General features: G+C 63.0%; 37 protein-coding genes. 15 read left to right on the top strand and 22 right to left on the bottom strand.

All coding sequences use genetic code 11. The annotated features are described in order from the left end of the window. Window positions 1-1,827: amino acid permease (locus HP499_RS00185; protein ID WP_172321963.1), on the bottom strand; the 1,827-nt coding region annotated here is incomplete at its 3' end. A 116-nt stretch (window positions 1,828-1,943) separates the two neighbouring features. Between HP499_RS00185 and HP499_RS00180 the strand changes: the two genes are divergently transcribed. Together HP499_RS00180 and HP499_RS00175 are read left to right on the top strand one after the other, a co-directional pair. Then, entirely contained in the window at window positions 1,944-2,615 is a 672-nt protein-coding gene (locus HP499_RS00180; protein ID WP_172321966.1) for an NAD-binding protein, read from the top strand. After that, entirely contained in the window at window positions 2,615-3,352 is a 738-nt protein-coding gene (locus HP499_RS00175; RefSeq protein WP_172321962.1) for an NAD-binding protein, read from the top strand. Before HP499_RS00180 ends, HP499_RS00175 begins: the two co-directional genes overlap by 1 nt. Here the strand turns inward: HP499_RS00175 and HP499_RS00170 are convergent. From HP499_RS00170 to dut, 4 genes are all read right to left on the bottom strand, one after another. Next, window positions 3,319-4,101, bottom strand: coding sequence for a DUF3159 domain-containing protein (locus HP499_RS00170; protein ID WP_172321961.1), 783 nt, complete (start codon window positions 4,099-4,101; stop codon window positions 3,319-3,321). The genes HP499_RS00175 and HP499_RS00170 overlap by 34 nt on opposite strands. After that, complete coding sequence (locus tag HP499_RS00165; protein WP_172321960.1) at window positions 4,098-4,475, bottom strand: hypothetical protein; 378 nt, start codon at window positions 4,473-4,475, stop codon at window positions 4,098-4,100. Before HP499_RS00165 ends, HP499_RS00170 begins: the two co-directional genes overlap by 4 nt. Then, window positions 4,468-5,202, bottom strand: coding sequence for a DUF3710 domain-containing protein (locus HP499_RS00160; protein ID WP_172321959.1), 735 nt, complete (start codon window positions 5,200-5,202; stop codon window positions 4,468-4,470). Before HP499_RS00160 ends, HP499_RS00165 begins: the two co-directional genes overlap by 8 nt. A gap of 110 nt (window positions 5,203-5,312) precedes the next feature. Next, window positions 5,313-5,852 (bottom strand): dUTP diphosphatase, encoded by a 540-nt coding sequence (dut, locus tag HP499_RS00155; protein ID WP_172321958.1) that lies wholly within the window; start codon window positions 5,850-5,852, stop codon window positions 5,313-5,315. Window positions 5,853-5,955: 103 nt separating this feature from the next. Between dut and HP499_RS00150 the strand changes: the two genes are divergently transcribed. After that, window positions 5,956-6,453, top strand: a complete 498-nt coding sequence (locus HP499_RS00150; protein WP_172321957.1) for a DUF3093 domain-containing protein — start codon at window positions 5,956-5,958, stop codon at window positions 6,451-6,453. Window positions 6,454-6,492: 39 nt separating this feature from the next. On the opposite strand, the gene HP499_RS00145 is transcribed toward HP499_RS00150, so the two are convergent. Next, a complete protein-coding gene (locus HP499_RS00145) occupies window positions 6,493-6,792 on the bottom strand; it encodes a DUF4193 domain-containing protein (protein ID WP_172321956.1) in 300 nt (99 codons plus the stop codon). A gap of 286 nt (window positions 6,793-7,078) precedes the next feature. On the opposite strand from HP499_RS00145, the gene sepH reads away from it, so the two are divergent. Further along, on the top strand, window positions 7,079-8,407 hold the full coding sequence (sepH, locus tag HP499_RS00140; protein WP_172321955.1) for a septation protein SepH: 1,329 nt from the start codon (window positions 7,079-7,081) through the stop codon (window positions 8,405-8,407). Window positions 8,408-8,439: 32 nt separating this feature from the next. On the opposite strand, the gene HP499_RS00135 is transcribed toward sepH, so the two are convergent. Genes HP499_RS00135 through HP499_RS00120 form a run of 4 tightly spaced genes read right to left on the bottom strand, consistent with a single transcriptional unit; the run spans window position 8,440 to window position 13,892 of the window. Next, a complete protein-coding gene (locus HP499_RS00135) occupies window positions 8,440-9,213 on the bottom strand; it encodes a thymidine kinase (RefSeq protein WP_172321954.1) in 774 nt (257 codons plus the stop codon). Continuing rightward, window positions 9,206-10,426, bottom strand: a complete 1,221-nt coding sequence (locus HP499_RS00130; RefSeq protein WP_216659575.1) for an alkaline phosphatase family protein — start codon at window positions 10,424-10,426, stop codon at window positions 9,206-9,208. The genes HP499_RS00135 and HP499_RS00130 overlap by 8 nt, the downstream gene beginning before the upstream one ends. Continuing rightward, window positions 10,423-11,148 carry a DUF5998 family protein gene (locus HP499_RS00125; protein WP_172321953.1) on the bottom strand — a complete coding sequence of 242 codons (726 nt, stop codon included), beginning with the start codon at window positions 11,146-11,148 and terminating at the stop codon, window positions 10,423-10,425. The genes HP499_RS00130 and HP499_RS00125 overlap by 4 nt, the downstream gene beginning before the upstream one ends. 56 nt (window positions 11,149-11,204) lie before the next feature. Further along, the gene (locus HP499_RS00120) at window positions 11,205-13,892 is read right to left on the bottom strand and encodes a bifunctional GNAT family N-acetyltransferase/acetate--CoA ligase family protein (protein WP_172321952.1); all 2,688 of its coding nucleotides are present in this window, start codon (window positions 13,890-13,892) and stop codon (window positions 11,205-11,207) included. Window positions 13,893-13,947: 55 nt separating this feature from the next. Here HP499_RS00120 and HP499_RS00115 point away from each other — a divergent pair, with 55 nt between their 5' ends. Next, window positions 13,948-16,464 carry a DNA topoisomerase (ATP-hydrolyzing) subunit A gene (locus HP499_RS00115; protein WP_172321951.1) on the top strand — a complete coding sequence of 839 codons (2,517 nt, stop codon included), beginning with the start codon at window positions 13,948-13,950 and terminating at the stop codon, window positions 16,462-16,464. A gap of 88 nt (window positions 16,465-16,552) precedes the next feature. Here HP499_RS00115 and HP499_RS00110 read toward each other — a convergent pair whose 3' ends face one another. Beyond that, entirely contained in the window at window positions 16,553-16,936 is a 384-nt protein-coding gene (locus HP499_RS00110; RefSeq protein WP_172321950.1) for a VOC family protein, read from the bottom strand. A 129-nt stretch (window positions 16,937-17,065) separates the two neighbouring features. On the opposite strand from HP499_RS00110, the gene HP499_RS00105 reads away from it, so the two are divergent. Beyond that, entirely contained in the window at window positions 17,066-17,584 is a 519-nt protein-coding gene (locus HP499_RS00105) for a DinB family protein (protein ID WP_172321949.1), read from the top strand. 3 nt (window positions 17,585-17,587) lie between these two features. Here the strand turns inward: HP499_RS00105 and HP499_RS00100 are convergent, their stop codons facing one another. From HP499_RS00100 to HP499_RS00085, 4 genes are read right to left on the bottom strand one after another with little or no spacing between them, the layout of a single operon-like run. Then, window positions 17,588-18,598, bottom strand: a complete 1,011-nt coding sequence (locus HP499_RS00100; protein WP_172321948.1) for a GNAT family N-acetyltransferase — start codon at window positions 18,596-18,598, stop codon at window positions 17,588-17,590. 9 nt (window positions 18,599-18,607) lie between these two features. After that, complete coding sequence (cydD, locus tag HP499_RS00095; RefSeq protein WP_172321947.1) at window positions 18,608-22,009, bottom strand: thiol reductant ABC exporter subunit CydD; 3,402 nt, start codon at window positions 22,007-22,009, stop codon at window positions 18,608-18,610. 7 nt (window positions 22,010-22,016) lie between these two features. Next, on the bottom strand, window positions 22,017-23,096 hold the full coding sequence (gene cydB / locus HP499_RS00090) for a cytochrome d ubiquinol oxidase subunit II (RefSeq protein WP_172321946.1): 1,080 nt from the start codon (window positions 23,094-23,096) through the stop codon (window positions 22,017-22,019). A gap of 19 nt (window positions 23,097-23,115) precedes the next feature. Next, window positions 23,116-24,708: a cytochrome ubiquinol oxidase subunit I gene (locus HP499_RS00085; RefSeq protein ID WP_172321945.1), complete on the bottom strand. Its 1,593-nt coding sequence runs from the start codon at window positions 24,706-24,708 to the stop codon at window positions 23,116-23,118. A 280-nt stretch (window positions 24,709-24,988) separates the two neighbouring features. On the opposite strand from HP499_RS00085, the gene HP499_RS00080 reads away from it, so the two are divergent. Together HP499_RS00080 and HP499_RS00075 are read left to right on the top strand one after the other, a co-directional pair. Then, window positions 24,989-25,375 (top strand): BlaI/MecI/CopY family transcriptional regulator, encoded by a 387-nt coding sequence (locus HP499_RS00080; RefSeq protein ID WP_011774471.1) that lies wholly within the window; start codon window positions 24,989-24,991, stop codon window positions 25,373-25,375. 5 nt (window positions 25,376-25,380) lie between these two features. After that, window positions 25,381-26,367, top strand: a complete 987-nt coding sequence (locus tag HP499_RS00075) for a M56 family metallopeptidase (protein WP_172321944.1) — start codon at window positions 25,381-25,383, stop codon at window positions 26,365-26,367. Here HP499_RS00075 and HP499_RS00070 read toward each other — a convergent pair. Next, entirely contained in the window at window positions 26,364-26,900 is a 537-nt protein-coding gene (locus HP499_RS00070; protein WP_172321943.1) for a Chromate resistance protein ChrB, read from the bottom strand. The genes HP499_RS00075 and HP499_RS00070 overlap by 4 nt on opposite strands. A 34-nt stretch (window positions 26,901-26,934) precedes the next feature. Between HP499_RS00070 and HP499_RS00065 the strand changes: the two genes are divergently transcribed. Then, complete coding sequence (locus tag HP499_RS00065; RefSeq protein WP_309138317.1) at window positions 26,935-28,128, top strand: MFS transporter; 1,194 nt, start codon at window positions 26,935-26,937, stop codon at window positions 28,126-28,128. On the opposite strand, the gene HP499_RS00060 is transcribed toward HP499_RS00065, so the two are convergent. Then, on the bottom strand, window positions 28,125-30,233 hold the full coding sequence (locus HP499_RS00060; protein ID WP_172321942.1) for a type IIA DNA topoisomerase subunit B: 2,109 nt from the start codon (window positions 30,231-30,233) through the stop codon (window positions 28,125-28,127). The genes HP499_RS00065 and HP499_RS00060 overlap by 4 nt on opposite strands. Window positions 30,234-30,499: 266 nt before the next feature. On the opposite strand from HP499_RS00060, the gene HP499_RS00055 reads away from it, so the two are divergent. Beyond that, complete coding sequence (locus tag HP499_RS00055) at window positions 30,500-30,721, top strand: hypothetical protein (protein ID WP_018778705.1); 222 nt, start codon at window positions 30,500-30,502, stop codon at window positions 30,719-30,721. 326 nt (window positions 30,722-31,047) lie between these two features. Here HP499_RS00055 and HP499_RS00050 read toward each other — a convergent pair whose 3' ends face one another. The 4 genes from HP499_RS00050 to HP499_RS00035 all read right to left on the bottom strand — a co-directional run bounded on the left by HP499_RS00050 (window position 31,048) and on the right by HP499_RS00035 (window position 36,305). Beyond that, window positions 31,048-32,358: an RNA polymerase sigma factor gene (locus HP499_RS00050; RefSeq protein WP_172321941.1), complete on the bottom strand. Its 1,311-nt coding sequence runs from the start codon at window positions 32,356-32,358 to the stop codon at window positions 31,048-31,050. A gap of 258 nt (window positions 32,359-32,616) precedes the next feature. Beyond that, window positions 32,617-33,876, bottom strand: a complete 1,260-nt coding sequence (locus HP499_RS00045) for a DUF4192 domain-containing protein (protein ID WP_172321940.1) — start codon at window positions 33,874-33,876, stop codon at window positions 32,617-32,619. A 99-nt stretch (window positions 33,877-33,975) separates the two neighbouring features. Then, the gene (locus HP499_RS00040; protein ID WP_172321939.1) at window positions 33,976-35,331 is read right to left on the bottom strand and encodes a nitrate/nitrite transporter; all 1,356 of its coding nucleotides are present in this window, start codon (window positions 35,329-35,331) and stop codon (window positions 33,976-33,978) included. Between the two features lie 35 nt (window positions 35,332-35,366). Further along, window positions 35,367-36,305: a PAC2 family protein gene (locus tag HP499_RS00035; RefSeq protein WP_172321938.1), complete on the bottom strand. Its 939-nt coding sequence runs from the start codon at window positions 36,303-36,305 to the stop codon at window positions 35,367-35,369. Between the two features lie 337 nt (window positions 36,306-36,642). Here HP499_RS00035 and HP499_RS00030 point away from each other — a divergent pair, with 337 nt between their 5' ends. The 5 genes from HP499_RS00030 (at window position 36,643) to HP499_RS00010 (ending at window position 42,757) form a co-directional block, all read left to right on the top strand. After that, window positions 36,643-38,166 carry a leucyl aminopeptidase gene (locus HP499_RS00030; protein WP_172321937.1) on the top strand — a complete coding sequence of 508 codons (1,524 nt, stop codon included), beginning with the start codon at window positions 36,643-36,645 and terminating at the stop codon, window positions 38,164-38,166. 295 nt (window positions 38,167-38,461) lie between these two features. Continuing rightward, the gene (lpdA, locus tag HP499_RS00025) at window positions 38,462-39,844 is read left to right on the top strand and encodes a dihydrolipoyl dehydrogenase (RefSeq protein ID WP_026540286.1); all 1,383 of its coding nucleotides are present in this window, start codon (window positions 38,462-38,464) and stop codon (window positions 39,842-39,844) included. Between the two features lie 113 nt (window positions 39,845-39,957). Continuing rightward, window positions 39,958-41,712 (top strand): 2-oxoglutarate dehydrogenase, E2 component, dihydrolipoamide succinyltransferase, encoded by a 1,755-nt coding sequence (sucB, locus tag HP499_RS00020; protein ID WP_172321936.1) that lies wholly within the window; start codon window positions 39,958-39,960, stop codon window positions 41,710-41,712. A gap of 128 nt (window positions 41,713-41,840) precedes the next feature. Next, entirely contained in the window at window positions 41,841-42,194 is a 354-nt protein-coding gene (locus HP499_RS00015) for a hypothetical protein (RefSeq protein ID WP_172321935.1), read from the top strand. 134 nt (window positions 42,195-42,328) lie between these two features. Next, complete coding sequence (locus HP499_RS00010; RefSeq protein WP_062067972.1) at window positions 42,329-42,757, top strand: OsmC family protein; 429 nt, start codon at window positions 42,329-42,331, stop codon at window positions 42,755-42,757. A 97-nt stretch (window positions 42,758-42,854) separates the two neighbouring features. On the opposite strand, the gene HP499_RS00005 is transcribed toward HP499_RS00010, so the two are convergent. After that, a partial coding sequence (locus tag HP499_RS00005) for a S41 family peptidase (RefSeq protein WP_172321934.1) occupies window positions 42,855-43,816 on the bottom strand: 962 nt, incomplete at its 5' end.

Here is a 43,816-nt window from a genome sequence, read left to right as displayed (position 1 = left end):
GACGTACTCGGGAATGTAGACGACGATCAGGTCCCGCGGCGAGTCGCGGCGCATGTTCTTGATGTAGTCCATGATGGGTGTCACGGTCTCGCGGTAAGGGCTGGCCAGGACGGTCAGCGGTACTGGAATTTCAAGCTTTTCCCAGTCCCTGACGGTGTGCTCGGTCTCCTCGGTGTTGATGTCCACGGTAATTGCATCAAGGCGTGAGGGCCTCGACGCCCTGGCATAGGCCAAAGCCCTCAGGACAGGTTTGCGGACATGCGAAACAAGGATCACCGCATGGACACGGGTGGGCAATGCGCGGGGGGACGAGTCCTCGTCCACGGCCAGTTCCCTGGCCACGTTGTCATAGTGGGCCCGGATGCTCCACATGATGAGGAAGAGGACAAACATGGCCAGCAGGGCAATCCAAGCGCCTTGCTCAAACTTGGTAATCAGGACGATCACCAGGACCAGGGCGGTCATGCCGAAGCCCAGCATGTTGATGGTGCGCGACTTGAAGATGCGGCGGCGGACAGCCTTGTCCCTGGCAAGTTTGAGCTCACGTCCCCAGTGGCGGATCATCCCCAACTGGCTGGCCGTGAAGGAAATGAAGACACCCACAATGTAGAGCTGGATCAGCTTGGTGACATCGGCGTTGAAGGCAAGGATCAGGACCAGGGCTCCGGCGGCCAGCGCCAGGACGCCGTTGCTGAAGGCAAGGCGGTCACCGCGGGTACGGAGCTGGCGTGGCAGGTATCCGTCCTGCGCGAGGATGGAGCCGAGCACGGGGAAGCCGTTGAAGGCGGTGTTGGAGGCAAAGACGAGGATGACGCCCGTAGCTGCAACCACGACGTAAAAAAGGATGGAACCCGAGCCAAAAATGGTGTCTGCGATCTGGCTGATGGCAGGCGTTTGGATGTAGTCCTCGGGCAGGGGTTTGCCGTCCACCAGGAACTCCCGGGCAGGGTCCAGGACAATGTGTACTTTGGTGGCGTTGGCAAGGTACAGAATCCCGGCCAGCATGGAGGCTGCTATGCCGCCGAGCAAGAGCAGCGTGCTGGCTGCATTCTTGCTTTTGGGCTTGCGGAAATTCGGCACGCCGTTGCTGATGGCCTCAACACCGGTGAGCGCCGCAGCCCCTGAGGAAAAGGCCCGCAGCAGCAGGAAGGCCCCGGCGAGGCCCACAAGGCCCTCGTCGAAGCCGGGCTCGGGAACGATGGTGAAGTTGGCGGAGGGCGCTTCGCCCAGTGTCCCGGTTGCAGCTTGGAAGATCCCTACCGCGGTCATGCCGAGGATGGAGGCCATGAAAATGTAGGTGGGGACGGCGAATAGCGTGCCGGCCTCCTTGACCCCGCGGAGGTTGACCAAGGCGAGGATGACGACGCCGATGGTGGCGATCAGTGCCTGCTGGCCGTGCAGCGAGGGGATGGCTGTTGTCAGGTAGGTTGCGGCTGAGGACATGGATACCGCAACTGTCAGCACGTAGTCCACCAACAGGGCCGATGCGACAGTCAGCCCTGCATACTTGCCCAGGTTCACGCTGGCGATCTCATAGTCGCCGCCGCCCGACGGATAGGCGTGGACGTTTTGGCGGTAGGACGCCACCACTGTGAGCAAAACCACCATGACCGCGAGGCCGACAAGTGGCGAAAAGGCCACAGCGCTAACCCCCGCCAAGGCGAGGGTCAGCAGGATTTCGTCGGGAGCATAGGCAACCGAAGACAACGCATCCGAGGCGAAGATCGGCAAAGCGATGCGTTTGGGCAACAAGGTGTGGGACAGCCGGTCATTCCTGACAGGCCGGCCCACCAACACCCGCTTCGCGGCATTCAAAATTGTCAGCACTCCGCAAAGCTACTCTGAATCCCCATCGATGTCATGACGGTTGTTCGCAAGCGCAGCCACCCCGCACCGGTAAAGTCATACCGAGCGGAACGCACAGCACAGATAAAGGAGACATGGTGGCTCACTTCGTGATCATGGGTTGCGGCCGTGTCGGCGCAACGCTGGCACACACTTTGGAAGATGCCGGCCACTCGGTCGCCATCATCGACCAGGACGAGCGGGCCTTCCGCCGGCTGCGCAATACCTTTACCGGACGCAAGGTCACCGGCGTCGGCTTTGACAGGGACACCCTCAAGCAGGCCGGCGTGGAAGAGGCCTATGCCTTCGCTGCCGTTTCCAGTGGCGACAACTCGAACATCCTCGCAACCCGCGTGGCCCGTGAGACTTTCCACGTCGCCCATGTGGTTGCGCGCATCTACGATCCCGGCCGGGCCGAAATCTACCAGCGGCTCGGCATCCCCACGGTGGCAGCTGTCCGCTGGAGCGCGGACCAGGTCCTGCGCCGCATACTTCCGGAGCAGCATCTGGCCGGCGATTACCGCGAGCCCTCGGGCCGCCTCGTGCTCGCCGAAGTGGACCTGCACGAGGACTGGATCGGGCACAGCCTCGCTTCGATCGAGGCCGCCTCGGGAATCCGCATCGCTTTCCTCACACGGTTTGGTGAAGGCGTGCTTCCCCAGGCCGGCACGGCTTACCAGGAAGGCGATACGGTCCACGCGATGCTGAGCCTGGACAGAACGTCCGAGATCAGCCGGATCCTCGCCAAAGCACCCGCCAAGGAGTCTTAGTGAAAGTTGTCATTGTTGGCGCAGGAAGCGTCGGCTCGTCCATTGCGCGTGAACTTCTGGCCCATAGACACCAGATCCTGCTCATTGACCTCAAGCCCGAGGTCATTGGCCGCAGTGGACTGCGGGGCGCCCGGTGGTTGGTGGGAGACGCCTGCGAACTCAGCACCCTGCAGGACGCAAAACTTGAGGATGCCGACGTCGTGGTTTCTGCCACCGGGGACGACAAAGTCAACCTGGTGGTGTCCCTGTTGGCCAAAACCGAGTTTGGCGTGGGCCGCACCGTGGGCCGTGTGAACAATCCCAAGAACGATTGGATGTTCAACGATTCCTGGGGCGTCGACGTCGCGGTCAACACTCCGCAGCTTATGACGGCGCTGGTGGAAGAAGCCGTGGAGATCGGCGACATCGTGCGCTTGCTGACCCTGCAGACAGGAGTGGCATCGATCGTGGAATTCACCGTCCCCCACGACTCCCATGTCATCGGCAGCACCGTGGGCGGGATCGACTGGCCCGAGGACGCCACCTTGGTAGCCATCCTGCGCGATCAAGCGCCCATTACCCCTACCCGGGACGACGTCCTTGATGGCGGTGACGAACTGTTCTTCGTCACCACCATCGCAGCAGAGGACGGTCTCCGTTCACTGTTGTCACCAGGTTCCGACGACGGTGGGGAACCACTCGAGGGAACGTCCGGAGCCGCGGATCAAGCGTCCGAGGACGACGGCTTCGACGGTTGAGGTGCAGGCTTGGTGAGCAGCCAGGCAACCCAAAGGCCAAGGATGTACAGCGGGGCGCCCATCAGGAGCCTGGTGGTCGCCAGCGCTGTCAGGCCGGCTTCTCCCATGAAGTAGAGCGGGACCTGGACTACCAGTCGCAGTGCAAGAACCGCCACCACAATCCACGTGCCCAGCCTGTAAGCCCTGAGCCGCTCGGGATCCTTCCGCCATTCGAGTCCTTCATTGCGTACGAAGCCAAAGAGAAGGCCGGCCACCGGCCATTTGAGGACGATGGAGAGGACCATGGCGGCGATATAGGCAATGTTGGTGAAGAAGCCCAGGACGTAGAAATCCTCTGCCTTTCCCGTGGTGTTGGCCAGCCACGCTGAAATACCGACTCCCACAACCCCGGCCAGTGCCTGGGTCAGGGGACGCCGTTGGATCAACCGGACTACGGTGAAAACCGCGGCAGCAGCCAAAGCTGCCACCAAAGCAGGGGTCAAATCCCGGGTCACGGTGAACACCACCAGGAAAACCAGTCCCGGAAGGATACTTTCGGCAATGCCCTGCCAGCCGCCTGCGGACTTCAGCATGTCCACGTGCCCGGCACTGTTCCGGTGCAGGCCCGCTTTCCCGGCGTAACCGGCAGCGAGATCGGACACGCTGGGCGCTTCCGCTGACGGCTTGGCGGAAGCCTCGGGCGGGGAAGCCTGGTGATCGGGACCAGCTCCCCCGGTGTTCTGAGGTTCTGATCCGTTGGCCACGGTCATAGGTGCTCCTGACGGGAAAGAATTTCGTAGCGTGGATTGAACATTGCCGGCAACCCGTCAAGCTGGGTCACCATGCCATTCAGGCGAAGCTGCACTCCGGCTTCGATGCCGGGTACGCGTGTCCTGCCCAGCCAGATGACACGAAGACGGTCGTAGGGTTTCCGGACTCCCCCTGCGGTGTTTCCCTGGTGGGACCCGGGCCCCAGGGTGTCGACGACAACAGCGGAGAAAAACGGCTGATTGCCGGGTGGCTGATGCGTGACCGACTCAATAAAGCCCGTGCACACCGCCCTTCCACGGGCAGGAAGATCACGAACCCCCTGCGCCGTGGGACGCTGGCCGGCCGTCCTTCCCCCGCCCGCAGTATCAGCCAATCTGGGTGATCTCCGGCCCTCGTTCAGGCTGCTCCATGGCAGGTGCATTCTGCGGAGCGCCAGCCTGCCCGGGCACTGCAGCGTCCTTGGGCAGGCGCAACTGCAGCAATTCGCGCGGGGGCATCGGGTTGTCGCCGCGCACCACTACCACCCGGCGGAAAAGTTCTTCCAGCCCTGCCGCAGCATCGCGCTCAAGGGCAGCCTGCCCACCCAGGACTCCCCGGAGGAACCAGCGCGGCCCGTCCACGCCCATGAAGCGTGCAGCGCGGAAGCCACGGCTGCCGTCGGCCGCTTCGGCAGGCAGCTTGGCCACAAGCTCAGTACCGAACGCTCCGGAAACTTCTTCGGTTTCCCCGCCCTGGCTGGCCACCGACTGGGTGATCTGTTCCCGGATCTCATCCCACAAACCTTCAGACCGCGGAGCCGCAAACGCCTGGAGCTGAAGGCTGGAGCCCTCCAGGTCCATGGTCACGGCCACCACGCGCCGGGTAGCTTCTTCCACTTCGAGCCTCAATTGCAGACCCTCGGCGGGGGCGATCAGGAGGGCACCGAGGTCCACGTATCCATCACGGTCCTCGATCTCGTCTATATCCAAGGGGCCTTTGGCGAGCCGGAAGTCACCGGGCGTGCCTGATTCAGGACTCTGTGCCTCAGCACCGGATTCCTCGACGGTGCCGGCGGTTTCAGACCGCTCGTCCTTGGACTTCTTGCCGCGCCCAAAAAGCATTGGGTTTTCTCCTTAGTAGTGGTCTATCCCCAAGTAAACCGCACCCACGTTGAACCACGTTAAACCACGCCACGGCAATAGCTGCGACGTAGGAGGGTCCAGTGGTTCGCTTAGGCCTTCGGTGCGTTAAAGCCGCCCGTGGAACCAAAGCCACCGGTTCCGCGAACGGAATCGGAGAGCTGGTCTACAGCCACGAACCGCGCGTACTCAACGCGCTGAATCACCATCTGTGCAATTCTATCGCCGCGCTTGAGGTCAATGGCGTGGTTTTGGTCGGTGTTCAGGAGCGTCACTGAAATTTCGCCCCGGTAGCCTGCGTCAACAGTGCCTGGGGCGTTGACGATGGTGAGCCCGTGCTTGGTGGCCAGACCCGAGCGGGGGTGGATCAGTGCCACGAATCCATCCGGGAGCGCAAGGGAAACGCCGGTAGGGACGAGTTTCCGCTCCCCTGGGGCGAGGTGAACGTCCTCCCGCGCCCGGAGGTCTGCCCCGGCATCGCCCGGGTGCGCATAGGACGGCGCTTCCAGCCCGGCGTCGAGCATTTTCAGCTGCACTTCCAGGGTGGGGGCTCCATAGGCGGGAGGCGCCTCACTGCCACTAACGGCTTCTTGGGCGGTGTCTGTACTGAATACTGCGGTCTCATTGCTCACAGTGGTTCATTCTACTGCGGGCCGCAAACCAAGGACCTCGGTCTGCCGGCCTGGCCCACGGTTGTGGACGCAGCGGCCACTCCCCGCCGGATAAGCTGGAGGCATGCCTACGCCTGACCAGTCCTCCCCCGTGCCTGCCCGGAACACTCCGTCGTCCTCTGAGGTCCTGTACACCGAGAAGCTGTGGCCGTCAGTGTGGATCTGGGTTGTGGTGGTTGGCCTGTCCGGTGCCGGCATCCTGATGTTCGGCCCCATCAGCGCGGCCACCGGCATCATTGCGGCCCTGATCCTGCTGGCCATCATGACCATCATGTTGGTGCTCTCGACACCCACCATCAAAGTCACCCCCACCACTGTCCAAGTGGGCCGGGCCAGTATCGAACGGAAGTTCGTGGGATCCGTCGAAGCCTTTACCAAGGCTGAAGCAACCGCCGAGCGGGGTCCCCGGCTCAACGGACTGGCCTACATGTGCTTCCGTGGGTGGATCGACCCCGTGGTGAAGATTGAGATCACAGACCCCGCAGACCGGACTCCCTACTGGCTTGCCTCGTCCCGCAGGCCTGACGAGCTGGTGTCGGCGCTCACCGCCCCCCGCGCCTGAGAACACCAGGGACAATCTGCGGCAACCCCCATTGCACGCCTAGCTTTCGCACTCCGTGCAGTACAAATGACCGCCCCGCTCCGTGGCGATCTGCGATTTATGCTTCACCAGAAAGCAGTTGAAACAGGTGAACTCGTCCGGCTGGGGTGGCATGACCTGGATCAGGAGCTCTTCGCCGGACAGGTCAGCACCGGGGAGTTCGAAACCGTCGGCAAGGTCCGACTCATCAACGTCCACCGCGGAAGATTGCTTCCCCGACTGGTGCGTCTTGAGCTCTTCCAGGGAATCCTCGCTGACGTCTTCCTCGGTCTTTCGAGGGGCATCGTAATCGGTGGCCATGGTCCTTCCTTGTCCTCTATATCTGCTGTGGGTTTTCACCGGTCCGGTTGTCCATCCGCCGCCGGTGTAAGGGTGCAACGCCGGACGCTTCGGATTTGTGCCCGATTATCGGCCAGATTTTCCTCCCCCGTTCCGCAAAAGTCCATAGCCCCGCGATGACCGGAAAACACCCCTGATACGGCCTGTTTCTCCGGAATATCACGGCACGCCCTTGTTCCTAGTAGGAAAAGACCCCCGCGGGTGGCAGAGTTTCGAATGTCAGTTATGCCATGTGGTGGAGGGTGTTATGCAGGATCTACGACTGGTAGGCGTCCACGACGACGGCGGGCATCTGCTTTTGAGCGGCCCCGGCGGTGCGATGTTCCAGCTTCCGATCGACGAGGCCTTGAGGGCAGCGGCGAGTCGGACCCCTGCCCAAGTGGCGGCACGCGCCGCCAACACACCAATTGCCATGTCCCCGCGCGACATCCAGTCCAGGATCCGCAGCGGGGCCACCGCGGCCGAAGTGGCGGAGCTGTCCGGGCTTCCGCTGGCCAACGTCCAACGCTACGAAGGACCCGTCCTCGCCGAGCGTGAGTACGTTGCGAGGCAAGCCCGCAACATCGAAGTCGCCGCTCCCGCTCCGGGCCACGACGCCTACCGCTCGGCGTTCGGCGACAACCCGGCCACGCTGGGTGAGATGGTGGACCACAGGCTCGCTGCGCACGGCATTGATTCCTCCACGGTGGAATGGGACTCGTGGCGCCGTACGGACGGCTCCTGGACCGTCGTCGCGCGCTTTGAAACGGTACCGGGCACCCACGGCAGCATCGGCGAGGAACCTCCCGCCATGTGGACCTTCAGCCCACAACGTAAGTCGCTTCAGAACGCCAACCGCTGGGCCCAACAACTCAGCGAGCTCGAACCCTTGGACGGACCTGTCCCGGCACGCAGGCTCGCTGCTGTTTCGGACCGGCCGTTCGACTTTGAAACCGATGCTGAAACAGCTGCCCGTGCATCAGCCAAGGAATCGGACAGCCTTTTGGAAATGCTCCGCTCACGCCGTGGTCAGCGCCTCGGTGTGGACGAAGACGGGGACGACGCCCTGGCCGTGCTGCTGAGCAATGTTCCGGCAGCCCATCCGCGTCCTGGCACCGAGCACGAAGACATCGACGAAACCACCGTTGCAGATCCCGAGCCGGCCACCGTGGTTGCCGAGGAACCTGCCCGTAAAGACGGACGGCCCTCCATGTTGTCCCGGCTGAGCCTGGCACCGCGGCACTTCGAGCCCCAGGACAATGCCGACGACGACTCGCTGACGCTTCATCAGGGCGTCAGTACGGAAACACGTGAGATCACGGTGGTAGCCAGTCCCCTGCGCCCCGTCACGTCCCTCACGGGACGCAAACCGGCTGGTCTTGACGAACTCCTCGGCGGCAGCAGCCCTGCCCGGGAAGCGGAGGACACGGACCGGGTGGAATCGCCTGAAAACCATGTCGAGGGCGAAACCCCGGCCGGGAATGTCAGCGAGGCCCGCAAGGACCCCGATGCCCCTGCAGAACGCCAACCGTCCAGGCCAAAGAGGTCCAGCATTCCCAGCTGGGACGAGATCGTCTTTGGAGCCCGCGGAGACTAGTTCCACGGGCAGGCTGCGCTGAACTTCGCAGCCTAGCTGCGGCGAAGCTCCCCCGCGCCGGGCCACAGACAAGCGTCAATGTCGAAAGGAAGCGGCTGGTCCGCCCCTGCCATCAGGTTGGCCCCGTGCGCTGTAACGCGCCGCATGTAGTGGCGGCGGCACAATGTCTCGTAACCCACCGCGGTCTCATGCCCCGCCTCGGCGTCCTCGCCTGCGACGCCGGCCCTATGGTGGCCCTCGGCGTTCTCGCCTGCCGTGTTGTCGCCAATGGTGGAGGGTGCTACGTCGCCCACCATCACCTGTTCGCCTTCCACCACCATGATGCCGTTCACCGTCCGGGCATTCTGGGTTGCCCTCCGCCCGCACCAGCACAGCGCTTCCACCTGCAGCACCTGGACCTTGTCGGCCAACTCAATGAGGCGTTGGGAACCCGGGAACAGCCGGGTGCGGAAATCCGAGGTGATGCCGAAGGCAAAGACGTCCACCTCCATCTCATCCACCACTCGCGCCAACTGCTCCACCTGGGCAGGTGTGTAGAACTGTGCTTCATCACAAATGAGGTAGTCCACTCGAAGTCCACTGGTGCGCCGGACAACTACCTCGTCCCAAAAGTCTGTGTCATTTTCAACCTCCACGGCGTCGATGTGGAGTCCCAGCCTGCTGGAGATGGTGGAATATCCGGCGCGGTCGTTGCAGCTGAAGCGAACACCGCCACGGCCTCTTGCACGGTGGTTGTAGTCCATCTGGAGGGCAAGCGTGGACTTGCCGCAGTCCATGGTGCCTGAGAAGAAGACCAGCTCAGCCACGTTTGCCCTTCTTGCCGGCAGCAGTGAGGCACACCAGGGGAACCTCACGCTCGGCTTTGGTCAGTGAACCGTGCTGGCCCACCACTTCCAACGAAGCCGGGCGGACACGGCGGGTGTCGTACAGTGCCAGGGTGTCGCGGGCCGCAATCATGACATCGCCAATGCGGGGCCCAACCTCCGGGCGGACAGCACCGAACAACCCGGCATCCACAGCTTGGTCGCGGGTGAAGGCCCAGATCCGCTCATTAAAACGACGACGCCAAGCTGCCAGCAGGGCATCTCGATGAGTTACCGTAGCGTCCGGCTCGAGGTACAAATGCACCATGCGGGGTTCACCTGCAGTGTGCCTGACCCCGGCCACCAGGGATTCATCGGCGGAGTAGTCGATTCGTTGGGACTCGGGAACATCCACCATGCCGTGGTCACCGGTCAACAGGATGGTGGTTCCTGGCGGAAGCGTCGAGGAGAGCCGCTTGACCGTGGAATCGAGTTCCTCGAGTTGGTGCTCCCAACGGTCCGATTGGCAGCCATAGCGGTGACCGGCTTTGTCCAACTCGTTGAGGTAGAAGTACATCAGGGAACGTCCGCCTCCGGACATTGCTTCCGCAGCCGCGGCCGTCCTGGCATGCAGCGTAGTGCCGCCAACAAACCTGCTCCCGCGCAGTGCAGCCTGCGTCATGGGCGAATTGCCGAACTGGGGCAGGCTGACCGTCACTACATCCACTTCGGTGGCCAACTGTTCAAAAACGGTGGAATGGGGCTGCCACTCCACCGGGTCAACGTTGGAATCCCAGTTGCCCAGGAGGTTCACTACCTTGTCCTGCCTTGGATCCAGGACGTCATATCCCACCATGCCGTGTTGCCCGGCGGGCAAGCCGGTGCCCAGGCTTGCGAGGGAGGCAGCAGTGGTGCTGGGAAACGCCGAGTCGATCCACTGTGGGACGTTGCCCTGTCCCTCGGCCAGGACTGACCGGAGGAACGGCGTGTGGGAGGCTTTCTGCTTGAGCAGGTTCCGGCCCAACCCGTCAGCGAGGACAACACAGATACGCTTGGATGCCGGTACCTGCAAATGGTTGGTGAAGCCCGGCACGCCGAGGGCTGCTGCAGAACTCGTGAAGACTTCCGCGATGGATCTGCTTCCGAACAGCGGGGCGGAGGGAAGATCCGCTGCGGTGTTGCCCACCGGGGACGAGGTCTGTGCGGCGTCCCTCAACGCTGGTGTCCGCGGCTCAAGCGGTTGCTGAAGACACCCGAACGCGGCCGAGGTGCGGGGATGCTCGAGTGCTGGACGGGGGCGGGATTTCCGGTGTTGACCGCACGCAGGGCACGGGCAAAGACCTTGGCATCCTGGACTGCCTGCAGTCCATCGGCTTCGGCGCTGATACGCAGCACGATGTCTTCCTGGGCGATGGTTCCGCTGTAGCCGTGATCGGCCTCGCATTGGGGGTCACCGCAGCTCGCAGGGCCCATGTCCAGGCGCTGGCCGCCGGACCAGGCGATGGAAACGGTCAGTTCGCGTACAGGATCCGAGGGTTTGTAATCCTGGGGCTGGGAGTACATGTAGCTCAGGACCACCGAACGGATCTGGGCCACGGGAACTGATTCCGTGGAGATCTGGGCAACAATTTGCTCGCCGGCCTCATCAAGCTGCTGGTCGTCAACATGGGTGATCACCAGCATGTCTTCGGTAAGCACCAGCACCGTGATGTGCCTGCGGACTTCGGCGCGGTCGAAGTGCGTCTCCAGATGCACCAGATGCGAAAGGCACTCCCTGCCGTCCAAAGCGTCATCAACGACGTCGGCCACCAACCGCGGATAAAAGCCCGCTTGCTGCAGTGCCTGGTCCAGGCTCTGCCCCTGGGAGCTGTGGTTATGCGCTGTGTGGTGCCCGGTGTTGGACGGACGTGATTGAGGCGTCGGAGACTGGGTGCTCATTCCCCCATTTTCACAGATCGCTTGGTGACTTCCTAACTGCGCGTTCTGCCCTGTGGCTAACTTCGCATCGCACGCCGCGCGCTGTCAGTTCGCTGCGCGGCGTTGCCAATCCAGACGTCGGCACCCAGGATTGTGGCTCCTGAGGGGCCGGCCAGGACGGGGTTGAATTCCACCAGCGCAATTCCCGGGTGGTCGTCCTTCAGCTTGGCCAGCCTGCCCGCTATGTCCTCCAGGGAAGCCACATCCACCGCGGGCAGCCCTTGGTAGCCGAAGAGCTTCCTGGAAGCGCGGGGCGACCTGATGATGTCGTGGAGATCAGCAGCCGAGAGCGGCGGCACCCTGTGCGCCCAGTCATCCAGGAGGTTTACGGCATCGCCGGCCAACCCGAAGGAAAGCACGGGCCCCAGCAGTGGATCTTCCATGGCCCGGAAAGTGCAGGCCTGTCCCACCGGAGCCATGGCCTGGACCTCAAGGGCCGGCGATCCGTACGGTTCCAAAGCCCGCCTCATCTGGGCAACGTTTTGGCGCAGCGATTCAGCGTCCTGAATATCGAGCCTGACACCGCCAAGGTCCAGCCGGTGCCGGAGGGCAGGGTCCGTGGTCTTCAGGACTACAGGCCAACCCACTGTGTCGGCGGCTTCCACGGCTTCTTCCGGTGTCACGAATCCGAGCGTGGGAACCACCTCGATTCCATAGCCCGCAAGCAAGGTGGCGGCAGCACCGGCGTCGAGCTTCCTGATCTTTTCACCGGTGACGCCGGCCAGCATTGCCGTCAGTTTCTCGCGGGTGCCCTCTACGTCGCAGCCGTCCGGTTCAACGAACAAGCCCTGGTCCCTGTCGCGCCATTGGGCATAACCAACAATTGCCGCCAAAGCGGCCACGGCGGCGCCTGCATTGGAATAGCACGGAAGCACGGGCTTCCCCTCGGAACCCACCATCCCCTCGACCTGGACGGAAGGGTCCAGGATCCCGGTGAAAGCGGCAACAAGAGGCTTCCCGGCCTCGGCAGCGCATTCTGCGAGGACACCGGCCAACGCTTCCACCGTAAGTCCCCGTGCAGGAAGAAGTGCGGCAATCACCGCGTGAACGGAGTCGTCGGCCAAACTTTCCATGAGGCTGGCCCGAAGGGCCGGAAGGGCAATCGACATCCCGGCGTCCAGATCAACGTCGGTGGCGAGGCGGTTTACATCGAGCCCAAGGGGGCCGGCGCTGTCTGAAACCACTTTGCCCAGGGCCACCGAGTTGGAATAGACCGCGACGCCGGGACCTTTGGGCAGCGCCTGGGACGACACGATCTGGGCAATGTCCATGAGCTGCTCAATGGTTTCCACGCGGATGACGCCGGCCTGGCGCATCATGGCATCCACGGCGGCAGCCGGGGCCTGGGTGGTGCGGACCTCGTGTCCGGGCGGCAGGCTCAAGCCCGTCACGTCGGACTTGGCCACGATCACCGGCTTGCTTCGTGACAACCGGCGGGCCAGGCGGGAGAACTTGCGTGGATTGCCGATCGATTCCAGGTACAGCCCCACTGCCGAGGTATCGGCGTCGTCCTCCCAATACTGCATGACGTCGTTGCCTGAAACGTCGGCACGGTTACCGGCAGAGAGGAACGAGGACAATCCGAGCCTGCGGCGGCTGGCGGCAGCATAGACGGCAACACCTACAGCGGCAGATTGGCTGAACAGGCCCAGGCTTCCCCTTGGAGGCATGGTGGGGGCCATGGAGGCGTTCAGTGATACGGCAGGGTGGGTGTTCAGGATGCCTAACGACTCCGGGCCGATCACCCGCATGCCGTTTGCCCGGGCCCGGCGCACCAGTTCATGCTGGCGCGCGAGGCCACGTTCGCCGTCGTCGGCAAATCCTGCGGTTGCCACCACGATCCCCTTGACACCGGCAGCAGCGCAGTCGTCCACCACCTTGGGAACTTCCTCGTACGGCACGGCGATGATGGCCAACTGCACCGGCCCTGGAATTTCCGATAACTTCCCGAACGAGACCATGCCGGCCAGTTCAAAGGCTTCGGGATTTACGGCGTAGACCGGGCCCTGGAACCCGCCTTCAATAATGTGTTCAAGCAACTGGTAACCAACGGTCCCCCACTTGCGGCTGGCACCAATGACAGCCACCGACGACGGCGACAACAGGTCGCGCACACTGCGCGCCTCCGCGCGGTGCTCCCGGGATTCCATGACGGCCCGGGACTTCTCCGTGGGATCAATATTAAACTCAACGCTCACCACGCCGTCGTCGAACTGACGGGTGAGGTCATAACCGGCATCGGCAAAGACCATCAACATCTTCCGGTTGTCCGGCAAGACCTCTGCGGTAAAGCGCCGGATGCCGTTTTCACGGGCAGCAACGGCGAGGTGCTCAAGGAGGATCGAACCGATTCCGCGGCCCTGGTGGGCGTCCGAAATGTTGAACGCGACTTCGGCCTCGTCGGGATCATCCAGGCGGTCGTAGCGGCCAATGCCCATGATCTCGCCGCCGATGGTGATCACGAAGGCCACCCGGTTGATGTGGTCCACTTCGGTGAACCGCCGGACTTCCTTGCCGGAGAGCCGGGGCTTGAAGGAGAAGAACCGCATGTAGATCGACGCCTGCGACTGACCCGCATGGAACGCCTGCAAAGCCTCCGCGTCCTCGGGCCGTATCGGGCGAAGATGGGCGGTGCCGCCGTCGCGCAGGACGACATCAGCCTCCCAATATTCCGGATAAATGCCGACGCCGGGCTGATCCACCATAGGCTTAGCCTAGCTAAAACATCCGCAGTACAACTTTCAAGGATTTACCGACCCCATGGCCCGCAGCCAATCTTCCGCACGCAAAGCAGAGCCGCTCGGCGATTTCACCGAGAACATCGTTGATATTGACGTCACGTCCGAGATGGAAGGCTCCTTCCTGGAGTACGCCTACTCGGTGATCTACTCACGTGCCCTTCCGGACGCACGAGACGGCCTGAAACCTGTCCAGCGGCGCATCCTCTACATGATGGCGGACATGGGCCTGCGTCCTGACCGGGGGCACGTCAAGAGCGCCCGCGTGGTGGGCGAAGTCATGGGTAAGCTCCACCCGCACGGCGACGCCGCGATCTACGACGCCATGGTGCGCATGGCCCAGGATTTCTCCTTGCGCCTGCCGCTGATCGACGGCCACGGCAACTTCGGCTCGCTCGACGACGGTCCTGCCGCCCCCCGCTATACCGAGGCACGCCTGGCTGCTGCCGCGCTGACCATGACGGACCATCTCGACGAAGACGTGGTGGACTTCGTCCCCAACTACGACAACCAGCTGACCCAGCCGGATGTCCTTCCCGCAGCCTTCCCCAACTTGCTGGTCAACGGCACCACGGGCATCGCCGTGGGCATGGCCACCAATATGGCTCCCCACAACCTTGTCGAAGTCATTGCGGCCGCCCGCCATTTGATTGCACACCCGGAAGCCACCCTCGAGGACATCATGAGGTTTGTTCCGGGGCCTGACCTCCCCACGGGCGGCAGGATCGTAGGGCTGGACGGTATCCGGGACGCCTACGCCACGGGCCGCGGCTCCTTCAAGACCCGGGCCAAGGTGGAGGTGGAACAGCTCTCTGCCCGGCGCACGGGCCTGGTGGTCACTGAGCTCCCTTATATGGTGGGCCCGGAGAAGGTGATCGAGAAGATCAAGGATGCGGTCAATGCCAAGAAGCTGACAGGCATCAGCGATGTCGTTGACCTGACCGACCGCAATCACGGGCTGCGCCTGGTCATCGAGCTGAAGAACGGCTTCAACCCCAATGCCGTCCTCCAGCAGCTGTACCGCTACTCGCCCATGGAAGACTCCTTCGGCATCAACAACGTCACCTTGGTGGACGGCCAGCCGCAGACGCTGGGACTGCTGCAGTTGCTGCAGGTGTACGTCGAACACCGCCTGAACGTAGTGCGCCGCCGTACCTCCTTCCGTCTTGGCAAGAAGAAGGACCGACTCCACTTGGTGGAGGGCTTGTTGATCGCCATCGTGGACATCGACGAGGTCATCCAGATCATCCGATCCTCGGACGAGGCATCAGCTGCGCGTGAACGCCTCATGTCCATATACGACCTCACCGAAATCCAGGCCAATTACATCCTGGAACTGCGCCTGCGGCAGTTGACCAAGTACTCCCGTCTTGAACTGGAAAAGGAGCAGGACGAGCTCCGCCGGGAAATCGAGGCACTCGAGGCCATCCTTGCCTCCGATGAGTTGCTCCGCGACCTCGTGTCCGGCGAGTTGGCAGTGATCGCCGAGAAATACGGCACACCGCGGCGCACCGTGTTGCTCGAATCCGAAGCAGTCTCCCCCACCGTGGCTGCGGCTCTCGCGGCTTCCACCGCTGGTCCAAAGGGCAAGGCGGCTGCGCTGCCCTTGGAGATCCCGGACGACCCCTGCTGGGCGCTGCTGAGCGTCTCCGGCCAGATTGCCAGGACATCGAACCAGGAACCGCTGGCCGAAGCGGGGCCGCGCGCCAAGCATGACGTCTTCCGTTCGGTGGTCAAGACCACCGCCCGTGGCGAGATCGGGGCGGTGACATCCCAAGGCCGCATGCTGCGATTGCAGGTGATGGACATGCCCGTCCTGCCTCCGATGTCCGGCCTGCCGAACCTCGCCGGCGGTGTTGCCGCAAAGGACTTCATCACCTTGCTCAAGGGCGAAACACTGGTGGCGTTCGTTCCCCTCGATTCCATCCTTGCCATTGGCACGGCCCAAGGCGTCGTCAAGCGCGTTCAGCCGGACTACCCGCTGAACCGCGAAGACTGGGAGATCATTGCCTTGAAGGACAAGGATTCGGTCCTCGCGGTGGAACCGGCGCAAGAGGACGACGTCGATCTCGTCTTCGTCACGCGCCAGGCTCAATTGCTGAGGTTCAGTGCCTCCGCAGTCCGTCCGCAAGGGCGGACAGCAGGCGGCATGGCCGGTATCAAGCTGGCAGCCGGCGACGACGTGATCCACTTCGGCACCGTACGTGCCAACGATCCTGCCGCCGTCGTGGTCACTATTGCCGGAACCACCGGCGCCCTGCCGGGCACGGCACCGGGCACGGCGAAGGTCACCGCTTTCGAAGAGTACCCGGTCAAGGGCCGCGCCACCGGCGGCGTCCGGGCCCACCGTTTCCTCAAGGGCGAAGACACCCTTCTGCTGGCCTGGGCCGGACATGGCCCCGCGAAGGCGTCTTCAGCCGCAGGGGTTGCCCGGGCGCTTCCCCACGAACATGGCCGCAGGGACGGTTCGGGGGTACCGCTGTCACAGCCCGTGGAGGCAATCGGCCCCAGCATGGCATGGGCTGATCCCGCAGAATAACTGCAGCTTGGCCGAACAGCGCGGCAAAGGCCGGAGATACTGGATCTCCGGCCTTTGTGCTGCCGTGGCCGGGAAGCCACGGCACGGGCTAGCCGGTTTGGTTGATGCTCAGTATGTTTCCCTCACTGTCGAGGAACCATGCTGCAGCGCTTCCATCAGGCATTGTGGCAATGCCATCCTCCGTCTTCAGGCCAGTGAAGTCGTAGTCTTCGAACTCGACTCCCTTGCCGCGCAGTTCCTGCACCGTGGCCCTGACATCGCTGACAGTCCAGCCCATTTGGGTGTTCTTGGCAGTCCCTGCATTGGACGTTTGATAGACAAAGAATCCGGTTCCGTCGCCGCACCTGTATTGAAGGTTGTCGTCGTCGTTCGGATTTTCGGGTTCCAGTCCGAGTTTTTCGCTGTAGTAAGAGCGCGCCCGGGCTATGTCCTGTGCCGGTAGGACGGCACCAACCTGCTGATCCTTGAGCATTGCTTTCTCTTTCCGGCTCTCCCCCCGGAACGAACTCTACTCTTGGGAGGCTCCGCAGGTCAGGGGAAAACGACACCATATTTCCTGGGCTGCACAGGGGTAGGGGCAGGTTCCGCTTAGACTGGCCGCATGCCGATCATCCCTGATGAAAAAGACTGGACCTGGGTCCTCTCGGAGCCTTGCCCGGAGTGTGGTTTCGACGCCGCCACGGTGACCCCTTCCACGGTTCCTGGCACCGTCCTGAACATGCTTCCCCGATGGCGGGCGGTGCTGCGCCGGGAGGATGCAGCCACACGTCCCAATGACCACACGTGGTCCAACCTGGAGTACGCATGCCACGTCCGGGATGTCTTCAGCCTCTTTGACCAGCGCCTGAACCTGATGCTTACCGAGGATGACGCCCGGTTTGCCAACTGGGACCAGGACCAGACCGCGATCGAGGGCGAGTACGGTTCCGCCGATCCTCGGACGGTAGCGGACGAGCTGGAGTCAGAGGGCAAGGTGATTGCGGAGTCCTTCGCACGGGTTACCGAGGATGACTGGCAGCGTACCGGAACGCGAAGCAACGGATCATCTTTCACCGTGCTGACGTTCTCCCAATACTTCCTCCATGACGTTGTTCATCACCTGCATGATGTGGACGGCTAGGGGCTAGAGCATCTTCTCCCACGTCATGCTGCGGTTCACCGGCTCATAACCCATGCCCAGGTAGAGTTGCAGCGCCCCGGTGGGGTTGGCTGAGTCCACGTCCAGCGATGCCACATCCATACCGGCCAAGGCATAGCGCTGCATCGCATCGGCGAGCAGTGCCTGGGCTATGCCCCGGCCACGGTAGGCGCGCCGTACGCCCAGGAGCTCGGTGTAACCCTCCTTGAATCCGCGGTCGGATGCGGAATCGGGGTCGAAACTGGTCAGCTGGTATCCGGCAACTTCGCCCGTCGCGGGATCAAGAACCACAGCGCTGAGATCATGGCGGGCGGTGGGTTCCTCGATGGTGAAGCGCCACGACTCTTCGTCCCGGGGTTCGCTGCCCCAATGGTCCCTGAAAGCATCGTTGTGCGCCAGGCGCACTGGTTCAAAGAGAGTGGGATCCAGCGGACGGATTTGCAAGCCTGCGGCCAGGGGAACCTCCGGCAGTTGCCGGGACAGGGGCCGGTGCATTTCGTTGAACCAGCGCACCGCGGCGTAGCCATGTCCCATGAGAAGTGTTGCTTGATGCTGGTGCTGCTCCTCCGTCTGGATGCGCATTCGTGCCGGCGCATCGGTGTGCCCGGCAGCTTGATCGGCGGCAAACCGCCCCCGGACCTGCTCTTCCTGCCACAACAGGACTGCGGAGCCGATTCCCCGCTGTTGCCATTGGGGATCAACGCACGCCATTCCCGTGGCTTTGTCGCCGTCGGGGTTCTTGACGATGCGTCCGTAGGCACGCGCCACCCCCTCGGCGTCCAGGCCCAGCAGAGTGCTCGTCTCCGGCGGGTTCTTAGTGGACTCCAGGATGTGAAGCAAGTCGCCGCGCTTCTCGTACCAGACGGGATGTTCGACGGCGGCCGTCCGCGCTATCAGGCCTGCCCAGTTCTCGAGGTCCTCCAAGGTGGCGGGCCTCCATTGGAGGCCCGTTGTACGGGCATCGGGCGTGGCAGGGCTTGCAGCGTTGAAAGGCATGCCAACAGGCTACTGATGGGTAGGCTTTCCCACCAGTTCCGCCGCGCCATGGCTGTGTGTCTTCGCAGGGGTGGCCGCGGGGAGCTCCAGCCGTGCATCTGCCGGATCAATGTCCTCAGGGTTGTGCGTTACCAGAACCACCGTGACGTCCTTGAGGCCTTGGCGAAGGATCGCCATCATTTCCCGCGCAGAGCCAGCATCCAGATGGGCGGTGGGCTCATCGAGCAGCAAGACCGAGGCTCCGGTCAGCAGCGTCCTTGCCATGGCCAGCCGCTGACGTTCGCCACCGCTGAGGAACGAGCCGCCGGGGCCGATGCGGGCATCGAGCCCGTCCGGCAGGGCCGCCACCACCACGTCAAGCCCGACGTCGGCCAGTGCCTTATGCATTTCAGCCTCACTGGGCTTTGCGGCAGCCGGACGGCTCAACAACAAATTCCCCCGGACGGTGGAGTCGAACAGGTGCGCTTCCTGGGGGCACCAGGCGGCAGCGCCCGTCAGCTTCGCTGTTCCCCGGGCGAGGGGCAGGAAACCCAACAGCACGGACAACAAAGTGGTCTTTCCCGCACCCGAGGGTCCCGTCACGGCAAGCCAACGGCCAGGTCCGGCCGAGGCGTTGATCCCGGCGAAGACATCCGGCCCGCCGGGCCACGCGGCCGTCGCGTCCTTCAACTCAAGCCCCGCCTTGCCGTCGCGGTCCGGGAGTGGCCGTGGGCCGTCGTCGGAGGGTGAATCGAGACCTCCTGTGGCAGGAACGTCCAAAGCCCCTGAGGCAGCAATCCGGCTCACGACGGCCCCGAGGGCAGGGGCTTGGCGTACCGCCGAAACGTTGCCGCTGAAGGCGTCCACCAGTGCCAGCAGCATCAGGACAATCACAGCTGCGAATTCCGGAGGAACTGCACCGTTGGTGATTGAAGGAGCGCTGAGGACCCCCGCCCATAGGGCTGCCAGCGAACAAGCCAGGACGATCACGGATTGGCCGAGGCCTTCAGCCCACGCGGAGCGCTGGGCCGAGAGGGTGGCGGCGCGGTCTTTGGCACGCAGATCTTCAAGGACCGGCCCGGTGACTCCGTTGGCCGTCAGTTCTGCCCGGGCATCCAGGGCTGCAGCCACTCCGTGGAGGACCACGGAGCGCATACGCTGTTCGGCCTTGGCTGCGTTCCGGTCGGCCAGGACGGCAAGCAGCGGGGCGATGAAAAGCCCTGCCACCGCTGCCAGTGCCACAGCCGGCACGGCGGCAGGTAAAACCACGGCCGTGGCAATGATCGCCGCGGCACCCACCCCCCATGCGGTAACAGGGGGAAGCGCAACCCGCGGCAGGAGGTCCCGGAGGGTATCGACGTCATCGACGATTGCGCCAAGAACGTTGCCCCCTTGGAGAAGACGCCTCAGTGACAGTGCCCTGCGGCTCAATGTCGCCCACAGGGCCCCCCGGAGGCGGGTCATGGCAGCAAAGACGGCGTCGTGGGTCAGGAGCCGCTCGCAATAGCGCAGCACCGCCCGGCCGATTCCAAAGAACCTGACGCCCACAATTGCGCCGAGCAGGTAGAGGATGGGAGGTTGTTCGCTGGCCCTGATGATCAACCAGCCGGACAAACCGGACAATGCCACCGCGAACAGGGCCGCCAGGACGGCGACGATCCCGGCTGCGGCGAACTTCCATCGCACTGGCTTGAGGATCTCCAGCAGGCGTTTCAAGCTACCGGCCCCTGCTGCGGACGGGGACACAACATCGATCAGCGAGGCCGGACTGCCTTGGCCGGCTGCAGCGTCCAGGGTGTTTCCGGTGCGCACAGGCGGAATCATGGGGGCATTCGGGAAGCGCTTTTTTCCCACGGTCACCACATTGTCCGCGAGCGCGCGGGTTGCGGCATCGTGGGCCACCAGGATCACCGTCACGTTGCCCCTGAGTGATTCGATGGCGTTCCGGACCACGCTGGCAGAGTAGGGGTCCAGGTGTGCGGTTGGCTCGTCGAGGAGCAGGACCGTGGCGCCGGCCTCCACGCGGGCCAATCCCCGGGCCAGCGCAACGCGGCGTAGTTCTCCGGGGCTCAGTTCGGCTGGATTCCTGGCTGCCAGGTGCGCGGCCTTTGCTTTCGACAGGACACGACGGGCGGCTTCGGCAGGATCGCCCTGGTACCCGTCAAGGTAGAGGGCCAGTTCTTCCTGGACCGTCCCTGCTGCCATGACGGGGTGTTGCGGTACCCAGGCCACGGACCCTTTTCCTGTTCCTGAGACGGTGCCGGCCACGGCAGCTCCCGGGCCCGGCCCGATCAGACCCGCAAGGACGCCAAGGACGGTGCTTTTCCCGGCACCGCTGTCGCCGTCCAGCGCAGTAATGCTGCCGTGCGGTGCGGTAAAGCCCAGGGGCCCGACGGCGGCGGCGGACCTGCCGCTGTAAGTTACCGACAACCCCTCCACTACAACGCCCGGGAACGTGGCGGCGGATGTTGCAGGTACGGGCAATGGCTGGTGGGCGGGGGCGTTGAGGACGGTGTTGGTGGTTTCGAGCGCGGCCCGGCCGTCGTCGCTTGCGTGGTGGGCAGTACCGAGCTCCCGCAGAGGAAGGTAGCAATCCGGAGCCAGGATGAGGGCCAACAGGCCCGCTTCCAAGGCCATATCGCCGCCTACGAGCCTGACGCCGATGAATACGGCGACGACGGCCACTGAGATGGTGGCAATGAGTTCAAGTGCCAACGCTGACAGGAAGGCCGTGCGGAGCGTGCCCATGGTCCGGCTCCGGTATTGCTCCGAAATGTCTTCCAAGGCCGCACGTTGTTCACTGGCGCGTCCCAGCCCCACCAGTACCGGCAGGCCCTTGGCCAGTTCAAGGATGTGGCCGGAGAGTTTCCGGAGGGTGGTTTGGGCATCCCGGACGTGGTCCTCCGTGTGGCGGCCAATCAGGACCATGAACAGCGGAACCAAGGGAACGGTCAGGACGATCACCACGGCGCTGACCCAGTCGGCAAAGAGGATCCTGGCCCCGATCAACAGCGGTACCGTGGCGCAATTGACCAACGCCGGAAGGTACTGCGTGTAATAGTCGTCCAGCGCATCCAGGCCGCGGGTGGCCAGGATCGCCAGGCCGCCGTCGTTCATTCCCGCTCCGAGCGGCGCTGCACCGTCAGACAGCGAGCGCCGCAGCAACTGCGCCCGCAGCTCTTCCTTGACGCCAAGGGCCGCCCGCCGGGAGGCAATGCCCTGCCCCCAGACCGTGAGGGACCTCAGGACCGCTCCCACAGCACCCCAGAGAAGTCCGGTGTTCCAGTCCCCCGTTCCGGAAGCGAGGCCTGCCAGCATCCCTGCTACGGCCTGCGCCATGAGCACCAGCGACAGTGCCTTGAGTGCGGACAGGAGCCCGATGCCGTAGAGAGCGGATCGGGTGGCCGGACCGGCGGGGAACACGGGTTTCATAAGGCGGTTAGTCTCCCTTGGTGCTGGCGGCCGGCTGGTTGTCATTGGAGATCAGGACCTTGGCAGCAATGGCCGGAAGGAAACCGTGCGCTTCGGGAATGTGCGCCGCACTGACTCGCCGGCGGAACACCCAGTAGGTCCAGGACTGGTAGGCAATCACCAAAGGCAGTCCCACGGCCGCCACTATGCTCATCAAGCCCAGCGTGTAGTCCGAGGATGAGGCGTTTGAAATGGTCAGGTTGAACGCTGGATCAAGTGTGGAAGGAATCACCACGGGGAAGGCTGCCCCGAAGATTGAAGCAGTGGCGCAGACGATGAACCCGCCAAGGGCACCGAAGGCACGTCCTTCTGCCCCCGCCCGGGCCAACGTCCAGGCCAGGATGACTGCCACGGCTCCGGCCGCCACCAGCGCCCAGGTCCATGGCTTGCCGCTGAGGAACTGCACGGACACCATCCAGCCGAACATCGGCAGCACTGCGAACGGTACCAACCGCACAAACCAGCTGCGGGCGCGGTGCCGCACGTCGCCGTCGGTCTTAAGGGCCAGGAACGCCAGGGCGTGCACCAGGGCGAACGCCACCACACCGAAGCCGCCGAGGAGTGCATAGCCACTGAACCAGGACATCGGGCCGCCGCTGCGGTCGCCGTTGGCGTTCAAGGGCAGCCCGGTGGTGGTCAGTGCCAACGCGGCGCCGATTCCAAAGGCGGCTACGAAGGAACCGACGGCAATCGCCCAGTCCCAGCGGTTGCGCCACCGCTCGGAGTCCACTTTGCCGCGGTATTCGAAAGCCACGGCACGGAAGATCAGCGCGGCCAGCACTGCCAGGAGCGGAAGGTAGAGAGCTGAGAACAGGGAGGCATACCAGAGCGGGAAGGCCGCGAAGGTGGCTCCGGCAGCAGTGAGCAGCCACACTTCATTGCCGTCCCACACAGGGCCAATGGTGTTCAGCAGTACGCGGCGGTCAGTGTTGTTGCGGGCGAACAGCTTCATCAGCATGCCGACGCCCAAGTCGAAGCCCTCCAGGAAGAGGTAACCGGTCCACAGCACCGCGATGGCCACAAACCAGATGGTTGGCAACAGTTCCATTGTCAGATTTCCCCTGTTCCTAGTAGGCGAATGCCAGGACGTCGTCGCCGGACTTGGCCGGACCGGCGTCGTTCTTGTCGTCATCGTCCGTATCACTGGCCGGGTGTGCCAGTTCCGGCATCGCCGAGGCCACGCCACCGCGGATGTACTTGACCAGTAGTTTCACTTCGACCACCAGCAAGATCGCGTAAATGGCGGTGAGGACCACCAAGGAGGTCAGGAGCTCACCGGCACTGACCCCCGGCGATACGGCGGCAGCAGTAAACATGAACACTTGGTCTATGCCGTTCATATCCGGATTGGGTGCAACCACGAACGGCTGCCTGCCCATTTCAGTGAAGATCCAGCCGGCAGCATTGGCGCCGAAGGGTGCGAGGATGCCGAACACGGCAAGGCGCATCAGCCACTTCGATTGCGGTACCACGCCCTTGCGGGTCACCCAGAGAGCCAGCAAGGCGGCGAACGCAGCGATCCCGCCGAAGCCGATCATCATGCGGAAGCCCCAATACGTCACTTCCATGACGGGTACGTACTGGATTTCCTGGCCGGCGCGTTCGCCGTACAGCGGATTGTCCGGAAGATGGGTTCCGTACTTTTCCTTGTACTCGCCCAGCAGGCTGTTAACGCCTTTCACCTCGGTGGTGAAGTCCCCCTTTGCCAGGAAGGACAGGATGCCGGGTACTTCAATAACGGCAACAATGTCATCGCAGTTGGTGGCGCCGAGGTTGCCGACGCTCAGGACCGAGAACCCGGTGCCGTCGTGGCAGGCAGCTTCGGCGGCGGCCATCTTCATGGGTTGCTGTTCAAACATCAGCTTGCCCTGCAGGTCACCGGTGATGGCGGTCCCCGCGAAGGAGATCATGGCCACAACTGCACCGATCCTCAGGCTCTTCATCCACACGGTGTAATCGGACTTGTCCCGGCCGGGGATGGCAGCTTCCCCGGGAACCAGCTTGCCGTTGTTGTCCACGACGTCGATGCCATCGTGCCGGCGGCGCCACAGGTGGTACCAGGCGATGCCCAGGAGGAACGCGCCGGCAACTGCCAGCGCCCCGAACAGCGTGTGCGGGACGGCAACGAGGGCCGTGTTGTTGGTAAAGACTGCCCAGGCGTCTGTCATCACGGGCCGCCCGTCCACCATTTCCACGCCGACAGGGTGCTGCATCCACGAGTTCGCCACAATGATGAAGTAGGCGGAGAAGACGGAACCGATCACCGCAATCCACAGGCAGGCCAGGTGCACGCCGCGTTTGAGTTGCTTCCAGCCGAAGATCCACAGGCCCAGGAACGTGGATTCCACAAAGAATGCCAACAAGGCTTCCAGGGCCAGTGGCGCACCGAAGACGTCCCCGACAAACCGGCTGTACTCACTCCAGGCCATACCGAACTGGAATTCCTGGACGATGCCCGTGGCCACGCCCATGATGAAGTTGATGAGGAAGAGCTTTCCCCAGAACTTGGTCATCCGCAGGTACTCGGGCTTGCCCGTGCGGTACCAGATGGTCTGCATGATCGCCACCACCAGGCCCAGGCCAATAGTGAGGGGCACCATCATGAAGTGGTAGACGGTAGTGATACCGAATTGCCAGCGTGCGATTTCCAAGGCGTCCATAGCTGTCCTTTGTGCGGTGGACCGAAGTACGATGACGGTACTTCTACGTTGCGTAGAAAACTACTCTTCTACAAAGTGTAGAACAAATGGCGGGCGACGAAACCCATTCTTCAAGTGGCGTTACCCACGCGCAAGGGTTACCCGCAGGACACGGCGCGCCGATAGTTCTACCTCACGTAGAATGAAGAGCTGAAAAGCGGTAGATTTATGGTGGAATGTTGGATCATCGCTCCCGACAGCAGTCACCCTGCAGCGGGAAGCGGAAGGTAGGGACGTATAGATGGCAAGTCTTGGGGAACTGGAACGGGCAGTGATGGATCTGCTCTGGGCAGGCCAGGAGGCTGCAACTGCCAATACCCTGCGCGACCTCTTGGCGCAGGATTCCGAGGCCGGCGACGGCACTGCGGGACATCAGGGCAAGGACTTGGCCGTAACCACGGTTCTCACTGTCCTGTCGCGCCTGGAAAAGAAGGGGCTCGTGGAGCGTGAGCGCGGTACGCGTCCGCACCGCTACCAAGCCGTTTCCAGCCGCGCGGACCACACCGCCGAACTGATGCATGAAGTCCTGGGCTCCGCTCCGGACCGCGAGGCCGTCCTGGCCCGCTTCATTGGATCCGTCACCGAAAGTGAAGCCGCTACCCTGCGCAAACTGCTCGGCTACAATTAGCCACTATGTTCTGGACCTCATACCTGCTTGCGGTCCTGGCATTGATTTTGGCATGGCCGGTGCCCGTCCTGCTGTCCCGCGCCCAATGGCCGGCACGCTCGCCGTTCACCGCCATGGTGCTTTGGCAGGCGATCGCCCTTGCCGGTGGGCTGTCCATGATCGGCGCCATGCTGGTCTATGGCTTGGAGCCCATCGGCGACAACCTCATTGCCGGCCTCAAGAGCCTGGCGGGGATGGTCTTCAACAACGAACCCACCACGGCATTGGGCTTCTGGCACCTTTTCGCCCTGTCCGCGGCGGCGCTGCTCACAGCGCACCTGGTCTTCACCCTGCTGCTGACCTACTACAAGATTGAGCGCCAGCGACGACGACACCGCGAATTGCTGGCCCTCCTCGCCTCACCGTCCGACGACGGCCCCGGAACCGTGGTCATCAACCACGACTCCCCCGTGGCCTACTGCCTCCCCGGCGGCGCCCGGTCCGTCACGGTACTTTCCGACGGTCTGATGGCAGCCTTGGAACCGGCCGAGCTCAGGGCTGTGCTCATTCACGAGAATGCGCATCTGTCGCAGCGCCATGACCTCTTGCTGTGGGCTTTCGCTGCCTGGCGGCAGGCACTGCCCTGGTTCCCCACCACGCGGCTGGCCCAAACAGCGGTTAACTCCCTGATCGAGATGCTGGCCGATGACGTCGCGCTGCGGACGGAAAGCAAGGGCACCCTGATCAAGGCCATCGCAATCGTCGCCAGCGGAACATCCCAACCTGCCATCGGAACCGGGTCACTCAATGCCGGCGGCGCCGTGGTGGAGAGCAACGCCGTCAGCGCCACAGGCGGCGCCGACTCACCGCGCACGACGGCGTCACGCGTCAGCCGCTTACTCTCGCCACAGCCGCCGCTCACCACGGGCTTGCGCATCCTGGTCCTGGCGGTGTCCGCGTTGCTGCTGGCAGTGCCTACGGCGCTGTTGATTGTTCCGGGGCTGCTGGGCTAGCCGGGAAGCGTGGCCTCATAGACCAAGGAAGCATAGCCCTCCAATGCTTCCGCGCAGCGCGCCACCCGGGCAGCGGCATCCCCCGCCTGGGGCAATTGCAGGACGTCACGCGACTTCAACTCACGGTACCAACGCCGCAAGCGCTCCAGGCTTTGTTCCTCTTCTTCGAGTTCGGCGAAAGTGAATTTGCCCCGGGAAATCTCTTTAGCGATCTCGAGCTCAAATTTGCCACAGTCGGCGCTGAACTCAGCCCATTCTTCGAGCCGGGCAGTTTCGAAAGCGCTGCGGAAGGTCTCAGCCCCGCTGCTACGGGGCGAGGCGTCCACCAAGGTCCAGGAGCCATCACCTTTCGCCACCAAGGACTCCGCCCTTTTCAGTCCCTCGTCAAAGGCCGGATGAGCGGGGAGCACCCAGGTTCCGGGCGACAAGGGAACGGCCCCCATGCGCCGGAGTTCCCGCCAAACCGCCACCCTATGCTTGGAAGGCTGGGCGGGCACCTGGACCAGGATCAGTAACCATTGCTCGTCAATCACAATGACGAATGTAGCAGCTGTTACATTGTGAAGCGTGAAACCCACCTATGACGCACCACTCCCTGTGAGGGCAACCCAGCGCTGGCCGCTCTACGCGGCAGGATTTACCACCGCTTTCGGCGCCCATGCCGTTGCGGCCGGCTTGGGTGCGGAGAGCGCGGATATTGGATTGAGCCTGCTCGCCTTGGGTTTCCTGCTGGCCCTGTACGACATCGCTGAAGTGTTCCTGAAGCCGGTGTTTGGCGCCTTGAGCGACCGGATAGGGCCAAAACCGGTCATCGTGGGCGGTCTTTTGGCTTTCTCCGCGGCCTCACTGATCGGGTTGTGGGCGGACCAGCCTGCCATGCTGGCGGCTGCGCGGCTGGGGCAGGGCATGGCGGCATCGGCATTTTCACCGGCGTCATCGGCCACCGTGGCCCGCCTCTCGGGCAAGAACACCGGACAATATTTTGGACGATACGGCTCGTGGAAGGGACTCGGCTACGCGATAGGGCCGCTGCTGGGAGCTGTTGCCATCATCAGTGGCGGTTTCGCCCTCTTGTTCGGGGTCCTGTCCGCCCTGGGCTTCCTCGTTGCGGCGTGGGCTGCCGTTGCAGTTCCAGCCCTGGCACCGCTTCCCCGGCCCCGCTACACCATTGTGGACGTGTGGCGGCAGAGCACCGAGAGGTCCTTCCTTGGCCCTACTCTGGTCCTTGCTGCGGCCACTGGGGCCCTCGGGGCAGCCGTTGGATTCCTGCCTGCCCTCGCGGCACGCGAAGGCCTTGGCACCGCCGGAAGTGTGGCAGTTGTGACGGTGCTGGCTCTGGCCTCGTCACTGATACAACCGCGCATCGGCAGGCTCCGGGACCAAGGCCGCGTCAGCGACAAACCGGGCATGGTGGCAGGCTTGCTCTGCATCGCAGGGGGCACACTCATGGCCGGCATCCTTCCGGGAGCGGCGTGGATCTACTTGGCCGCCGCCCTGATAGGCACAGGAATAGGCGTTTCCACTCCCCTGGCGTTTGCGCACCTGGCCGACTCGACCCCCTCCGAACGAATGGGAAGGACCATGGGATCAGCCGAACTGGGACGGGAACTTGGCGACGCCGGAGGTCCCTTGCTGGTGGGCGGAATCGCCGTGGCAGCCGGGCTCCCCTGGGGATTGGGAGCCCTTGCACTGCTGGTGGGGCTCACAGCCTTCGCCGCACCCGGAACCAAGGAAACCGCCACTCCCCCCGCGGCCAGCTAAGCGTCGATGCGTTCCCTGTCCAGGGTGGCTGCCCCGGCAATGATGAACTCCTTGCGCGGCGCGACATCCGAGCCCATCAGAAGGTCGAAAACCTCTTCCGCCCGTTGGGCACTCTCAATGCCAACCTTCCGCAGGGTCCGGTGCCGTGGATCCATAGTGGTCTCCGCCAGTTGTTGGGCATCCATTTCACCCAAACCCTTGTACCGCTGGATGGGCTCCTTATAACGCTTGCCTTCCTTGGCGAGGTTGGCCAAGAGGACATGAAGTTCAGCCTCGGAGTAGGTGTAGATCATCTCATTGGCCTTTTGGCCCGGATTGATCACTTCGACCCGGTGCAGGGGCGGAACAGCGGCAAAGACGCGTCCCGCCTCCACCATGGGCCTCATGTAGCGGAAGAACAAGGTCAGCAACAGGGTACGGATATGGGCACCGTCCACATCGGCGTCGGTCATGAGGATGACCTTGCCGTAGCGGGCGGCGTCCAAGTCGAAGCTGCGACCCGAGCCGGCACCGACCACCTGGATCAACGCCGCGCACTCGGCATTGGACAACATATCGCCCACGGATGCTTTCTGGACGTTCAGGATCTTTCCCCGGATAGGAAGCAAGGCCTGAAAATCCGAGGACCTGGCGAGCTTGGCTGTTCCGAGTGCGGAGTCACCTTCAACAATGAACAGCTCTGAACGGGCAACATCGTCAGTCCTGCAATCGGCCAGTTTCGTCGGCATCGACGAGGTTTCCAAGGCATTCTTGCGGCGCTGCGTTTCTTTGTGAACCCGCGCTGAGATGCGCGACTTCATCTCGCTGACCATCTTTTCCAGCAGGAGTGCAGATTGCGCTTTGTCGTTGCGGTTGGCCGAGTTAAGCCGGCCGGTGATCTCTTTTTCCACGACCTTGGCCACGATGGCCCGTACCGCCGAGGTACCCAGGATCTCTTTGGTCTGACCCTCAAACTGCGGCTCGGCAAGCCGGACAGTCAGGACAGCGGTGAGACCTGCAAGGATGTCATCCTTCTCGATCTTGTCATTGCCGGCCTTGAGCTTGCGGGCGTTCGTTTCCACGGCCTTGCGGAATGTCTTCAGCAGGGCAGCTTCGAAGCCCGACTGGTGGGTGCCGCCCTTGGGGGTGGCAATGATGTTGACGAAGCTGCGCATGGTGGTCTCGTAGCCGATCCCCCAGCGCAGGGCGATATCGACTTCGCAATCGCGTTCGACTTCCGCGATCTTGCTATGACCGTTGTCATCGAGTACCGGAACGGTTTCCTTGAACTTCCCGGAGCCGTGGAGCCGCCAGACATCGGTGACTCCGGCATCCGCGGCAAGGAATTCGACGAACTCCGAGATGCCGCCGTCATGGTGGAACACTTCCTCGTGCGCGCCGTTCTCACCCGGCGTTCCCGCCAGTTTACGTTCGTCGCGGACAGTAATCTTCAAACCGGGGACCAGGAAGGATGTCTGGCGCGCCCTCGCGGCGAGGTCGTCGTAGGAGAACTTGGCATCGGGCGTGAATATCTGCCGGTCTGCCCAGTAGCGCACACGAGTTCCCGTCACACCGCGCTTTGCCTTGCCCACCACGTCCAGCACGGAGTTCTCAACGAACGGCTCAAACGGCGCCTCAGGACCAGGCTTGGACCCCGAGTCAACGAACCGGCCAGGCTCGCCCCGACGGAAGGACATCTGGTACGTCTTGCTGCCCCGGTCCACTTGAACGTCCAGCCGGCTCGACAGGGCGTTCACCACGGATGCGCCAACCCCATGCAGACCGCCGGATGCGGTGTAGGAACCGCCGCCGAACTTGCCGCCCGCATGCAGCTTGGTGAAGACCACTTCGACGCCGGACAGGCCGGTTTTGGGTTCAACATCCACGGGAATACCACGGCCGTCATCATGGATTTCCACGGAGTTATCGGCGTGCAAGATCACTTTGATGTCATGGCCGAAGCCCGCCAGCGCTTCATCAACGGCGTTATCGATAATTTCCCACAGGCAGTGCATGAGCCCGCGTGAGTCGGTGGAACCGATGTACATGCCCGGGCGTTTCCGGACGGCTTCCAGGCCTTCAAGGACAGACAGATGCCGGGCGTTGTATTCAGAACTCGGTGCCACTCGCGGTGTGCTCCTTCGGGGTATATCTCAGCGTGTATCCAAGGATGCTGCCCAGCCATTTTTTGCTGGTATTTCAAGGCAAACTCTGCCCATACTAGGCTAGCCCGGCCGGCCCCCTGCCATGGGTTGCCACTCCCGGCACCGCCCAAGCTGCATGGTTACGTTACGCACATGTGATACGCGGACAGCGAAAGTGACCCATCCTTGCCATGGATCTGCGTCGAATGCTGGTTATATGGATGTACAGAACTACTAAGGAGGCCGACATGACAACAGCAGTTGCAGACCGCACGCTAAACGCAGCTGACCGGTGCGATCGTTGCGGAGCCCAAGCATATGTCCGCGTTGTACTCGAGTCCTCCGGGGGTGAGCTGCTCTTCTGCGGCCACCACGCACGTGCAGTAGAAGCTACGCTCCGGCCTATGACTTCCGACTGGCACGATGAGACCGAGCGCCTCAACGAGAAGGCGCCCGTCCCCGTCGACTAGGCAGGGCAGCCCGCGTAGCCGGACTCCCCTGATATATAAAGTATTGCGTTGAGCAGACAAGAGGGCCCCTCCCACCATGGAGGGGCCCTCTTGCATTTCATGTGGGCTGCGTTTCACCAAGGGCTGCGTTTCACAAGGGCTGCGTTTCCCTGGGGCTGCAATTGACACGGCCTGCGTTACCCGTAGCCTGAGTTCCCAGCATCCCTGCCGGGCCTCAGCAGGGCGGCTTTTAACAGGACAGTTTTAGCAAAGACGATCAACCGATCAATAAAAAAGCGGCCTCGTCGGGGATCCGACGGGGCCGCTTCCTTATACTGCGGGAAGATTTAGTCCAGGTAGTCCCTGAGGACCTGCGAGCGGGACGGGTGCCGCAGCTTGGACATGGTCTTCGATTCAATCTGCCGGATACGCTCACGCGTCACTCCGTAGACCTTGCCGATTTCGTCTAAAGTCTTCGGCTGTCCGTCAGTTAGGCCGAACCGCATGGCCACTACACCGGCTTCGCGCTCGGACAGGGTGTCCAGTACCGAGTGGAGCTGCTCCTGCAGGAGGGTGAAGCTGACGGCATCGGCCGGAACTACAGCTTCCGAGTCCTCGATCAAGTCACCGAACTCGGAGTCTCCATCCTCACCGAGAGGGGTGTGGAGAGAAATTGGCTCGCGTCCGTATTTCTGGACCTCAACAACCTTTTCAGGGGTCATGTCCAGTTCCAGTGCCAGTTCTTCCGGCGTTGGTTCGCGGCCGAGGTCCTGGAGCATCTGGCGCTGCACACGTGCCAGTTTGTTGATGACTTCGACCATGTGCACAGGAATACGGATGGTGCGCGCCTGGTCTGCCATGGCACGGGTGATGGCCTGGCGGATCCACCACGTGGCGTACGTGGAGAACTTGAAGCCCTTGGTGTAGTCGAACTTCTCCACCGCACGAATCAGGCCAAGGTTGCCTTCCTGGATCAGGTCCAGGAAGAGCATGCCACGGCCCGTGTAACGCTTGGCAAGGGAGACCACGAGTCGGAGGTTGGCCTCGAGCAGGTGGTTCTTGGCACGCTTTCCGTCGTGGATGACGAACTCGAGCTCACGCTTGAGCTTGGGATCCATGGATCCGTCGTCGGCGTTGATCTTTTCCTCGGCAAAAAGGCCTGCTTCGATACGAAGCGCGAGGTCCACTTCCTGCTCGGCGTTCAGCAGGGCGACCTTGCCGATTTGCTTCAGGTAGTCCTTGACGGGGTCTGCCGTTGCACCAGCGGACATGACCTGCTGGACCGGGGCGTCGTCGTCGTCGGCGTCGGAGTAAACGAATCCCGAGCCGGAGGGAGCGGGCTTGTCCTTCGCGGCAACCGCGCCATCCTCGGTGTCATCTTCACCGACTTCGACTTCTTCCGCTGCAGCAGGATCAAAGTCTTCGTCCTCGGCAGCGGCGTCCTCGGAGTCGGAGCCGGACTTGTTCGCGGCCTCAGCGGCGGCCTTCGCGCCGGGCTTGGGTCCACGCTTCTTGGGAGCGGGCTTGTCAGAGTCACCCTCTGAGGCCTTGTTGGCAGCGCGTGTGGCCGCGCGCTTTGCCGACGTGGCCGCTTTCTTTTCCTCAGCGGTCAATTCGGCCTGGGCGGCGGGTTCCTTCTCGACGGAAGACGGAGTCACAGAAAACCTTTCTAGCGGCGGTCTGTGGAATCACCATACGGGCAACACCACTATGACCCTGTCAAGTCCGCGATCAATTTCAAATGCGATCGCCGTCTGCAGAGTCTGTAGATAGAACTCCCGACAACGCTGTTTTGTTCCCGTTTCCGGGCCAAAGCAGGCATTCAAACGCGGACCCAACCGGGTCTCGGCATCCATTGTCTCACGGTTTTGCGAAACCTACGCCTGATGTATTCCCCCAACGCAGGTGCAGGCTTGCTATATAAGAGCTTGCCGGGACCCCCGCCACGCCGAACCAGGGCGGCTGGCCCAACGACAAACAGTTCCCTGGCCCAGGACGTCCATCAAAAGTCCGGCAAGTCGATAACCAGGACGGGCTGCCTCAGCACGGACAAGGCAGGCATGGGCGATGGAACCACTGCCCTTGCACCACGATATCCACCCTTGAAGCGTGAACACCGCGGCAGCCACTTCTCCCGATTCCTCTTCCACGCACAGCCCGGCGAGTACATGATGCAACGCATCAACCTGGCTCCAGCTGGGCGTGTCCGGGCGCAATCCCAACAAGACATCGCCATAGGTAAAGACGTCCGCCCGGGCAGCGGAACCACGCGGCACTGGAGCCGGAGGTACGTCTTCGGAGGCCGGAATACCGAGCTCGGAAAGATCGAACGGCGATGCAAACGGTTCGTCATCGCTGAATAGCCCAAAGGAAACAGCGCCGGATCTTGCAGAGTCGAGGCCGGCTGCCGCCATCACCACCACAGCGTCCCTCCACGCCGGCACCTTCAGCGTGGTCCTGAGAAACCCCATGAGTTCCGCATCGGTTTGCGGCTGCAAACGATCCCCTCGTTCGCCCCTGGCGAGGACGTGATGCCATACCGCCAGGACAGAGTCCAGGCAGCGTTCGCTCCGCCACAGGCCCAGGATGCGATCCCCGAAGCGGGACTCTGCCTCCTGGACGGCCGGATCGAGTGGTCCTGTCCTGACGAACGAAGGTAGTCCTTTCGATGCCCGTGGAGACGGACCAACAGCGCTCCCCTGGTACACGAGCTCAGCGTTCAGCTGGCTGTCCTTGATGCGCGCAAGGGGAAGTCCGGGATCCGGGCAACACTCCTCATCCTCGCAGAAGGCGCTGCGCCAATACTCGGGGCCGATCAACCAGGCGTCCCTCACCGACATGTCCACTTCGTCGAGGTGAAGCTGCAAGGCTTCCAGCAGTGGCATCGCCTGCTCGACCACGGCGCCGTTAGCCCAACCGGCCTCACTGTAGACCGCCAGCACCACACCGTTGGCGGCCTCATCCGCCACGAGGTAGTGGCGGATCTGCTCCGCGAAGCCGGCAAGGGCCTGCGGTGTCCGCTGTGACGGCAAGTCCACCCGCAGTGTTGCCCCCAGGATTTTCCCCTGCAGTGTGATGGCAACGAGGCTGTCTTCCGGCCAATAGCCGAGCATATGCGGGATGTAGCCAAGGATGTCTTCGGGTCGGTGGATGCTCAATGTTCGCTTGGTGGTCATGCATCCAGCCTGCTCATCCCCGACCGGCCGAAACAGGCCCAACCTTGCCTATGTGGAAAAGCCCGTCAAAGTATGGCCTTGGCAGAAGTGGCAGATTCTCTAGCGCTCCTTAGCGGCACCGGAACGGCCTTCCCGCCGTCGCTCCAGGCGCTCACGTCGCTGCTTCGCAAGCGTTGCCACCAGCGGCTGTACATGAATCCCTTGGGCCGCCATCTGCCGCCGGACTTTGCGCCGTGTCACCAGGATAAGGATCGTTCCCAGACCCAAAAGCAGGAACTGCACGCTGAGGGCTATGCGGAAAGGAGCAAGGCCATACAGATCGCCACCCGAGAAACCGCTCGCATTCAGCAGGTCCAATACGAGGCCGATGAGGTAGATCGCAACAAGTGCGGCAATGAAGCCGCCAACGTTCACAATTCCGGTTGCGGTTCCGATCCGGTGCGAGGGATTGAAGGTCCGGGCAAAGTCGAAACCGATCATGGAGCCCGGACCTCCGACGGCCAGCACCACCACCAGGATCACCAGCATCCACAGTGGAGCCCTGTCCGGCAGAAGGAGCACGGCAGCCCACACCAACGCAGTGGCTGAAGTGATCAGGAGAACCATCGCTGATCTTCGCATGGGGTGCTTGGAGACGAAGCGTCCAAAGCCCGGTCCGGCGATGATTGCGGTGGCGACGAAAAGGGCCATCAGAGCGGACACGGTTCCGGCATCCAGGCCTTGGGCCGAGAGCAGGAACGGATAGCCCCAGGTCATGGCGAAGAGGTTTCCGCTGAACTGGACGGTGAAGTGGCTCCACAAACCCAGTCGCGTCCCCGGTTGCTTCCAAGCACGGGACAAGGAGACGCCGGTGGCCCTCAAGCCCTGGCCGGATTCCCTGGGTGGATGCCCGGGAGGAGCATCACGCAGCATGGCCAGGACCAGCACGACTGCCAGTACGGACATCGCGGCCAGGGTCAGGAACGCGGGGGTCCACCCCGCGGTATGAAGGAGAAGCGCAAAGGGAACCACACTGAAAAGCTGTCCCAGCTGTCCGCACATTCCGGTGAGCTGGGTGACCAAGGGAACCTTGGCAGGGGCAAACCACAACGGCACCAGGCGGATCACCGAAATGAAGGTCATGGCATCACCGGCACCCACCAGGACGCGGCCCAGCACGCCCCCGGGCACACTGTCCGCAAAGGCGAGCTGCAGTTGGCCCAACCCCATGAGCACCGCTCCCCCGGCGATCATGGCCCGTGAACCAAACCTGTCCACCAGGACGCCTACCGGAATTTGCAGCCCCGCATAGACCAGGAGCTGAAGCACAGTGAAGAAGGAAATGGCTGCAGCACTGGCATGGAACCGCTCGGTTGCTTCCAATCCAGCCACGCCGAAGGACGTTCGTTGCGCCACCGCCACCAGGTAGGCGAACACGCCAATCGTCCAGATGAGCCAGGCGCGGGGTGCATTCACCCCTCAATTATGCCCGGCAGCATCTGAAAGCTGATTTATTGTGGCGAGTCCTTACGGGCCAGATACGCCTCAACAGCAGCACCGATATCCTCAGCGTTGGGCAGTTCATCGTTCTCGTCCGCAAGCAGCGATCGGCGGACCACGCCCTCGGATTTCTCGTCGTAGCGCGACTCCAGATTGGTGACCACGGCTTGCACTTCCTCGGAGGCTTCGATCTGTTCGGCGATCTGACGGCCCACTTCACGGCCGGCTTCGCGGAGTCGATCGGTCGGCAGCATCAGTGACGTCGCCGCGCCCAGATACTCCAAACCCGCGACGGCCGCCGGAGGGTACTCCGCTTCCGACAAATAATGCGGAACGTGGATGACATACCCGGCAACGTTGCGCTCCGCCTCCGTCAGACGCAGTTCGAGGATGTGCCCTATGGCCGCGGGAACATCCACGGTGGGCTTCCAGCTGGAAATGCCCTCAATGAGATCGGGGCGGTTGCCATGAACGGTCACTCCCACCGGCCGCGTGTGCGGCACGGGCATCGGAATGGAATGGATCCAGGTGACCAGGTTGACGTCCAGCTCTTCAACGATCCCGACGACGGCCCGCGAGAACCGTTCCCACTGCAGGTCCGGTTCGAAACCAGCCAGCAACAGGAACGGCTGGCCGAGTCCGTCGGTCAACTTGTAAAGACCCAACTTGGGGGCCTGGTAATCCTGTACGTGATCTTCCACGAAGCTGATGTGCGGGCGCCGGGAACGGTAGTCGATCAGTTGGTCGGCGTCGAACATGGCCACCACCTCGGCGTCGAGCTCGTCCAGCAGCTCGGCGTTGATCTGCCGAACCACGTGACCGGCGTCGGCAAAACCGGTGAACCCCATCACCATGTTCAGCCCGCGCAGCGCAGGGCTGTGGAAGGTTTCGATGTTTCGCGCGTACAGCGATTCGGGGTCCAGGAGGGAGCCGGATATCCGTTCAAACACGGCGTGTTCCTTTCGCAATGACAAAGTAGGGGGAGGTCCCGGGGGTACCGGCCACATGGCACCAACGGGGCCTCTGGGCGTTGCTGCGGGATTCCATTAATCCTTACAACGCTGCAGCTCCAAAGGGCATTCCTGCGGCGGATGTGCTGCAGCTCTCATTTAATTGCTGTCCGCAGCGCCCAAGAGACTACGATCGAAACGGGCCGGTATCCTCTTCCGACACCGGCCCCTGAAGACCAAGTCCGCCGTCGGTAGAGGACGTCGGGCGTGTACCGGGGCAGGTCGCCAAACATGCGGCCCAGCCAAGCAATGCAGAGAGAAGTGAGGCAACATCCTCGTGGTCAAGACTACTGACATCATCCTGGGCATCATCGCCAAGGACCTGAAAAAGTCCCCCAGCGACGCACTGGTGATTGGAATTGCGCAAGGCGCAGATGGGCCGGTGCTGCTTCCGAATCCCCTGAGCGCAAAGGCAGCTGAGTCTGTTGCGGGCTCCCTCAAATTGCTGGGGATCACCGGTGCCGCCGATCAGGCACACCGGCTTCCCGGCTTGCCGGAGACCGGCTCGGGAATCCTGGTCCTCGCCGGCGTGGGCAAATTGTCGGAGTCCGGCAGTCTTGCCGAGGAGGCCCTGCGTCGCGCCGCCGGATCTGCCGTCCGTCAGCTGGCCGGCCTTACGTCAGTAACCTTGGCATTCCCGACCACCAGCGTGGCCGATGTGGCTGCTATCGCCGAAGGCGCAGCCCTGGGTGCCTACTCCTACACCGAGCACCGTTCCAGCAAGGACGGATTGAAGGCCCCTGTAGCCAAAGCGTTGATTTTCACCGATGTGGATCCCAAAGACGCTCAGCCTGCACTGGATCGGGCTGCCGTTGTTGCCCGCGCCGTGAACGCCACCAGGACCCTGGTCAACCAGCCTCCCAGCCACCTCTATCCGGAATCCTTTGCCGAGTCCGCAAAGGAACTCGGCAAGGGCCTGCCCGTCAAGGTCACAGTCTGGGACGAGAAGCGGCTTGAAAAAGAAGGCTTTGGCGGCATCCTGGGCGTCGGCAAGGGTTCAACCCGCCAGCCCCGCCTGGTGAAGGTGGAATATGCGCCGGCCAAGGCCACCAGGAAGATCGCCCTCGTTGGCAAGGGCATCACCTTCGACACCGGTGGTATCTCCATCAAGCCGGCGCTCGGCATGGGCGACATGAAGAGCGATATGGCGGGCGCCGCCGTCGTGCTTAATACCGTCCTGGCCATCGCTTCGCTTGGCCTGAACATCAAGGCAACTGCGTGGCTCTGCATTGCGGAGAACATGCCCTCCGGGGCTGCGGCCCGGCCTGCAGACGTCTTCACCATCTACGGCGGCAAGACCGTCGAGGTCCTCAACACCGACGCCGAGGGGCGCCTGGTCATGGCCGACGGGCTCGTCGCTGCCAGCCTGGAGAAGCCGGACGCCATCATTGACGTCGCCACGCTGACCGGTGCGCAGCTCATAGCACTGGGACTGCGCACGGCAGGTGTGATGGGCTCCGATTCCGTCACTGCAGCTTTGAAGTCGGCAGCTGACAGGGCTGGCGAGCTGGTCTGGCCCATGCCGTTGCCGGAAGAACTGCGCCCCAGCCTTGACTCCCAGGTGGCAGATCTTGCCAACATCGGTGAGCGCAACGGCGGCATGATGACCGCGGCCGTTTTCCTGCGGGAATTCGTTGGCAAGAACGGGGACGGTCAGCAGATCCCGTGGGCCCACGTCGATATTGCAGGTCCCTCGTTCAATAACGGCAGCCCCTACGGCTACACCCCCAAGCAGGGAACAGGATGCACTGTCCGCACCCTGGTTGCCTACGCTGAGGATCTGCTCGCAGCTCCCGCCTAAGCTGCACCACCTTGCCCATCCGGGCTGCGCGACCCTTGCCGGAGACCCCCGCAAGGGCCGCGCAACCCCGGAATTATGCGGCGTGTAGCGCTGTGTCACAAGTGAACGTGAGTCTCGACACAAGCGCTCCACAAACACCCGCAGAGGGTGGAGCATGGGTAGGTGGTTCGCTAAGGTGAACTCGATAGTCACAAATGCAAGAGAACTTAGGTGCTGGCATAATCACGGCAGAACAAGTTCCAAAGACCAGATGGCACGCAGTCCCGTGTCATCATTCACGCGAGGGAGCGTTTTAGTGGCCGATCAGGCAACTGCGCAAGAATTCGACATCCTGGTACTCGGTGGCGGCAGCGGCGGCTACGCCACTGCCCTGCGGGCCGTACAGCTTGGGTTCACCGTTGGCCTTGTGGAAAAGGCAAAGCTCGGCGGAACCTGCCTGCACAACGGTTGTATCCCCACCAAGGCACTCCTGCACTCGGCCGAACTGGCCGACCATGCACGCGATTCCGCCAAGTATGGTGTGAACGTCACGCTCGACAGCATCGACATGCCGGCCGTGAACGCGTACAAGGACGGCATCATCGCCGGTAAGTACAAGGGCCTCCAGGGACTCATCAAGTCCAAGGGCATCACCGTCATCGAGGGTGAAGGCAAGCTCCAGGGCAATAACACGGTGGTCGTCAACGGCACTTCCTACACGGGTAAGAACATTGTCCTGGCCACAGGTTCCTACTCGCGCTCCCTGCCTGGCCTGGAAATCGGCGGCAAGGTCATCACCTCTGACCAGGCCTTGACCATGGACTACATCCCCAAGAGCGCGATCGTCCTCGGCGGCGGCGTCATCGGCGTCGAATTCGCCTCCGTATGGAAGTCCTTCGGCGTGGACGTCACCATCATCGAAGGCCTCCCCTCCTTGGTTCCCAACGAGGACGCCTCGATCGTCAAGAACCTCGAGCGGGCTTTCAAGAAGCGCGGCATCAAGTTCACCACGGGCATCTTCTTCCAGGGTGTCGAGCAGAACGACGACGGCGTCAAGGTCACGTTGGTGGACGGCCAGACCTTCGAAGCCGACCTCCTCCTCGTAGCTGTTGGCCGTGGCCCCGTCACCGCCAACCTGGGCTACGAAGAAGCCGGCATCACCATCGACCGCGGATTCGTCATCACCAACGAGCGTCTCCACACCGGCGTCGGCAACATCTACGCTGTGGGCGACATCGTCCCCGGTGTCCAGCTCGCACACCGCGGCTACCAGCAGGGCATCTTCGTCGCTGAGGAAATTGCCGGCCTGAACCCGGCAATCGTCGAGGACATCAACATCCCCAAGGTCACCTACTGCGAGCCTGAAATCGCCACCGTCGGCTACACCGAAAAGGCCGCCAAAGAGAAGTTCGGCGATGACCAGGTCCAGACCCAGGAATACAACCTCGCCGGCAACGGCAAGAGCTCCATCCTCGGTACCGGCGGCATCGTCAAACTTGTTCGCCAGAAGGACGGCCCCGTGGTGGGCATCCACATGATCGGCTCCCGAATCGGTGAGCAGATCGGCGAAGCCCAACTGATCGTGAACTGGGAAGCCTACCCGGAGGACGTGGCCCAACTGGTTCACGCCCACCCCACCCAGAACGAAGCACTGGGCGAAGCCCACCTCGCCCTCGCGGGCAAGCCGCTCCACGGCTAAGTCTTTACCCAAGACAAACGGGTCGGGTGCATGCAGCGGAATCTGCCGGATGCACCCGGCCCGGACCAGCAGAATTCATCCGCACAAAGATCAATAAGGAGAACGGGGACGACATGTCTGAATCCGTTAACTTGCCCGCCCTCGGTGAGAGTGTCACCGAAGGAACCGTCACCCGCTGGCTCAAGCAGGTTGGTGACCGGGTAGAGATCGACGAGCCGCTGCTCGAGGTTTCAACCGACAAAGTAGACACCGAAATCCCTTCTCCGATCTCAGGCGTCATCGAAGAAATCCTCGTCGCTGAAGACGAGACGGCTGAAGTTGGCGCCCCCTTGGTCCGCATTGGCGACGGTTCCGGCTCTGCCGCTCCTGCGGCCGAAGCTGCACCGGCCGAGGAAGCACCTGCTCCCGCAGAGCAAGCAGCACCGGCTCAGGAAGCTCCTGCCGCAGCTGCAGCAGAGGAAGCACCTGCCGCCGAGGCCCCCGCCGCTTCCAGCGGCGAAGGCCATGAAGTAACCCTCCCCGCCCTGGGCGAGAGCGTCACCGAAGGTACCGTCACCCGCTGGCTCAAGGCTGTAGGGGACACCGTGGAGGTGGACGAGCCCCTCCTGGAGGTCTCCACCGACAAGGTGGACACCGAAATCCCGTCGCCGGTTGCAGGAACCCTGCAGGAGATCCGCGTCAACGAGGATGAGACTGCCGAGGTTGGCTCAGTCCTGGCCATCATCGGTTCCGGCGCAGCAGCACCTGCTGCAGCACCCGCACCGGCAGCTCCTGCCGCAGAAGCGCCGGCTGCCCCCGCCCCGGCCGCCGCACCCGCAGCACCGGCTCCGGCCGCCGCCCCGGCACCCGCAGCTGCTCCGGCTCCTGCAGCTGCTCCGGCCCCCGCAGCAGCACCTGCACCCGCTTCGGCCCCGGCCAGTGAAGGTTCCTCGGAATCCGGCTACGTCACTCCCCTGGTCCGCAAGCTCGCCAACCAGCACGGTGTGGACATCGCATCCGTCTCCGGCACCGGCGTCGGTGGCCGTATCCGCAAGCAGGATGTTATTGCCGCCGCCGAAGCCAAGCAGGCTGCCGCTGCTCCCGCAGCATCGGCTCCTGCGGCTGCTCCCGCTGCCAAGGCTGCCGCGCCAGTAGTTGCATCCTCGCTTCGTGGCACCACGGAGAAGGCACCGCGTATCCGCCAGGTCATCGCCCGCCGCATGCGCGAGTCCCTTGAGGTCTCCACCCAGCTGACGCAGGTGCACGAGGTCGACATGACCAAGATCGCCAAGCTCCGCCTCAAGGCCAAGAACCAGTTCCAGGCCCAGAACGGCGTCAAGCTGACCTTCCTGCCGTTCATCGCAAAGGCTGTCGCAGAAGCACTGAAGCAGCACCCCAAGCTGAACGCCGCCTACGACGAATCCAAGCAGGAAATCACCTACCACAACGCCGAGCACCTGGCGATCGCCGTCGACACCGACAAGGGCCTCCTTGTCCCGGTCATCTCCGACGCCGGCAACCTGAACCTTGCGGGGCTCGCCGGCAAGATCGCTGACGTCGCAGGCCGTACCCGCGACGGCAAGATCGGCCCGGATGAGCTGTCCGGCGGCACGTTCAGCATCACCAACATCGGTTCTGTTGGCGCACTGTTCGACACCCCGATCATCAACCAGCCGCAGGTGGGCATCCTCGGAACCGGCGCGATCGTCAAGCGCGCCGTAGTGGTTGCCGACGAGAATGGTGACGACTCGATCGCCATCCGCTCCATGATGTACCTCTCCCTGACGTACGACCACCGCTTGGTGGACGGCGCCGATGCAGGCCGCTTCCTGCAGACCCTCAAGGCCCGCCTTGAGGAAGGTGCTTTTGAAGCTGATCTGGGCCTGTAAGGCCTAGCGCCAAGGTTCGTCTTTGGCATGAAGGGGCAGGTTGCCGGAATCCGGTGACCTGCCCCTTGCTTTAACCACCCCGCGTGGCTTTGCTACGGGACGTAGAACCAACTCGATAAGCTGGGGCCATGAGTATTCTCTTCAGCATCCTGGTGTTCTTGCACATCGTCGGCGCGGCCATGATTGTGGGCTACTGGATCGCCACCATCAAGGAGCCCACCATTCACCCGCGTCAGCGAGATGGCGCCTTCCTGCAGCTGCTGACCGGTATTGCCATGATGGGCCTGTTCCCCTTGCTCCCTGACGCCGACCCCAACTACTTCAAGCTCGGGATCAAGTTCGCCATTGGCGCCGCCGTGGCAGTCCTGGCCGTCATCGGCTCCCGCAAGGTCAAGAAGGGTGAGCCTGTGTCCACCGGGTTGGCTCATGGCGTAGGCGGCCTTGCCTTGATTAACATCGCCATCGCCACTCTCTGGAACTGATCCCTTCCCAACACCGGGTCACAATCCACTGACAGCGGAATGGCCGTGCGGTCCCACGGGCAAATCCCTAGGATGGAACCGGTGGCACCTGCCTCAGGCTGGATGCCGACTCACAACGACCCCAAGGAGTGGACATGGCAGCAACACGCACCGCACACACGGTTTGGAACGGCAACCTGATCGAAGGCGCCGGGAACACGACGCTGGACAGCTCAGGCCTGGGCACGTTCGATGTCACGTGGAAGGCGCGCACCGAACAGTCCGGCGGAAAGACCAGCCCGGAAGAACTGATCGCCGCGGCCCACTCCGCATGCTTCTCCATGGCTTTCAGCCACGCCCTCGCAGGTGAAGGATTCACTGCCGAGGAAGTCAACACCAAGGCCGATGTCACGTTCGTTCCCGGCACCGGCATCACCGGCAGCCACTTGACCATGACCGCAAAGGTACCTGGCCTGTCCGAAGAAGACTTCCGCCGCATTTCCGAAGACGCGAAGACGGGGTGCCCTGTGTCCGGTGCGCTTGCCAGCATCGAGATCACCCTGGACGCCACGCTTTCGGCCTAGTGCCGCAAGGTGCTGAACAGCACCGGTAAAACACAGAAGAGCCCCGCCGCATCCTTGATGGAAACAGCGGGGCTCTTCGTTATGCCAGCCCGGCCCTTCAGCCTTTTTGCGGACGTGCGGGCAACGGCTTTGGACGGACCTTGCGGTAGCCTTCGCGGAGTGGGGGCCGGTCCGTGGGCAGCTCCTGGATCATCTCCTTGAGGGCACCAATGCCGTACTCCAACTGCGGGTCGGTGCCGGCTGCATAGGCATGCGGCGGAAACAGTACTTCAATGTCCGGCTCCACGCCGCGGTTTTCAACATCCCAGCCGATTCCACCGCTGAACCAGGTGGCGTACCGTGGCTGTGTTACCCCGGTGCCATCTGCGAGGGCGAAGCGGTTGTCAATGCCCACCACACCGCCCCACGTCCGCGTACCGATCACAGGCCCGATGCCCCTGAGTTTGGACACCTGGGTGATGATGTCGCCATCCGATCCCGCGAATTCGTCGGCCAGGATGATCACCGGACCGCGGGGGGCATGATCCGGATATGTCCTGGGCTTCTCGCCACGCGGCATGCTCCAGCCAGTAACCTTCCGGCCGATGAGCTCCGCCACCAGTTGTGAGGTATGGCCGCCACGATTGCGGCGCACGTCAACAATCAGGCCATCCAGTGCGGTCTCGGTATCAAGGTCGCGGTGGAGTTGCGCCCAGCCGTTGGCCATCATGTCCGGGACGTGGAGGTAACCGAACTTGCCGTCCGAGGCTTCGCGCACAGTGCGGCGGTTGGCCCGGACCCAGTCCTGATAGCGGAGCCGTTCTTCATCACGGACAGGAACCACTGCCACTCGACGTTGCGCCCCGGCCGCTTCACCATGACCTTCACCGTTGAGCAGCGTCAGCTCCACTGTCCGACCGGCCGCCCCTGCCAACTGCATCGCCGGCGTCAAAGCCACTGAAAGTTCGACGCCGTCAATGGCCAGGAGAACGTCCCCCGCCTTCGCGTCTGCGCCGGGCCGGGTCAGGGGGGACGTCGCCAGGGGGTCCGAGGACTCCCCTGCCAGGATGCGGGTGATTT

This window comes from Paenarthrobacter sp. CM16 (assembly GCF_013179505.1).
Lineage (GTDB): Bacteria > Actinomycetota > Actinomycetes > Actinomycetales > Micrococcaceae > Arthrobacter.
The sequence above is the reverse complement of the archived record's forward strand: the minus strand, read 5'-3'. Positions and strand labels throughout refer to the sequence as shown.

Coding starts and splice junctions, on each gene's coding strand:
- HP499_RS00145 (WP_172321956.1), bottom strand. CDS start 6,792: ATGGCCACCGATTACGATGCCCCTCGAAAGACCGAGGAAGACGTCAGC.
- HP499_RS00105 (WP_172321949.1), top strand. CDS start 17,066: ATGCCGATCATCCCTGATGAAAAAGACTGGACCTGGGTCCTCTCGGAG.
- HP499_RS00100 (WP_172321948.1), bottom strand. CDS start 18,598: ATGCCTTTCAACGCTGCAAGCCCTGCCACGCCCGATGCCCGTACAACG.
- HP499_RS00075 (WP_172321944.1), top strand. CDS start 25,381: ATGTTCTGGACCTCATACCTGCTTGCGGTCCTGGCATTGATTTTGGCA.
- HP499_RS00080 (WP_011774471.1), top strand. CDS start 24,989: ATGGCAAGTCTTGGGGAACTGGAACGGGCAGTGATGGATCTGCTCTGG.
- HP499_RS00120 (WP_172321952.1), bottom strand. CDS start 13,892: ATGGTGGATCAGCCCGGCGTCGGCATTTATCCGGAATATTGGGAGGCT.
- cydB (WP_172321946.1), bottom strand. CDS start 23,096: ATGGAACTGTTGCCAACCATCTGGTTTGTGGCCATCGCGGTGCTGTGG.
- cydD (WP_172321947.1), bottom strand. CDS start 22,009: ATGAAACCCGTGTTCCCCGCCGGTCCGGCCACCCGATCCGCTCTCTAC.
- HP499_RS00170 (WP_172321961.1), bottom strand. CDS start 4,101: ATGACCGTGGCCAACGGATCAGAACCTCAGAACACCGGGGGAGCTGGT.
- sepH (WP_172321955.1), top strand. CDS start 7,079: ATGCAGGATCTACGACTGGTAGGCGTCCACGACGACGGCGGGCATCTG.
- HP499_RS00015 (WP_172321935.1), top strand. CDS start 41,841: ATGAGTATTCTCTTCAGCATCCTGGTGTTCTTGCACATCGTCGGCGCG.
- HP499_RS00150 (WP_172321957.1), top strand. CDS start 5,956: ATGCCTACGCCTGACCAGTCCTCCCCCGTGCCTGCCCGGAACACTCCG.
- HP499_RS00125 (WP_172321953.1), bottom strand. CDS start 11,148: ATGAGCACCCAGTCTCCGACGCCTCAATCACGTCCGTCCAACACCGGG.
- HP499_RS00160 (WP_172321959.1), bottom strand. CDS start 5,202: ATGCTTTTTGGGCGCGGCAAGAAGTCCAAGGACGAGCGGTCTGAAACC.
- HP499_RS00115 (WP_172321951.1), top strand. CDS start 13,948: ATGGCCCGCAGCCAATCTTCCGCACGCAAAGCAGAGCCGCTCGGCGAT.
- HP499_RS00110 (WP_172321950.1), bottom strand. CDS start 16,936: ATGCTCAAGGATCAGCAGGTTGGTGCCGTCCTACCGGCACAGGACATA.
- HP499_RS00045 (WP_172321940.1), bottom strand. CDS start 33,876: ATGACCACCAAGCGAACATTGAGCATCCACCGACCCGAAGACATCCTT.
- HP499_RS00010 (WP_062067972.1), top strand. CDS start 42,329: ATGGCAGCAACACGCACCGCACACACGGTTTGGAACGGCAACCTGATC.
- HP499_RS00055 (WP_018778705.1), top strand. CDS start 30,500: ATGACAACAGCAGTTGCAGACCGCACGCTAAACGCAGCTGACCGGTGC.
- HP499_RS00085 (WP_172321945.1), bottom strand. CDS start 24,708: ATGGACGCCTTGGAAATCGCACGCTGGCAATTCGGTATCACTACCGTC.
- sucB (WP_172321936.1), top strand. CDS start 39,958: ATGTCTGAATCCGTTAACTTGCCCGCCCTCGGTGAGAGTGTCACCGAA.